The following is a 55,153-nucleotide window of genomic DNA, read 5'->3' on the forward strand; positions in this document are numbered from 1 at the left end:
ATGCAGCTGTCGCTGCGCTGGGCCGAACGCTCCAAGCGCGCATTCGAGGCGGCGCCTGACGGCTACATGCTGTTCGGCATCGTGCAGGGCGGCGATGTCCCTGATCTCAGGCACGCCAGCGCGCGCGGGCTCACCGATATCGGCTTTCACGGCTATGCGATCGGCGGGCTGGCGGTCGGCGAGCCGCAGGCGGTGATGTTGTCGATGATCGAGGAGACCGCGCCGGCACTGTCGGCCGATCGGCCGCGTTATCTGATGGGCGTCGGCACGCCGGAGGACATTCTCGAGGCGGTGGCGCGCGGCGTCGACATGTTCGACTGTGTGATGCCGACACGGAACGGGCGCCACGGCATGGCGTTCACCCGCTTCGGCCAGATCAACCTGCGCAATGCCCGGCACGTCGACGATCCGCGCCCGCTCGATGAAGAGAGCCCGTGGCCGGCGGCACGCAGCTATTCGCGCGCCTATCTGCACCATCTGGTGCGTGCGGGCGAAACGCTTGGGGCAATGCTGCTGTCCGAAATCAACGTCGCCTATTACCAGGAGCTGATGCAGGGCATCCGTGACGCGGTCACAAACGGCACATTTGAGACGTTCAGAACGAAAACGCGCGCCGGTTGGGCGCGCGGGGACATCGCTCCGAGGTGAGCTGTGTGATCAGTTGCACACGATCGGTTTGACCGTGTGCTTGGTGACGAACCCGTAACCACAGGTGTCGCAGGTCCAGAGATAGCTGATCAAATTGTCTTGGAGGTACGCGGACGCTTCTGCCGCGATCATGGAGTCCGCACACACCGGACAGGTCGGCAAATCGCTGCCGCGCGGATCGGGCCTGGACGCTGCGGTCGACAGAACTTCAGCGAGAGCTGGCATGTGACCTCCTTTGCGTTCTGAGCTGCACCTGACGAAAGTATATAGACGCACTTGTTTGACCTTGTCGCAACACAAATGCGTAGGTTTTACGTTATTTGCGCAGGTTCTCATTTTTGCGATGCAACGAATTTGTGCCTCGGCGGTTTCTCACTTGCGCGTCATGATGCGCTGCTTCTAATGAGAGAAGACCGCATATTCCAGCATATCCCGCAACAGGAGCCGCCTGATGGACGCGCCGTCGACAACGAGTGCAGTGCAACCCGGACGCGGCCGCGTCTTCGACTCCATCGTCGATGCGATCGGCTCGACCCCGATCGTACGCCTGCGCAGATTGCCGCAGGCGGGTGGCGTCCACGCGACGATCCTCGCCAAGCTGGAATACTTCAATCCGGCGGCCAGCGTGAAGGACCGCATCGGCGCGGCGATGATCGTGGCGATGGAGAAGGCGGGCATCATCAACGCCGACACCGTGCTGATCGAGCCGACCTCAGGCAATACCGGCATTGCGCTCGCCTATGTCGCCGCGTCGCGCGGCTATCGGCTGAAGCTCGTGATGCCGGAATCGATGTCGATCGAGCGGCGGCGCATGCTGGCCTTCCTCGGCGCCGAGATCGTGCTGACGCCGGCCGCGCAGGGCATGAAGGGCTCGATCGCTGCCGCGGAAGAACTGGTGCGCACGACGCCCAACGCGGTGATGCCGCAACAATTCAAGAACCTCGCCAATCCTGAAATCCATCGCCGCACCACCGCCGAGGAGATCTGGAATGATACCGGCGGCGACATCGACTATTTCGTCGCTGGCGTTGGCACCGGCGGCACCATCACCGGGGTCGGGCAGGTGCTGAAGCCCCGCAAGCCGTCCTTGCGGATCGTCGCAGTGGAGCCGGAGGAGAGCCCGGTGCTGTCGGGCGGCCAGCACACGCCGCACAAGATTCAGGGCATCGGCGCGGGTTTCATCCCTGACATCCTCGATCGCTCGGTGATCGACGAGATCGTCAAGATCAACAGCGCGACCGCGATCGAGACCTCGCGCGCGCTGGCGCGCAACGAAGGAATCCCCGGCGGCATTTCCTCGGGGGCCGCGATCGCGGCCGCCTTGCAGATCGGCAAGCGGCCGGAGGCTGCGGGCAAGACTATCCTGGCGATTGTGCCGTCGTTCTCGGAGCGCTATCTCTCGACGGCGTTGTTTGAAGGAATTTGAGACACAGGAATCCAGGATATGGCCGATCAGCCGAGGCGACCGCGAACCCTGAACGATGCCCGCAGCGAGGCCGAGGCGGCGTTCAAGCGCGCCACCACCAAGGCCGCGGACGCGGTGCCAAAGACTGTCGCCGTCCCCGGCGTCCGCGAGCAGGTCACGCTGCGGATCGATCAGGACGTGCTGCAATATTTCCAGGAGGGCGGTCCCGGCTGGCAGGACCGCATCAACGCGGCGCTGCGCAAGGCCGCCGGGAAGTAGCGCACTTCCAAAACAAGCAAGCCCGGGATGATCCCCGGACTTGTTGCTATGCGGCGGCCTGCGCGGCGGGCCGCGAGTGTCACCGTGCGCGCGCAAGCGCCGCTGCGCCCGGCTTCAGGTTCAGGAGGTTGCCGGCCAGGATCATGGCCGCGCCGAGCACCGTGTAGGCATCGAGCTGCTCGGCGTAGATCAGCCAGCCGACGATTGCCGTCAGCGGCACGCGGATGAAATCCATCGGGATCACCACGGTTGCGTCCGCGTGGAGCAGGGCGCGCGCCATGCAGTAATGCGAGAACGTGCCGCAGAACGCGATCGCAGCGAGCCAGCCCCAGGTCGAGAGCGGCGGCCAGGTCCAGACATAGAGCGCGGGCCCGATGCTCGCGAGCGATTGCACCACCAGCATCCAGAACAGGATCGTCAGCGTCTGTTCGGTCCGCGTCAGCGACTTGACCACCGCGACCGAGATCCCGAAGCCGACGGCCGCGGCGAGCGCGATCAGCTGGCCCGGATTGATCGCGCCGGTCGCCGGTCGCACGATGACGAACACGCCGACCAGGCCAAGCACGATCGCGACGATCTTCCAGGACGTCATCCGTTCGCCGAGAAAGCTTGCCGCCAGGATCGCGGTCCAGATCGGCATCGTGAACTCGATCGCGACCACCTGGCCGATCGGGATCAGTGTCAGCGCATAGAACCAGCCGAGCTGCGCGCAGAAATGAACCAGGTTGCGCGCGATGTGGACGTGCACGCGTGCGGTCTTCACGATCGCGAACCCGCCGTTCATGTGGATCAGCGGATAGAGCATCACGAAGCCGAGCACGCCGCGAACCGCCATCAGCTGGAACACGTTGACCTCGCGCGTCGCCTCGCGGCCGGCCACCGCCACGATCAGCATGAGCGCGAGCCAACCGGACATCCACAGCGCTGCGCGGGTTTTTGAGGGGGTGCGATCCATGACGGGAAACGAGGTGAGGGTACCCGGTATCGGCGAGCCGATACGAATTTGCAACGTGCAATTCTGCTGGCGTGGTGATGCGTCGACCACGTGATCTCTGCTAAGCAGCATCGACCATGCTGTCATTCCGGGGCGCACGTGAAACGGGCGAACCCGGAATCTCGAGATTCCGGGTCTGGCTCTACGAGCCATCCCGGAATGACAATCACATCAGGAGGTTCTGCTCATGCGTGTCTTGCAACCGGCCGAATGGTCGAAACCCCGCGGCTTCTCGCACGGTGTCGCGTTCGACGCTCCGGGCAAATGGATCGTGCTGGCGGGGCAGACCGGCGGCGACGAAAAGGGCGACTACGTTCCCGACATGGCAGCCCAGGTCGGCACGGCGCTCAAGCGCATCGTCAAGCTGTTGAGCGAAGCCGGCGCCGGTCCCGAGCACATCGTCCGCCTGACCTGGTACTTGACCAGCCGCAGCGAATACGAGGCCGCGGGCGCCGGCATCGGCGCGGCGTGGAAGGAGACGCTCGGGCGCAATTTCCCGCCGTCCACGCTGCTCTATATCGACGGGCTGGTCGATCAGCGCGCCAAGGTCGAGATCGAGGTCACGGCGTTCGTGCCGGCCGCATAGAGCGTTTTCGAGCGAAGTGGACGCCGGTTCGCGTGAAGAAAACGCGTCAAAAAAAGAATCTAGAGCTTCGGTTCTGATCCAATCAGAACCGAAGCTCTAGCAACGCCGAGACGCGTGCGACGTCATTGTTGCGCGGCCAGCAAAAAGCCCTCGGGGATGACCCGAGGGCTTTATCTCGTCGGCGGAGCGATCGATTACTTCGACAGCGTGATGTTGGCGCCGCGGAACTGGCTGTCGGCCCGGATGGTGACGGACTGCTTGTTGCCGGAGGTGCGCATCGAGATGTCGGCGTTGAAGCCGGGAGCGCTGGCAACGACCTGGAAGTTGCCGCCGCCGCCGCGACCTCGCAGGTCGCCGCTGACATTGCGGCTGGTCTCGCTCCACGAGCCTCTGACGGCGCTGCCTTCAGCCTGCACGTCGGCAGCCAGGTTGAACTTGTAGGCGTCGCTGGCGCAGGTCAGGCTCATGGTCATGTTCGGGCCGCCGACACGATAGGTCGCGCGGCAGCGAATCCGCTCGCTGGAGCCGTCGTCGAGCGTGACCGAGCCGCCGCCCGACCAGGTGCCAGCCATGCCGGCGAACGGGCTGGACTGCGCATGGCCTGCGGTGCTGGCCAATGCAGTCACGAAAAACGCGGCGGCTGCAAATGCTGGCCGCCGCGCGCTGGCGAAGAAACTTGATAGGCTGGTGATCTTACTGACGGGACGCTTCCCATCGGCCGCTGCACGGTACGCCAGCTGATGCCCCATTCCACTTCCCCGATCCGGAGTTGCCACTGAGTTGTCCGTTCGCATATGCACCATTGATCGAGACTCGCACAAGTCCCCCGCTGCCCACGGTGCCGGAGATCGCCGCACCCTGCGCCGAGATCTTTCCTTCGACGACATTCACCGTCGAACTGGACGACGGCTCGCAGCTACCGGTCTTCGTGACGACTGTGACGCTCCAGAGGCCGTCATAGGGCTGCTGCGCGGACACGGGAGCAGCGGTGAGGGCAGCAGCCGAAGCGACCGAAGTGACCAAAATCAGGTCGCGAATGCGGATCGAACGCATGAATCAAATCCCTGTAATTTCGTGTGATGACGCGGCTTATCCTGTCACAATGTGTTCAAAATTTGCTGCGTCGCGGAAGCCCCAGAATGTTCCTGTGAACTCAAACACATCATGGTGAATCTGGTTCCGGATCAGGAACGAGAAATATGCCTACGCGACTCACGAAATGAGGTATTTAGGTACCTTATTTCCTTAGTGCTTGGTACCGCTTAGGTTTGGCGCCTTGGTTGCAAACTGCTCATCCTGCGGCTTGGCCGGCAGCGAGCCGTTGACCTTGCCGTAGTCGATGACCTCGGCGAGCAGACGCAGACCGAGCGGCGCCAGCGCGCGCTCCCACAGTTCGCGGGCGGTCTCGCCTTTCTTGACGAACACCCAGTCCTGCGCCGCGATTGCGCCCGCGTCCATGCGGTCGGCGAGGTGATAGATGCTGCCGCCGGCGATCGGATCGCCTTCCTTGATGGTCCACTCCACCGCCGCGATGCCGCGGTGGCGGGGCAGCAGCGATGGGTGGTACCCGACACCGCCAAGCTTGGCCACGGCAAGCGCCTCCTTGCTGACGCGGGCGTGGCTGTGGGCGGTCACGATCAGATCGGTGCCCGGGGCGATCTCGGCGGCTGTGACCAGCTTGGGGTCGGCCTGAACGACGACCTCGATGCCGGCCGCCCTGGCCGCTGCCGCCAGCCGGTCCTCGCCGTCATGGACGACCACCCTGACGAGCGTGACGTGATGCTCGCGCAGCATGTTCAGGGTCGTCACGCCGAAATGGCGGGAACCGACAAGGGTAATGCGCATGGGATGAATTCCGTGGGGGTTATTCTGGGTCTATTCGGGCTGCCGCTATGCCGATAGCACACCGCGGCGGCCTGTTTTGCTGTCCTGCCCGTTATCAACAAGCCGGCCGGGTGGCAATCTCAGGCCGCCGGCTGCTTGCTCACCAGAACCTTGTCGATGCGCCGGCCGTCGAGGTCGACGATCTCGAATTCCCAGCCCTGCGCCGTGGTTTTGGCGCCGACATCGGGGATGGCGCCGAATTCATGCAGCAGGAAGCCGGCCGCGGTCTGGTAGGGGCGCGGAGAGGGCAGCGCGATGCCGAGCAGTTCGCTGAATTCGAGCGCGGGCATCCAGCCCGAGATCAGATAGGAGCCGTCGTCGCGCCTGACATAAGCGGGCTCGGCCGGACCTTCCTCGGTATGGAAGGCGCCGACGATGGCCTCAAGGATATCGGCGCTGGTGACGACGCCCTGGAAGGTGCCGTATTCGTCATGCACGAGGCCGATATGCACCGCGGAGTCGCGCAGGATCGCGACCACGTCGCGGGCGTCCACCGTTTCCGGGATGATCGGCGCATCGCGCGTCAGCGCGCGGATGTCGGGCGCCTGGCCGGCGAGGTAGACGTCGAGCACGTCCTTGGCCTGCACGATGCCGAGCGCATGATCGCGGTTGCCGTCGAACACCACGCAGCGCGAGTGGCTGCTCTTCTGCAGCGTTGCGAGGATCTCGGGCGCGGGAGCGGCGAGGTCGATCAGGCTGACCTCGTGGCGCGGCGTCATCACGGCGCCGACCGGCAGATCGCCGAGCCGCATCACGCCGGCGATCATCTCCTTTTCGCCGGGCTCGAGCACGCCGGCGTTCTCGGCTTCCACCACCAGCGTCTTGATTTCGTCCTCGCTGACGCGGTCCTGCGCATCCTCGCGATGGCCGAGCAGCCAGAGCAACGCCTTGCCGGAGCGGTCGAGCAGCCACACCACCGGCAGCGACAGTTTTGCCATCACCGTCATCGCCGGCGCAGCCTTGACCGCGATCGACTCCGGATCGCGCAGCGCGATCTGTTTCGGCACCAGTTCGCCGACGATCAGCGAGGCATAGGTGATCACGCCGACGACGATGCCGACACCGGCGGCGTCGGCGACGTTTGCCGGCAGTCCGAGCTCGAACAGCCATTGCGAGAGGCGCTGGCCGAGGGTTGCGCCCGAGAAGGCGCCCGACAGCACGCCGATCAGCGTGATGCCGATCTGCACGGTGGAGAGGAATTTTCCGGGATTGGAGGCCAGCGCAAGCGCACGGCGCGAACCGCTGACGCCGCGTTCGACCAGCGCCGCCAGGCGCGCCGGACGGGAGGAGACGATGGCGAGTTCCGACATCGACAACAGACCGTTGACGACGATCAAGACCGCCACGATCGCGAGTTCCAGATATAACACGGGAGTCCCTGAGCTTGGGCGGCGTCGGCCGCTGCACGACGCCCTATATAGGCATACCGGCGCGGCTTTGCTGTGCCCTGTCGGACGTCCCTGCACAAGCAGAGCGTGCGTATGGCGCGCATGCAGCAGGAGATCGCGGCAATTTGGCGCGCGGGCTGTCGTGGCGATCGGAGGCGCGGTTCGTGGATGCCCGCATCACGGTATCAAGCTCTACGCGAGTATCCGCAGCTCCGGTTTGGCGAACTTTCTGGCAGGCGATGCAGGCTGTCTCGGCGCCCGTTCGACAGCCTGCAGCTGCGTGCGCAAATCGACACTGCACTGCTTCATCTGGTTGCGCAATTCGCGGCGGGAGAAGGCGGTGAGCGAGGGGTCCGCAAGCTGCTGCCAGGCCTTGCGCAGCCATTCCTGCAGCTCGCGAATATTCCGATCCAGAATCTTCTGATCCAAAATCTTCTGATCCAAGACGTCGGGCTGGGTCATGCCGCCAAATCCCACGAAGTGATCAGTTGCAAAGTAACGCTGATTCGCGCCGTTTCGCCTAACGGTATGTTGCGCGGGTGAGCTTGGGGCGGCGAGATCTGCACGAGCAGGCGTGCCGATATCCGCGTCAGCTGGTGTTGCCGGATCCTGCGCGCAGGAAATCCACCACGATCGGCAGCGCGAGGACGAGCGCTGCCAGCACCGAGAGATGACGCGTCTGCGCGGTGGAGAGGCCGAGATCGTATTGAGCAAGATAGGCAAGCATGATCGCTGCGTAGGCAGCAACGCAGACGGCCACAACGATACTCACGAAATCGGTCTTGCTCTGCATGGCGACACCGCGTTGTTGCCGACGCGGTGTAGCGCGGCTCAGCCTTGGCCAACTATGAGCCGGTTCACGGGCGCGGCGCCCGCCGTGCCAACGAGCTCCGCGGATCGCTGCGGTCAACCGCCGGCAACGTTGCTCACGCGTACCGCAACAGGGAGTCCGCGCCGTCGCGCGGGCGATCGAGAATTCTGGCGCGCTGTGGCGACCTGGCCTGCTGCCAGCAGGCTTAGCGAGGAGCGTTGCCTTGAGCGTTGCCTTGGCTTCCGCGCGGAAGCTTGACCGGGATGTGGGGCGACGTGCTCACCACACGCGGGCTTCCGTCGGAATGGGTCTGGCCGTTAAGCAACGTCTCGAGCAACAGAATGAATTTCTCGGCAAGCATGGGCGTAGCCCTCGTCGTCCAATTCCTGTAAGTCGCGGCTTCCTCTCGAAAATTCGATCAACAAAATGCGAGCCGCAGCCGACTTGGCAATGCTGCGCCGCGAGCCCGTCCATGTGCAATCCGGGAGACTACCGGCGTCCGCCGGCTCAGGTCGCGCGCTGTTGAGGCGAGAAGGCGGGTCTAGATCCCTCGCAGCCAGCAGCCGCGGGGCCATGAGCCAAACCCTCGAAGCGCCAAAGCGTCGTCAGCGATACCGTGCCACAGCGCTCGCAGCGAAGCGGTGTGTCGCCATGCAAATATCGTCCGCGCCGGAACAGTTGAGGCGACGCGATTTCCTTGCAACTCGGGCAAGCCAGCGCCAGCTTGCTCGTCTTCCAGCGTCGAAATAATCGAAACACCGTACCCTCAGCGTTTCCGAGACGTCCGATGGGGGCAATTTAGCAATCGACACCCCTGCGTGGAAAGGTGCTGAACGTCACAGCTGCGGGTTTTGTAGCATCCGGCCCACGGGGCCTTTGCCGAGAATCGGGACGGAATGGTTGCCAAATTCCTACCGGCGGGCCACCCAGCGCGTGATCTCATCACACCGTTCCTTCAAGGATGTACGCTAGCGATAGCGACCATGGATCGGCAGCAAGATATTGATGAGGGTATCGTACCGGCGCTGCGCCGCAGCTACGGGCGGGTGGCCTGGTGGATCGTGCGACTCAATCGCGTATTCGAGCCGTCGCGCGCCGCCGAGCCGTCACGGACCGAGGTGCCGTCGCGCACGGCCGTCCCGCCACGGCGACCGGTCCCGCCGCGCCCGGAATAGTCATCACCAGAATACCGGTACCCCCTGTATCGGCCGCTCGACCGGACTGCTATGCATGCGCCACCCGCGGACTTTCGGTCCGCCGTTTTTGACGATGCAGCCGCGCGGCGGCGCAAGCGATGGGAAGGACTGACACAATGATCGAGACGGTTGGCATCATCGGCGCCGGAACCATGGGCAACGGCATCGCGCAGATCTGCGCGGCGGCGGGGCTTGCTGTCACCATGGTGGATATCTCCGACGCGGCGGTGCAGCGCGGCCTGAAGACGGTCGGGACCAGCCTCGATCGCCTGGTCGCCAAGGAGAAGATGACGGCGGCCGATCGCGACGCGACGCTCGGGCGCATCAACGCGACCACCGACAAGTCGAAGCTTCCCGCCTGCGACCTCGTGATCGAAGCGGCGACCGAGAACGAGGAGCTGAAGATCAAGATCCTGAAGGATCTCTGCGCCGGGCTGAAGCCGAGCGCGCTGGTTGCGACCAACACCTCGTCGATCTCGATCACCCGCCTGGCGGCCTCCACCGATCGTCCTGATCGCTTCATCGGGATGCACTTCTTCAATCCGGTCCCGGTGATGGCGCTGCTCGAATTGATCCGAGGCTTGCAGACCTCCGACGACACCGTCGCCAAGGCCGAAGCCTTCGCCAAGCGCGTCGGCAAGGTCGCGATCACGGCGAAGAACAGCCCGGGCTTTGCGGTCAACCGCATCCTGTGCCCGATGATCAACGAGGCGATCTTCGCGCTGCAGGAAGGCATTGCGACGGCCGAGGAGATCGATGCCGGGATGAAGCTCGGCTGCAACCATCCGATCGGCCCGCTCGCGCTTGCCGACCTGATCGGGCTCGACACCATGCTGTCGGTGATGGAGGTGTTCTACACCGGCTTCAACGACCCCAAGTACCGGCCGGCGCCGCTGCTGAAGGAGATGGTCGATGCAGGCCATCTCGGCCGCAAGACCGGGCAGGGGTTCTATAGCTACAGCAAGTAAGGTCGCGCCGCGCGGCCAACACCGTAGTCATCCGGGATGGATCGCGCCTGTGACCTGACGTACACGCAGACCTCTGATCCGCCACGTGAGGCGGGGGACATCAGACACGAGGCCCGGGCTCCTAGGCACACCGGGCCTCGTGTTTTTTGTGGGGTCCTGAACTCAGTTCGCGGAGGCGACCGGCGTGATGCGGGTTTCTTCGGGATCGGCGCCGAGCAGGTCGACGAGATACTTCTAGTCGTCCGGCATCTTTTCCTCGAGCGTGGCGGGCGTGTAGGGCTCGTGCCCGGAATCCTTGCTGGCAAGGAAGACGCTCGCGGTCACCGCGAAGAACTCCAGCTGGTTCTTCAACGCGTAGGCCTCCTTGGCGAACAACTCCTCTGACTTGGCCTGGCCGAGGAAGCTCTTAGGCTTGTTCTCATGGCCATCCGGCATCAGCCGGCCTGTTCATGCTGAAAAGGGCCTTGAACCTTCCTTACAACTCTCGCTCACAGCTTCTTGAGGCGGCGACCGGAAACCTCGCACATCTCGCCGGCGTACCTACATCAGTAGCTGGGTGCCGATTGAGGAAGGAAGCAGGATCATGCGCAGGACGAATTGGGCAATTCTGGCGTTTGCGGCGCTCGGAACGAGCTGGATTGTCGGCTCCGCATCGCCGGCGGTCGCCGATTCCTATGATTATCCCTGGTGCATCCAGGGCAAGCAGGAGGGGTATCCCGGCTATTGCGGGTACCAGACCTACCAGCAGTGCCAGGCGTCCGCGTCAGGCCGCGATGCCTATTGCGGCATCAATCCCCGCGTTGCGTTCAGCCAGCAGCGGATAACGCCGCGGGCGATCCGCTGAGCGGCCGTCGGCCATGCGACCATCAGGCACGATGATTGCATTGCCAATAGTCAGACAGTTACCCCCTTGGAGGGCAGACCCTCTTGGAGAGCAAATGGGCGAGATCATCAGGTTTATCTCGAAGTCTGAACGGGAGCGCGCGCGTCTGATCCGCGAGGCCCGGGCGAACTACGAGCGCATCTTTCCATCGGCCGGTTCGACCGATGTGGAAGGCGCGGCGGTCGAGGGCGACGCAGGCGGGGCCTCGTCGAAATCGTAGCGTGCCGGTCTTGCACCCGAGTCTTGCACCCGAGAGACGGCTGACGCCGCAATGTGGAAACGAATCTGGCAAACTTGGACGATTGACAGGCCGGCCGCGTTTGGCGATTGGCTCTGGCAGGTTCTGGTCGTGGAACTTGCTGCCTTGCTCGACCGGCTGACGCTGCGCAAGCTGATTGCGCTGATCCCGGTCGTCATCTTGATCGGCGCCTATTGGCATCGGATTCCGCTTCCTCCCGAGTTGATGCTGGTTGGCGATGTGCTGGCCTATATCGACATTTTCTCGATGATCTTCCTGATCGGCTTCTTCACGCGCGCGGCGACCGTGCTGGCCGTGGTCCGCCAGGCGATCGATTCTATCAACTGGATGCTGCGGCGTGTGCCGACGGCGCTGCGCAGGCTCGATATCCGTCACCGTCGCGCAAGCGACACCGGCCGTCGCAAGCGGTCCACGCGCGCGAACACCGACGAGGAGGACGCCGCTGTCATACCCGGTCTTGCCTGGGCCTAATCCGGGGCGATGTGCGGTGAAGGCCGCAAGTGCTCCGCTAGCGCGGCTGCCCGGCCTGCTCATCGCCGTCGTCGGCCGGCAGCCGGGCCGGGCTGCGCGCGGAGGCGCCGTTCTGGCTACGCCGGTGCGAACTGGAGAGATCGGTCGCGCCCTGCCGGGATCGATGAAATGCGAGACCCATCTGGAAGCTCCAGACACCGAACAGCACGGCACCTGCCACACAGGCGGCCACGAAGGCCCAATCGCGCTTCTTCATCTGCTTCAACAACGCCAAATCAATGCCGCGCCGGCCGCGGCTCGCTCCAGCGAAATCTCTCGCAACGATGCCTGCAAAGCAAGACTCCGGCAGTCTGAAACGATCGAACGCGCTTGCCGATCCGCGCAGCTCACTCCCGCGCCGGTCACGGAGCGGTGATTATCAAATCATGCATCCAGAAACACTCGGACCAGCTAGTCCGGCCCCCGCAACAATCTTGCCAAACTTTCACTAGGTCGCGGGCGCAGTGAGTTCGACAATGCGGAACCTAATCGGACGAATCGCAATGACCGAACTTGAGGAGCTTCGATACTTCGAGCATCAGTGCCTGGAGATGGCGAAGCAATCCACGCTGCCGGACGCGCGTCGCGCGCTCCAGATCCTGGCGCGCAACTACGCCACCGCGGCCGAGGTCCTCGAACGGCGCGCACAATCTGCCAACACCGCGCTCGCGCAATTGTTTCGATGCCTGAGGCTGTGACGAGGGGAGGCACCGGCATGGCCCGAGGGCCGTGCGGATGATCCTGGTGTCGGGGCGACAGTCGTTGCGGTCCTACTTCCGCGCGGTCGCATAGAGATCAGTTCCAAACAGCCGGCCTTCGGTCTGAATTCGCCAGTCGCGCGGAATGAGGCCGACAATCGGATGATCCGGCACATTGGTGCGACGGATCGTGTGCTCCTTGAATGCGCTCAACATGCGCGAGAATGCGGTCTTTGAGGCAAGCTACCGCGACCGCGGCTTCGTGATCCGCGGTCATGACTGGGGCGACTAGCAAGTCCTGAGCACATCTTACGGTAACACAAAGAGGGCCCCGCTTCGGCGGGGCCCTCTTTGTGGGCCGCAAGGCACGTGCCCGCTCATACAGCTAGGAACTTTGGCTTCTCGGCCAGATTGTCCGGTCGGAATTGAGCGGAGGAGGCTTGCATGAACCAGTTGATTTATCTGGTCGGACTGATCGTGGTCATTCTTGCGGTATTGTCGTTCTTTGGATTGCGGTAGACGCATCATGGACACTGATCGAAGCGTTGCTGACGTCGTCGACAATAAGGGCGGCTTGCGGCTGCAATGGAGTCCGGTTTTCGCGGGCGCGCTCGCCGCTTCGGCCTTGTCGCTGATCCTGATCAGCTTCGGCGCAGCAGTCGGACTGGGCGTGAGTTCGAGCTCGCCGTCGTGGCGCGATGCATCGGCCGCGCTCGCGCTGCTATCCGGGCTGTTCCTGATTCTTCAGGCCCTGGTGAGCTTTGGCTTAGCCGGCTACATCGCCGGTCGCACGCAACGTGTGATCGGTTTGACGCCGGCCGACGTGATCGAAAGCAACGACGGACTTCATGGGCTGACCACCTGGGCGCTCGCCGTTGTCCTGGGCGGGACAATCATTGCGCTGGTTGGCTTGTCGACCGCTCGCCCGGTGCTCCAGAGCCGGCCTGCTGCGACGGCTGGGGAGCAGTTGCTGAGCGCCGAGCTCGATCGCCTGTATCGGTCGGTGCGGCGTCCGGCCAATCTCGACATCGGTTATGAGCGGGCCGAGGCGGGCCGCATCCTGCTGACTAACTCCGGCCACAGCGGCGTTAGCAGCGAAGATCGCAGCTATCTTGTCCAGCAGGTCGCGGCCGCGACAGGTTTGCCTGCTGCCGAGGCCGAGAAGCGCGTCGACAGTGTCATCGGTGATGCCAAAACCGCCATTCAGCGATCGCGGCGTGGCTCGGTGATCCTCGCATTTTCGGCGGCGGCGGCGCTGTTGTTCGGCGCGGTCGCAGCCTGGGCCGCAGCCTGTGCAGGCGGCCGGCATCGCGACGGCGCGACGCTGCCAGAGTGGATGGGCGGCAGGCCAACGACCCCTGTGCCGGTGGTCTGATGCAAGGGCGAATGTGCTACGATGGGAGACGATGATGGCAACGATCTTGGTCATGGACCACACCGGTGACACAAGGCAATCTTTCGATCCCGAGGACGGCGAACAACTGGCCTGGGCGAATGCACGCTTCGCCGAGCTGACATCGGACGGCTACACCGCCGCAGTGCGAAGATCTTCCGGCGAAGCGGCGCTCGTCCGCGCGCTCGATCCAACCGCCGAGGAAACATTGTTCTATCCCAGGCTGGTGGGCGGCTGACGCCATGATGGCCCGTCTGCGCGCCGTGTCTCTGCCGTCCGCGCTTCAGCACGCCGCCGGCACGCTGCGTGCGACGCTGGTCGCGATCCGGGAGCGCTGGCAGGCTTATGAACGAAAGGAGGCGCGCGGGCTGGCGCTGATGTCCGCATGGCTCTCGCCGGAGCAGCGATCGCAATTTGAAAAGCACAACCGCTTCGACGTCATCGGCTCGGAGTCCGGCAAGCGTTATCGGATTTGCTACGGCACGTCGACCAATGTCTATGAGATGGACGGCCGCGACCGCGTTGTCCTCGGCTGGTGCTTCCGGCCTGTCGGTTCGCTGGTGGCGGGCGACGTGATGCTTGCCCAGAAGATCGCATTGGAAACCGATGAGCGCGCGACGCTCATGGTGGCGCGGCCATTCCCGAGTTCCTCTCCGCCACGCGCGACGCTCCCTCAAGCCCGGTAAGCCCTAGGTCCGCTCGCCGGCCACACGCTACCGCGAATGCAACTTTCCCTGGCGTCCCGATCCTGCTGCGCAACGGCTCGGTATGGAGTAGCGCCATCATCAATCACAGCACCTATCCCAACGTCGGTGAAGTGAAGGTGTCCTTCCCGGTCCGTGCGGGCAGACCGATCGAGTGCATCGGCGAGCAGATTCTGAAGCATTTGCGCGAGGACCAGCGGATCGAGGCGCGACCCGCGCTCGAAGTGCACGTCTCGAAAGTGGCCGACATCTCCGATGCCGTGCATCCGATCGTCGAACTGACGGTCAGTGCAAAGGCAGAGCCGGCCGATGCGGACCCCGTGAAGCATCGGCTCTTGGACCTCGTCACCACAATGCTCACCGACGCAGGCGCCACGCGGCCGGAGCCGTCACGCGCAGCGGGGTAAGGAACGTCGATCACCCTGCCGGGTTGTCTGATGCCGACTTGCAGTGGACATCGCCATGCGCGCCAACGCCCGACCGTCACTCAGCCAGTCGCCCGATCTTACCTCGCGGACTTGCGACAATGGATCGGGCATCTCGTGACCGGCTACGCGCTGGCATGCGGCTTCATGCGCTTCAATCGTCCGCGCGACGCCATTCAGGACTAGCGATGGCCCCCCGCTCGAATTGGCCGAACGACCTGATGCTCGCTGGCGCAGCCGCGCTGGCGACCTTGGCGATCTATCGCCACGTGTCACGATCGGAGACGCCGTGCGTCCCAGGGCGGCGTGCGGAGCCCGTGCTCGCCGAAGCGCAAGAGCGTGGACGGCTGGCTCACACGCCGCTTCAGATTCCGGCCGCCGGCTGGAAGGACATTCTGCTGCGTACCTATCAGCAGATCGACGAGGACCGGCTGCTGGCGACCGCCGCCGGCGTCGTGTTCTACGGGCTGCTCGCGATCTTTCCGGCCATCACGGCGCTGGTCTCGAGTTACGGCCTGTTCGCCGATCCGTCCACGATCTCATCCAATCTGCAAAGCCTGGCGCTGATGCTGCCGGAAGGTTCATTTGCCATCGTCCAAGACCAAGTCGCCCGCGTGCTCGCGAAGGGGTCTTCGACGCTCGGCCTTACCTTTGCCTTCGGTCTGCTGATCGCGATCTGGAGCGCCAACGCTGGAATGAAGGCGGTCTTCGATGCGCTCAACGTTGTCTATGAGGAGAAGGAAAAGCGCGGCTTCGTCAAACTCAACCTGATGTCCCTCTCTTTCACAATCGCAGCCCTCATTTCGGTCATGTTGATGGTAGGGGCCGTGGTGGTCGTGCCGCTTCTGCTCCAGCAGGTCGGACTGGGCACACGGGCCGAACTCATCATCCGGCTCGGGCGGTGGCCCGTCCTGGTCCTCCTGCTCCTCGTCGCGCTGGCGGTGCTCTATCGCTACGGCCCCAGCCGGAGCACGCCGCGCTGGCAATGGCTGAGCGTTGGTGCCGTTGCCGCGGCCGTGCTGTGGCTGATCGGTTCGGCGCTGCTGTCTTGGTACCTTGCGAATTTCGGCGATTACAACGCGACCTACGGCTCGCTTGGCGCGGCCATTGGCCTGATGACCTGGATGTGGATGTCCGCCATCATCGTGCTATGTGGGGCAGAATTGAATTCAGAAATCGAGCATCAGACTACCATCGATTCGACCGTGGGCCGCGGGAAGCCGCTCGGGGTGCGCGGCGCAAGGATGGCGGATACGGTCGGCAAGGCTTCGTAGCGAGACCGACGTCGCCGCTGCACCGGCAAGCTTTCATTAACCCGACTCACACAAGGTTCGTTCTAGGCCGTCTGGATGGGCCGCTTGCGGAAGGCCGCCACGCGTAGCAGCGTGGCGGCTTTTTGCGTCTAACCGCGTTACAGGAGACGACCGATGGACTACGGCGCCTTCACCGACGCCAGCTTGAAGATGATGTATGAAGCCGTCCGCGGCGCGCTCGCGGCCGACGATGAGTTCGAGGCCTACGGCGAAGAGCCAAAATTCCGGGTCCGCTCGACGCCCGAGTGGAAACGGCATGCCGGCAGTCTTGAGGCCGAGATGCTAAGGCGAGGGCTCCAGGTCGACATCATCGACTGGACGGGCGGTCAGGGCGAGCTTCCGCTGGCCGACGCCTGAAGTCAGGCCGCAGAAGGTGTGTCGCGCCCGCAACGCCACAAGAGTTCCGTTGGGCCGTGGAGCTTTTCGGACTTCACTGTGTGGCAATTTCCCGATCTAATAATGGCGGACCTGAGGCGAATATTTTTACTTCCAAGGCGTTCATTTTAGGTCAGGTTCAGGAGGCCGCTGTCCAGCGCCAGCGGCCTCTTCGTATTGCTTCATTTCGTATTGCTTCATTGATTGCAAAGAGATTGTCCGATGCCCCTGCAGGTGTGGACCCTTGTCGCATCGATCGGCTGGACTGCCATTGTGGGCGTGATGCTGCTCTATATGATTTTCGGACCGAGCTAACGGGATCGAGACGTTCGGGTCTTGAGACGTTCAAGTCTTGAGAGGTTCAAGTCTTCGCGGCAGCGGATATGGCTATCCGCTTCAATTTGCAGAACAGCTGACGGGGCAGAGGCGGCCTCAATTCAGCTTCTTCCGATCAAGCAGCTCACACTCAAGACAGACGGGAACAGGGAAGATGATGGCGTAACGCCGGCCGCCATCGATTGCCAGCCTGATCCGGCCGACGCTTGGGCGCGAGACGGCATCAACCGCCCCGACGAGCCGCGCGCAGCAGCACGAGCGAATTCTGTGATGCAGGTTCCTTAGGTTCCAGGTTCCCGAGACACGCAATCTGCGCCACTGACATATTGCCGCACTGGGCGAGTTCCGCACCATCGTCTCGTACTTAATGTCAAGCCTTTGGCCGGGGACTACCTCTAAATCTCCCGCCTAAATTGTCTTTTTCATTGTTCAATCAATCACTGCATATTGAGTGGGGAGATTTTTCATTGCCGGTCCAATCCGCCTGAACGGCCTCGATTGGATTTCCGTCACCCGATCAGCTCGACCCCCTACCTGAGCCCAGCAGCTTTTCGCTGCTGTACGGTGTTCGCATTCCTGGGCTCTCGAGCGGTTCATTCTGGTTCGGTGATTAGCACGCAGGTTCTTCTGCCGATTTCTGAGTTCTGCCGACTATGCGCATTGCACAGCCACCATTGATGACGGGAAGAGAATTTCACCATGGCAACATTCACAGGCACGTCAGGTCCAGACACCCTGATCGGAACACCCAACGGTTCGAACACAGACGACACGCTGTCGGGGCTCGACGGCAATGACACGCTGATCGGCGGCGATGGCGCCGACTCCCTTGACGGCGGCAACGGATTTGACTTCGCATCCTACAGCGACTCCGGCACCGGGGTTGTGGCAAGCCTGCTGAATCCGGGCAATAACACGGGCTTTGCGGCGGGGGACACCTACACATCGATCGAAGGGCTGATCGGCAGCAACTTCAACGACACTCTTGAAGGCAACGGAACCGGCTCTTTCCTGCAGGGCGGACTGGGAGCTGACTCGATCCGCGGTGATTTAGGCCGCGACTACGCCGACTACGCGAATTCGGCCGCCGGGCTTACGGTCGATCTCGCAGACCCAACACAGAACACCGGGGAAGCGGCCGGCGACACATATTTCGACATCAGCAACATCAGTGGGTCGGCGTTCGACGACACGCTGATCGGCGATGCCAACAGCAATTTCCTGCGCGGCGGCCTTGGCGCCGACTCCCTCGATGGCGGAGCAGGCTTCGACTATGCCGATTACGCCAATTCGGTAGCCGGCCTCGTCGTCGATCTCGCTGACCCGACACAGAACACCGGTGAAGCTGCCGGAGATACGTTCACATCGATTGAAGCCATCCAGGGAAGTGCCTTTGACGATACCCTGATCGGCGACGCAAACAGCAATAACTTGCGCGGCGGTGCCGGTGCCGACTCGCTCGATGGCGGCGGAGGCACTGACTACGCAGACTACGGCAACGCTGCGACGGCAGTCGTTGCAAGTCTCGCAAATCCGGCCAGCAACACCGGCGATGCTGCTGGTGATAGCTATACCTCGATCGAGGGCATCATCGGCTCGGACTTCGACGACACGCTGACGGGCGATGCAGGAAATAACAATCTGCGCGGCGGTCTCGGCGCGGACGCGTTGGACGGTGGAGCCGGCAATGACATTGCCGAATATATCACCGCCAGCGCTGGCCTGCTTGTGAGCCTCGCAAATCCTGCCTTGAACACGGGCGAGGCGGCCGGAGACACGTACATCTCGATTGAGGGGCTGAGAGGGTCAGACTTCAACGATACCTTGATCGGTGATGCCGGGGACAACCTGCTGGACGGCGCAGGCGGGGCGGACTCGCTCGTCGGCGGTGCGGGCAATGACATCTATATTCTCAATGACCCCGGCGATGTCATTACCGAGAACCTGGGAGAGGGTACCGACACTGCGGTTGTCACAGGCAACTTCAACTACACGCTCGCTGCCAACGTCGAGAACCTCACGATCGAGACCTCTGCGAATGTTTCTGGCACCGGCAACGCGCTCGCAAATGTCATCACTGGCGGGGCGGGCAACAATGTGCTGGACGGCGGAATCGGCGCCGACACCATGGCCGGCGGGCTCGGCAACGACACCTATTTCGTCGACAATGCCGGCGATGTGGTGACCGAAAACCCCGGCGAGGGCACCGACACCGTTCACTCGACCATCGACTACACCCTGACCGCCAATGTCGAGAACCTGATCCTCGACGGCACCGGCAATCTCGCCGGCACCGGCAACGCGCTCGCAAATACCATTACCGGCAATTCCGGCAACAACACGCTGGATGGCGGGGCTGGCGCCGACACGATGGCCGGCGGGCTCGGCAACGACACCTACTACGTCGACAATGTCGGCGATGTGGTGACCGAGAACCCCGGCGAGGGCACCGACACCGTTCACTCGACCATCGACTACACCCTGACCGCCAATGTCGAGAACCTGATCCTCGACGGCACCGGCAATCTCGCCGGCACCGGCAACGCGCTCGCAAATACCATTACCGGCAATTCCGGCAGCAACACGCTGAACGGCGGGGGTGGCGACGACACGCTGGATGGCGGGGCTGGTGCCGACACGATGATCGGCGGGCTCGGTAACGACACCTACTACGTCGACAATGCCGGCGATGTGGTGACCGAGAATCCCGGCGAGGGCACCGACACCGTTCACTCGACCATCAACTATGCGCTGACCGCCAACGTCGAGAACCTGATCCTGGACGGCACCGGTAATCTCGCCGGCACCGGCAACGCGCTGAACAACGTCCTGACCGGCAATTCCGGCAACAACACGCTGGACGGCGGAATTGGCGCCGACACCATGGTGGGCGGGCTCGGCAACGACACCTATTTCGTCGACAATGCCGGCGATGTGGTGACCGAGAACAGCGGCGAGGGCACCGACACCGTTCACAGCACCATCAACTACACCCTGACCGCCAACGTCGAGAACCTGATCCTCGACGGCACCGGCAATCTCGCCGGCACCGGCAACGCGCTCGCAAATGTTATCACCGGCAATTCCGGCAACAACACGCTGGACGGCGGAATTGGCGCCGACACGATGGCCGGCGGGCTCGGCAACGACACCTACTTCGTCGACAATGCCGGCGATGTGGTGACCGAGAACAGCGGCGAGGGCACCGACACCGTTCACACCACCGTCACCTACAGCCTGGCCGCAAACGTCGAGAATCTGATCCTCGATGGATCCGGCAACCTCACCGGCAGCGGCAACGCATTGAACAATGTTTTGACAGGCAATGCCGGCAACAATTCCCTCTACGGCAACGACGGTAATGATACCGCCTACGGAGGTGCTGGAGCTGACATCCTCGTTCTCGGCAACGGCGACGACTATGGCGATGCCGGCGACGGCAACGACTACATCTATGCGGGAGCCGGCAATGACGTTCTGATCGGCGGCGCCGGTCTCGACGTTCTGCTGGGTGAGGACGGCAATGATGTGGAGTATGGCGGTTCCGGCTTCAACTATCTGTTCGGCGGTGCCGGCACCGACACCTTGATCGGTTCGGGAGGGACTGCCGCGAGCGATGTCAACGTGATGTACGGCGAAGCAGGTGCCGACTACCTCTATGGTGGGCAAGGCACCAACTACTTCTACGGCGGCACCGGCGTCGACACGATGTTCGGTGGCTCAGGCCTGAACATCTTCATCTCGTCGGGCGAGACCGACGGCAATGTCATCTACGGCGGTTCTGGCCAGAACTATGTCTACGGCTCCAACGGCGGCGATACGGTGACCGGCGGCAGCGGCGTCGACGTGTTCCTGATGGGCACCGGGGCCGACAACATCACTGGCGGCGGCGGCGTCGACTATGCCTGGGGGGGCGCTGGCGCGGATACCTTCAACATCAGCGACGCCAGCCAGGAGATCATGGTCATCCAGGACTTCAATACAGGCGGAGTGAATGACTTCGTGCGCTTCGCGGGCACGTCGCTGCATTCATTCGCCGATGTCCAGGCCCACGAGACCTACGTTGCCGGGATCAACACCACGATCATCACCGACGCCGCGGGCAGCGCGGTTTGGCTGATCGGCGTCGCGCCGGGACAGCTGGACGCGAGCATGTTCAAGTTCAGCTGAGGACCGACGCCGTGATCGCTTGAACTTGTCAGACCTACGAAAGAAGGCCGCCCGTCGAGGCGGCCTTCCTGTTTTCAAACGTCCAGCGCTGGGCCGTGAATTCCCGGTGCCGATAGCGCGGCAAGGACCACGCCCATCAACTGTTGCTTCGTTCAGACAAATCAAGAAGAGCCGGTGAGGCTTTTCTAGCGCGAACTGCAACGCAGCGCGGCCGCCAATGTCGGGAAGGCGGTAACGCAGAAACGAACTGACACACTACCTTTGCGGCCAAACGATCTCGCCCAGATGCAAGATTGCGTATTCGCCAGGTGGTGAGTTCTTCACGTTGGAGAGCGCTTCATTCAGCGAGCCAAACGGGCTAAGCAGGTCTCGATAAATTCCGTCGATCCGCTCCAATACAAAAAATGGAAACTCCTTGTCGATCGGTGTATCCAACGGCTTTTCTGATGGCATGGGCGGACGGCCCCACCGCATGAAAGCTATCTTGCCATCGGGGGCGAGCTTCAAGGTGGCCATCAGCAGCTCGTCGCGAGCGATATACGAAATTGAAGCCCCGTCGCTTTCGGGCACCAAGTCGTGCACCTCGATCGAAGCGCCACAGTCTTTGAACCGTTCAGGCCAAAACGCCCTCAACGGCTCTTTCCCGACTACCGTCTCGGAAACACAACAAGTGCATTCGAGGATCGCTTCGTCCCCAAACAATGCCATAAGAGTATCGAGGTCGCGCGAGCGGTAAGCATCCAGCCAATCAATAGCGGCGGCCATCGGGTCACAGGACATATTCCCCACCTAAATGCCGTTCTCTCCAGGTGATATTTAGAGCATTTCCAGGCCGGGGCCTATACGGAATAACCATATTCTTTGGGAGGCAGCTCGTCGGCGGTCCTTGAGGAAAAGAGCGCAACCGGTTTTACTTGCTTCGAACGCAGGAGCAATCGCCCCATGTGCGCGCGATGCGCAGAGTTGGATAAGAAAATCGGGCACCTCACGGAGCTTGCCGGGCGCATCTCCGATCCGCTTACGTTGGACAACATCAGGGACTTGCTAGCCGAACTCCAGAGCGCGAAACGCGACATACATTCGGAGCCACCAAGAGAGTGAGGCTATTGTTCTCCAACCCGCCAGGTGGGTGGTGGATTTGCGGCCGAGATCTTGGTCGTTCGCAACGCCACCAGATGATTACACCTGAAGGGTGGCTGTAGGCCCGGGCAATACGGGTGATGCTACAAAGCGCTTGCAGGAGTGCTGCGCAAAAAGCAAAAGGAAGGAATTTTAGAGATCGGCTTTTTTCAATGTCATTACAAAAGCAAAAGATCACCAAAGACCAGCTTCACGAATTGATCCTGGAACAGTTTGGATTGACCGCCTTCTTTCAAATCAGCGAGGACAAGCGGCTCGGGTTTCGGACAACTGTGGTCGCCGCGCCGCAGGATCTCTATGAATTACATTATCGGCTCGAGCGCATCTGCAGAGAGCTGCGCTCGAAATTTGAGTTGGTTGCCGAGTTGGAGCGCGATCGAACGTAGTCGTCTGAACAGCTGTTTGAGCTGCTGCCGGTTTGATGGACACCGAGATTAGGTGTTTCATGAAGCCGGAGGTGGCGATGAAAAGACGGAAGTTCAGCCGCGAGTTCAAGGTCGAGGCGGTCAAGCTGGTGCGGGAACGTGGGGTGTCGGTGGCGCAAGCTGGCCGTGACCTGGATGTTCATGAGAATGTTCTCCGCAAATGGGTGAAGGAGTTGGGCTCCGACCCGGCGCAAGCCTTTCCCGGCCACGGGCAGATGAAGCCGGAGCAGCAGGAGATCGAGCGGCTGCGCCGTGAGGTCGCCAAGCTGAAGGCCGAGCGGGATGTCCTAAAAAAGGCCGCAGCCTACTTCGCGAAGGAAGCGACATGAAGTTCGCCTTCGTCGCGAAGCACCGGACGATCTGGCCGGTGGCATGGCTATGCGATGCGCTGGGAGTGTCGCGGTCGGGCTTCCATGCCTGGCTGAACCGCTCTCCCAGCGCCAGATCCCGCAGCGACGAGGAGCTCGGCGGCAAGGTCAAGGCCAGCTTCGCCGCCAGCGACCGCACCTATGGCGCACGCCGGGTGTGGCGTGACCTGCTCGCCGACGGGGCGGATTGCGGCCTGCACCGGATTGAGCGGCTGATGCGCCTGCAAGGCTTGCGGGCGCGGCCGCGACGTCGGCGCTTACCGAAGGACAGCGGCGATCGACAGCTCGAGACCGTACCGGCGAACCTCCTTGACCGGCAGTTCGCCGCCGAGCGGCCGAACCAGAAGTGGATCGCCGACTTCACCTATCTCTGGACGGCCGAAGGCTGGCTCTATGTCGCAGCGGTGATCGACCTGTTCTCACGCCGCGTGGTGGGCTGGTCGATGAGTGCCGCCATGACGGCACAGCTCGTGACGGACGCATTGTTGATGGCCGTCTGGCGGCGCGGCAAGCCGGATGCGCTGTTGCATCACTCCGACCAGGGCAGCCAGTACACCAGCGAGCAGTTCCAGCGCCTGATGGCCGACCACGGCATCGTTTGCAGCATGAGCCGCTCCGGCAACGTCTGGGACAACGCGGCGATGGAGAGCTTCTTCTCCTCGCTCAAGACCGAGCGTACGGCCAACAAGATTTATCAAACCAGAGATGAGGCACGCGCCGATGTGTTCGACTACATCGAACGATTTTACAACACGACCCGCAGGCACTCGACCATCGGCTATCTCAGCCCGGTTGAGTTCGAGCGCAAGGTGGGATTAGCTTAAGCGGGTGTCCATCAAACCGGCAGCAGCTCAGTTGTTGCAATGTGCATCTCACAATCGCTCTTTTATGAGACGTCGCTTGATCGCGTCGAGACTGACCATGGTGATGGCCTCATCCAGGAGCTCGAGGCGCGCTTTGAAGATTGCAATGAGGCTGAGGTTGTCCTCTCGGCTGGAAACAAGCGGTCTGCGTGTAGCCGCGGTGTAGATGGACCGGAGGCCTTGAAGCGCCGCTAGGTTACCTTGGGTAATGTAGCCATCCACCAAGATGACGAAGGCAGGACTGTACTCGGTCGCCGCTTCGCCATTTCTGTCGTCGATCATTCCTCAAGGTCCCAATGATGCGCGCGCCCGCCCCGGTGCAGTATTCTCTCGACGTGCTTTCCTTAGATCAAGCGTTTTGGTCGTTTCATCGTGGTTCACCCGCACTGTGCGACGTAGATGAGGGGCGGCGGAAAATACGAGCGCTTGCCTACTATGCACTTTGTGCCAAGAGGTGTGTCCCAAATTGACCATCATCAGCGTTACGTCGGGCCGCCGATTAGCGCTAGCGACCTACAATTGAGGACAGGGCCTTGTCAGTAAGCACCTTGGCCGCTTTAATGGAACGATTGTATTACGTTAATCATTTTAGTTTGGGTTTTCCGATGAACGCCATAGAGCAAATCATCGCTGGCTACGTGTCGTTGAAGGATCGCCGAGCGCTGGAAGAGATCAGAGACCATCGCAAGCGGCTGTTTGACGACCTTCAGACCAAGAGCGTTCCCGGTTTCCAGCCATCGGTCTTGAGCGACATTCTTCGCGAGGAGATCGACCTCATCGAAGCGTCATTGGCTCGCTTCGATGATGATCGGGCAGTTTCCGCGAGCGACAGCCTGGAGCAGATCGAAACCAAGGCTACGGTTGGCGACGATGAACGCAGCCAGCCTAACGATCCAAGACCGGAGGATGATCAGACCTTCATCTCATCAGAGCATCAATGATATCGGCGGAAGCTACGCCGATCCCATCGTCTCCTTGCTCCTCGCGGATATTCAGCGGATGGCATGCCGCGTGACGCTGGGCCTTCGATGCAACTTGTAAAAAGTACGCCGCCGGGCCCGAAATGGTTTGTCCCGGCGGCGCCCTGTTATTTCCAGCGCTGGGCCCTGAATTCCCAGTATCAATAGGCCTAGCAGGACTTGCGCCAAACGACTGTTGCTTGGCTCACACAAACGTTTGGAAGAAGAGCCGGCGCCAGGGCCGCGCGCCAGCTCCTCCCGAAACGTGACCGTACTCTGCTATCCCCGTCGGTCCCGTCCCTCCGGGAAGCCTGCGCCGACCTGCTTGCTGATTTGCTAATGGCCTCGCTTGGCCAGCCAATTCAGACGGAGAATAGATATCGTTTTTCGGCGAGCCGGGCGGGAGTAATCCTACCCATCACGATACCCAGCCAATTGCGGACCTGGTGTGGACACGAGCACAAGTTGTGTGAGCGACCATGTGTTGTGCAGCAAGTAGGTGACTTAGAGCGTTTTCCGATCACGTTGCGTCGTAACCAGCCGCGACGAGATAATTTTGACATTCCTCGGGTGAGAAGCGTTTGAGAGCGTTGGCGATTGCTTGCCAGAGATCGGGCATGGTGCGCGCTGCGGCGGCCCGCAACAGCGCTTTCAGTTTGGAGAAGGCCATTTCAATCGGGTTGAAGTCTGGACTGTAGGGCGGAAGATAGAGCAGGCTAGAGCGTTTTCCGATCACGTTGCGTCGTAACCAGCCGCGACGAGATAATTTTGACATTCCTCGGGTGAGAAGCGTTTGAGAGCGTTGGCGATTGCTTGCCAGAGATCGGGCATGGTGCGCGCTGCGGCGGCCCGCAACAGCGCTTTCAGTTTGGAGAAGGCCATTTCAATCGGGTTGAAGTCTGGACTGTAGGGCGGAAGATAGAGCAGGCTAGCTCCGACCGCCTGGATGGCCTCTCGAACGCCATGGACCTTGTGAGCGGGCAAGTTGTCCATGATAACGGTATCGCCCGGCCGCAGCGATGGGGCGAGCAATTGCTCGACGTAGGCCAGGAAAGCGTCGCCATCCATTGGACCGTCCAGAACAAGCGGCGCGATCAGACCGTCGGAGCGCAATCCAGCGGTGAACGTCGTCGTCTTCCAATGTCCGTGTGGGATAGCTGCACGACATCGCTCGCCGCGTGGCGAGCGCCCGTAACGCCGCGCCATTTTGGTGTTGGCGCTGGTTTCGTCGATGAAGACGAGACGCTCAGGGTCAAGGTCGATTTGCCCTTCGAACCACTCCTCACGTGCGGCATTTATATCGCCGCGCCGTTGCTCGGCGGCGTGCGCTGTCTTTTTTTAAGTGTGATCTTTCTGCGCTGGAAAAAACGCCAGAGCGACGCGATGCCAGTCGATATTCCACGACGTTTCAACAGTTCTCGCAACTCGGCAAGCGTGATATCCGGCCTCGCTGTCACCGCCTCCAGAATCAATTGCGAATGCGCTTCGATGCGCTGCGATTTGCGGTCACCGCCCTGGCGTTTAGGAACGATGTCGCCAACTTTCTTGAGGCGACCGCGCCAGCGGATCGCACTGGCCGCGCTGACACCAAAGCGCTCAGCAGCCTGTCGACAGGACATGCCACCGTCAATCGCGGCTACCACCCTTTGGCGAAGATCAACCGAAAGCGCCCTGGCCATACATGCTGGCCTCCCTCGCCAGCATGCAGCTTGAATCTGACTCGCGCCGTTTTGGGAATCCCCACCCGATTCTTTCCGGTCGGAAAATGCTCTAGCTCCGACCGCCTGGATGGCCTCTCGAACGCCATGGACCTTGTGAGCGGGCAAGTTGTCCATGATAACGGTATCGCCCGGCCGCAGCGATGGGGCGAGCAATTGCTCGACGTAGGCCAGGAAAGCGTCGCCATCCATTGGACCGTCCAGAACAAGCGGCGCGATCAGACCGTCGGAGCGCAATCCAGCGGTGAACGTCGTCGTCTTCCAATGTCCGTGTGGGATAGCTGCACGACATCGCTCGCCGCGTGGCGAGCGCCCGTAACGCCGCGCCATTTTGGTGTTGGCGCTGGTTTCGTCGATGAAGACGAGACGCTCAGGGTCAAGGTCGATTTGCCCTTCGAACCACTCCTCACGTGCGGCATTTATATCGCCGCGCCGTTGCTCGGCGGCGTGCGCTGTCTTTTTTTAAGTGTGATCTTTCTGCGCTGGAAAAAACGCCAGAGCGACGCGATGCCAGTCGATATTCCACGACGTTTCAACAGTTCTCGCAACTCGGCAAGCGTGATATCCGGCCTCGCTGTCACCGCCTCCAGAATCAATTGCGAATGCGCTTCGATGCGCTGCGATTTGCGGTCACCGCCCTGGCGTTTAGGAACGATGTCGCCAACTTTCTTGAGGCGACCGCGCCAGCGGATCGCACTGGCCGCGCTGACACCAAAGCGCTCAGCAGCCTGTCGACAGGACATGCCACCGTCAATCGCGGCTACCACCCTTTGGCGAAGATCAACCGAAAGCGCCCTGGCCATACATGCTGGCCTCCCTCGCCAGCATGCAGCTTGAATCTGACTCGCGCCGTTTTGGGAATCCCCACCCGATTCTTTCCGGTCGGAAAATGCTCTAGCTCATGAATTGGTGAACGCGGAGGGACTCGAACCCTCGACCCCATGACTAAAAGTCAAATCAGGCCGTTTCGGCTATGCGCGCGAGAATCTATTCGCGCTCAGCCAGGCGCTGCCGTGATTGCCTGGCTCAGCCGCCGCAGCTTCATGTGACGCCCGAGGGGCTACAGGTCCTCATTCGGTGGCACCCGGTGAGGGGACCCCGGCGGCAGCAGCTCCGCAAAGCGGATTTCCGACCGTCGGCACCACGATTTCCAGTGTACCATCCTCACCGCATTAACTTGAATAGCTCTTCACTTCGCTCAGCCGCGGCTTGGTGCCGGCCGTCATGTGCTCGAGTAGCATGTGCCTGGTGCCGACCGCGATACGGTCGCGTCGGATGTCGTCTTGCTCGGCGCGATAGGCGCGCATGTCCGCAGCGAACTGGCGGGCGATCTCTGGCGGGATTTCGAGCGGTTTGCGCGTGATCGGCATTGGTCGAAATATCTATACTTGGGCTCCGGGTGTGTGCGTAAGTTCACAGAAGCATCGCAGGCCGGGTGCTATGTATTTTCGTGAGGATTATTGCAGTCGTTCATATTGCCGATTGGTGAGGCCGAACCGCGCCCCTTTAACTATTCAACCAGTGAGGAGGCGGTCATGTCCGCCGACACAAAAGCTGATGATTGGTTTATTGCCGCACACCATTTGAAGGTAAATTCGTCGACGGGCACCGCGTCGATATCGTTCAAGATTGGCAGCAGAAAAGCTAACATCGCGGCGCTTCTAGGTTGCGCCGGGCCAGTTTCTGGAGGCGGCGTTTCAGACACGGACTTCGCACTTGATACGCAATTTATGCGGAGCATTGGCGGCCCCTGGTCATTGAAAAACATTAAAGGGCATCGCGGTGATGTCTCGCAAAACGTGTCGTTTCTGCCCGATGAATTGTCTGGCGTGGCATTCAATCCGAGCGGGAGTGTCATGTTCAACTTCGGAATACCAAACACGATTCCAATGACCTTTACGATCAGGGGCCAGTGGATGGTCAAGATGATCCTCAATCTTGGTACGACCTTCGTACTCTAACGGGACCGGTCCTCAGCTGGTTCTAGCCAGACACGCCCTTCGCGAAGTCGATCACTTCGCTCCAGTCCAGGCGTGTATCGACCCATCCGATCGCACGCGGTGCACCTGAGGTGCGCCGAGATGTCGTACCATCCCAGTCCGGAAGGTCGGCAAGCTTTAGCCGGCCGTTGTACTGCGCGTCGTGGGTGTGGAGAACTCCGGGTGACGTTCCACAATCTCAAAGACTCGAGCGGATCAATCCTTTTTAGGCACCGGTTGATCGCATCTCGCTTCGTTGCAGAGGATGGATCGATAATCCGAGTTCACTTTGTCTTGAGTAGGCTCACCGGACGGCGTCAGAATCACCCCATCGGCGCCCCCGGAGTTATGTGTCCGTACTTGGCCATAAATTCTGACCTCGTGGGATTCGCGGACGACTGTGACCATACCCCAGTTCGAACGTTGGCCGTCTTGGCTTTCAACTATCACCTCGGATCGGCCGGGCGAAAGACCCGTAAACTCCACGATATGATCGGATTGTGGAACCGCTCTTACCGCAAGATCGTCGTCGAGCTTGATCGATTTGATTGGCCGCTTGAAGTAGACGCGAACGGATTCGTCGAACCTGACGATGATATCGCGCCCGCTCTCCGGTGCCGGTACTGCAGGCTGCGTGAGTACGTCCTTGCTTGTAATCTGATCCCGATCCTGGGCGCTGGCAGTGAAGGGGGCCGCCCAAATCAAAGCGCCGCCGAGCCCGGCGAAAAACAGGTGTTTCTCAATAAGATCCCCCGCGCAAATAGCCCGAAATTATCTTCACCCGATAAATAGACCGACCTCAAAATGGTCGCGGGCGTGGAGAGCTTGCCGCAACCTTCGGGTGAATGCAAGGGAAGGTTGATACGATAGGCCCTATCTACTTATTCACCTTTGGTCAGATCTTCGACCAATCGGCGGACAGCCTCGGTGGAGTGCAAGCCGTGGTTTTACGGGCCCCAAGTGTGAACTGGTTCACAAATGTTCAGTGCGACGGCTGCTAGAGCCTAATCGGCTGGGGGATTTCAGGGGCCCAGTCACAGGCGCCGTCGGGACAGCTCATTTCGAGCCCGGCGGCGTAGCTTTTTCAGGGGCGCGAGCGGAATGCAATCCGGCTCAGTCATCGCATCCGCTCGAATAACTCTTTGACTTCGTTCAGCCGCAACTTGGTGCCGGTCGGCATATGCTCGAGGAGCATGTGCCGGGTGCCGACTGCGATCCGATCGCGCAGGTTGCCGTCCCGGTCGGCGTGATAGGCGCGCATGTCCGCTGCGAACTGGCGGGCGATCTCGGGCGGGATTTCGAGCGGCTTGCGGGTGACAGGCATCTTTCGAAATCGCTGTATTCAAAACGCCGGGACTCGCCATTTGAGCCCCGACGTCTTTTTCGTCCCCATTTTCTCGGTACTAACCCACGATCGCGAAGTTCGATGCGGTGAGCGTGCTAGCCGTAGCCCCGTTAAGCCAAACTGCTGTGTCATCGTCGATCTGTACGACGAAGTAGGCGCCATTTTGGTAAGAGTGCGACAGCACATCCGCAAAAGAGTGCAATCCTGTCTTAAACAGCTCTACGGCATCAGTAGCTGAATTCCAGTCTTGAACAACCGCAACACCGGGCACGTCCTCCGTCTCGAAAACATCCTGGCCACCGCCACCAAAGAAGTAGTTCACGCCTTGGCCGCCGTCGAAAAAGTCGTTGCCTGCGCCTCCAAGGAGGACGTCGACACCGAGGCCACCGAACAGCGTGTCGTTGCCGTTGCCGCCATATTCATAGGAGGTGCCTGCTGGGCCGAGGTTGAGAATTACGTCGTTGCCATCGTCACCGTTTGCGACGGTGTAATTCGCGCGGTTGTAGAATTCAATTATATCATCGCCGGCGCCCCCGTAGACATTGGCTCCTCCAACCGAAGTAGAGATGTCGCTGGCCACCACAATCCAGTCGTTGCCGTCGCCACCCTCCAATAGATCGACACCGCTATCGCCGAATATGGTGTCGTTGCCCGCGTCTCCGTAGATCGAGTCATTGCCGTCGCCGCCATAGAGCCAATCGTTGCCGGCACCTCCAAACAACAGATCGTTGCCTGTTCCTCCGTACAGGGTGTCGTTTCCGCCACCGCCAAAAAGACCCGGGCTAACGCTTCCACCTCCAGCGACCGTGATGTTCGATCCTGAGTCGTCTCCGTTACCACCGTAGATTAAGTCGGCGCCCCAGCCACCGAACAGGGCATCTCTGCCATCGTCTCCACTGATTTCTCCCGCGGTCCAAGTCAACGGGTTGAAAGTAGGAGCGACTATATAATCATCGCCCATGCCTCCATATTGAAAGTCCTCAGCGGAGATGTTTGTGTTACCCTGCAAAACGTCGTTGCCGTCACCGCCGTACATCGTCGATGGAGGCGAAGTGCCACCGTAATATTCCGCAAGCCTGTCGTCGCCTTGTCCTCCGTCAAGATACGTGGCACCAACGTAGTCCGCGTTGAGAGTGTCATTGCCGCCGCCGCCATAGAATGCTGCGCTTGTGGAATCGATATAGTTGTCGTTACCGTCGCCGCCGTAATAAGTCGTCGCCATAAAACAATTCTCCAAAATCCATTAAACAATCATCCCCCGACTCGTTCGCGCGTTCGAGGTCGCCCGCAGCCTAGCGCAACCTCGGCGCGCGAGGAAGCGAGGCACGCGCGTGGCCCGGGATTCTACGGTGGCGAAAACGAAAAACAGAAGCCCACTTCGGGCCGTCAACCGACACCCTTTGCAAAATTGATGACTTCTCCCCAGTCCAGGCGAGTGTCGACCCATCCGACCTTGCCACACGCCGTGCACTTGAGGTGCGCCGAGATGTCGTACCAATCCCAAACCGGAAGATCGGCGAGCCTCAGCGGCGCATTGTGGTGACGGCAGCCGACGCACAACACCAGCGCGGTTGCCGGTGAACGGCGCCAGGGACCGAAAGCACGCCGAGGCGTATCGCGAGATGGAGGTCCATCTCTGTGACTGTTTGCGGATGGCTCAGATCACGGCAGGCCTGATGTCCGATACCGATGACGGGACCGATCCCAAGCTGGTCTTTGCCGTCTTTCATCTAGGTGGTGTGGACTCTAAGGATTCCCTTTTAGGAGCAAATCAGATTCAAGGCTGCTTTTGGGGAGGCCGCCTTGGGTGTGATGGACCGTTTGGTATTGAGCGACGCGGCGTGGGAGCGGATAGCGCCGCTGATCATAGGGCGCCCCGATCAGAAGGGCTCCACCGGGCGCGACAACCGGATGTTCGTGGAAGGTGTGCTGTGGATCGTGCGTACGGGGTCTCCCTGGCGCGATCTTCCGGAGGTGTTTGGGGACTGGAACAGCGTGTTCCGGCGCTTCAGTCGATGGAGCATCAAGGGTGTTTGGTGGCGGATCTTCGAGGCGATGTCCGATGATCCGGACTTCGAATATCTGATCGTCGATTCCACCATTGTTCGGGCGCATCAGCACGCCGCCGGCGCCAAAAAGGGGGGTCTGAAGATCAAGCGGAAGATCAAGCGATCGGCCGCTCGCGCGGCGGCCTGAGCACCAAGATACACATGGCCGTCCGCGGCTTGGGATGTCCGGTGCGGTTCACGCTTACCGCAGGTCAGAAGGGCGATGCACCGCAAGCCGCCGCATTGATCGAAGGCTTATCCGCCGAGGTCGTCATGGCCGACACGGCCTATGACGCCGACCACTTGCGCCAAGCCGTCGCCGCCAAAGGCGCGCTCGCCGTGATCCCCAACAACCCGTCACGGGCGCTCAAATATCCACTCGACAAGCATTTCTATGCCCAGCGCCATCTCGTCGAGTGCTGCTTCTCAAAGCTCAAGCAGTTCCGCCGCGTTGCAACCCGCTTCGAAAAGACCGCCCGAAATTACCTGGCCGTCGTCACTCTCGCAGCCATCGTCTTATGGATGCGATAAGTGTCCACACCACCTAGTGGAGATGATCGAGGGCCTTCAGGAGCGATATATGACGGACTTCGATGCGAACGCTTCGAAGGTGGAAGAGCCTTCGACGGGGCGCACATGAAGCGCCGTCGACGATCGCAACCGGAAGGGCAACCGGCGAGGGCTCTAATCACGATCCGCCGGCTTCACCACCGGCGGGTTTCGTCCCGCAATTCCGGCCAACACATGGTTCCGGGAACCGCGGCCGTAACGTGCGATTAACCGCGTCACGCGGGGACAGCCGACGGACATAATTGGCCCGCAATGATTGAGGAAATGGCCAATCATGTTTGTTGTGTATTTTCATCAGCGGCGAGCTGCATTCGCCGCGGGGACGTTGTTGTTGGGCCTGTCGCTTTGCGGCTGTGCGACCTCCACCGGTTCATCGCTGATGGATGCCCGGGCCGAAATGCCCGCGCGCCCCAAACCAGGCACATATCTCCCGGTCGAAGATTTGCCGCCGCCGCGCAAAAATCCCGCCATGACGGCTGACGAACGATCGAAGCTTCAGGGTGAACTGATGGCCGCGCGCGACCGCCAGGCGGCGACTGCCAAAGCCCAAGGCGGACCGATCACCGATCCCGTGAAGCCGTAGCCAACGGCGATCCACGACCATCGGAGCGCTTGACGTCCGTTCGTTTGAGGGCGCCTGATGCGGTACGATGAAGAAGGCTCGCCAAGCTACCGCGTGCTCAGTCACACTTGCTCTCGTGGGGCTCTGTGTGACTAGTTGCGCCAGATCAGAGCGCGCCACTGCGCCTCTCACTGGCGAGCCATGGGCGCGAAACCTCGGTGAGTTGCCTCCGCAGCGAACCTCCGCCGACGATGAAGTCTCGCGCGCGAAGGCGGACCTGACTGCGGCGCGAGAGAGAGCGCAGCGTTAGGCCCCCGCAGGAAACGAGTGAGCTACGTCCCCGCGCATTCCTTTGAGGCGGACTTACTGTCGGCCTCTGCGCTCGGCGCGAGCATCGAAATAGATGATCACCGCTAGTGTGGCTCCTACAGCCAAGACGCCAACGCACCCGGTAATCAAGAATATCGCCACCATCGCGAGTTCAGTATTTCTACGGGCATCGGTGCGAGCAATTCACGAATAATTAGCGCCCGGAATACTGCCGCAATGCGTCGGATTGCTTGGACGATGTGGCGACGACGGCACAGTTTTACCCGAACAATGGTGTTAATCCGCCAACCTATGAACTACGGCAGGAGCGCATCATGTCGGGATCCGATACTTGGAACGGAGTCGAGAGAGCGTCACCTCGTGTGCGCGATGAGCAGCGGGTTGACGGCTATCACCAGTTCGACGGGGGCTTCTCGCGGCCGACGCAGAGTTCAAAAACAGTGATTTTGGATCGAGACAATCCGCCCGTTCGTCATAGCCGTTCTGATCGCTGAAAATCGGATCGGTCCACACCTATACACAATCGGGAGCCGTTGCCGCGTCGTCGACGATGGTGCAAGCACCAAGGGTGGATCCTGGCGAAAGCCAGAACTCACCCCCGTCCGGAGCGCCATCTCGGTGGGGCATGGAGGGCCGGCGACGCAACCGCCGGCCTTCTGCTTTTCACCGAGCGAATCCATCGTAGGCGATGGGCGCCCGCTTGATTTCCGCGCCACGCGCGCTCGATTGCGGCCGGTTTCAAACCAGGCAGGCGCGGGGCGGCCGTTCAAGACCACGCTCATCGCATCAACTCGAATAGTTCTTTCACCTCGCTCAGCCGCAGCTTGGTGCCGGCCGGCATGTGCTCGAGCAGCATGTGCCGTGTGCCGACCGTGATCCGGTCGCGTCGAATGTCGTCCTGCTCGGCGTGATAGGCCTGCATATCCGCAGCGAACTGGCGGCGACCTTTGGTGGGATCTCGATCGGCTTTCGGGTGATGGGCATACCGGGAAGATAGGTATCGGGGGGGCCCGTTTGCCGAACCCAACGAAGCGGCCCCAACCTGGGGGCCGCCAACCCGAGCGATATGGGTTTTCCTCCAGCAGTCGGGGGGGCGCCCTTGGCTGGAAGCTTCATATAGACGTTCGGTCGGTCCGATCGTTCCTTATCTACCCGGTTCATCGGGGAGAAAGCGGCAATTCTTGATGGCTGCAGGGAACGCTCCGGTTTCGCTGGGGCCTTTTTCTATGGGCTAAAACAGCGCAACGCCGCCAAGCTTAAAATGCACGCTGGCGGCGTTGATCTAGCCCCGGGAAGGATGCGCAAAATCCCCGACATGTGAGGAGTCTGCACAATGCGTGCCATGGTTCATGTCTCAGACGGATTACCCCCGCGGGGGTATGTCTGTGCGTCTTTATGCGAACAGGCCCGCGACTAAATTGAATTGCAGCAGGGTTTTTCTATTGAAAGAGGCCAGCCAACTGAGGCGGCCGGAGGGGCTTCAAATGCAGACGAAGATCAAAGAGCATATCTGCCCGGCCTGCAATGGAACGGGCTTCCCGCCGGTTGAGCAGCCTGCTCGGGCGGGCCACAAAATCTATCCGGTTAAATGCAAGGCCTGCGACGGCAAGGGCAAAATCACAGAAGACGACTGAGACGGCCTTAGCCGTCCCAGGTTCGATTACCGGGGAGGGCGGCTTGTGGGCACTTCATCCGAGAAGGAGCCAAGCCACGCTTGCGATCAGAGCCACAAAAGACACCGCCGCTGTGCAGACAAAGGCGGCCTCGATGCCGTCAATAGGGTGGTGGTTCGTGTGCATCGGCGCGCTCCTAGATTGGAGCCCGTGGACCGGGGGACATGAGCCACTGGGTCAAATGAGCAGTGGTCTCGTTGTGCCGCGCCCTTCTCAGCAATACTTCCCGCTCCCGGCATGGGGGAAGCTTTCTAGCTCGCTGGCGTAGCTCTTTGGCTTCTTGGCCAAGACGGTCTTCAAGGGGGATAATTTGCGTAGCCCGCCGGCGTCGTCTTCGCTTCATGGCTCCTCTCTCCAAAGCTGACGTTGCCTGCCCAAAACGGAATCAATAAGCGCGAAAAAGCGAAAAGTTCCGCAGGGCGCCGGCCCAGCATCATCCAGATACCCCCTTGGCGAAGTCGATCACCTCGCCCCAGTCTAGGCGAGTGTCGACCCAGCCGACCTTGCCGCAGGCAGTGCACTTGAGGTGCGCCGAGATGTCGTGCCAATCCCAGCCGACGCGGAAGATCAGCACCGTTTTGAAGTCGCCGTTGCGATCGACCGGACCAGTCCAGTAGCGGAGGAATTGAGCGGGCTTGCGGCGCCAGGGCATGAACCGATGATCGCGCCGATCGCGTTCGGAGAGAAGCCGCTAGGAATCGGTCGCCTATGGGTGGCGATCACCAATGGTGGGTCAATCGTCTAGCGCGGTTGGTCCGGATTTTCTTGCCACGTCGTCGAGTGCTCAGAAATCCACTTGGCCGCGTCGTGCTCCGTAACAAAACCCTTGATGACTTCTGTTTCGCCATCGGGCCATAGGATATCGATCCTCCAGCCGGTGCCGGGATTCTTGCAAGCCATGAAAGCTGGTCGCTGCTCGATCATCGGGCGACTATGCGCCGACGGTGGCCGGCTACAAGCCAGTGATCCTGCCACACTTCGCTTTCTGGCCCCGCAATCCTATTGGCGCTGAAATCCCGATCGACGCCGATCCTTTCAGTGATCGGGAGCTCCGGTAGTCATCCCTCGATAATGAGGCGACCCAGGAACGCATTGCAGGCCCGCTCGGCTTCAGCGAACGTGCTGAAGGGCGATCCGGACACTTGAGCCGCGGGCATATTCAGAAAGTCTGGGCGATATGACGCAACAAAACCGGGCTCTCCATGTAGGCCAGGTCCACTTCGGCTCTCGCTGCTGATAACGAATGAATAGTCGTCGCTGCTTGCGATCCAAATTTCCAGATCCTCAGCAGTATCCACGCGGCGAAAGTGCAGGGCCATTTCACCCTCCACCAGGCAGAGGTCCAGGCTTGGTCCTCCGCGGTCATCCAGATGACGCTTAACCTGCTTTTGTGCGGTTGGCCGCTTCAGCCTCCCGCGCCAGCCGCTCCGCCTTTAGGCGCTCTCGATTGTCGTGGAGTGCTTTTTGCGCTTTTGGTGCCCGTCGGCTTCGGTCGTTAGTCATTGTTGACCTCCCATTTGGGCTTAACCGGTCAACGCATAGATATGGCTTTCGATCCTGTCGGCTAGCGGGTGCGCGAACTTCTCGTCCGCTGCCGGCTGTTTTGCGGCATCGACGGGTGCTCCCTGGGGCTTGGCAGGGGACGCGGTTGAGGGCGGGCTGCGGGGGCAGGGAGAGCGGCCATGCCAGATTTCAGGATCATCGAGGGCAGCGGGCCCGACAAGGAAGAGCGCGAGAAGCAAGAGCGGGACGCTGAGGCGCAGCGCGCGCTAGAACGCGTGAAAAACGACGTTGAGCGGACTATCCGCGATGTCGCAGCAAACATGCTTCGCATCATCCGCGGCGCCGGCAAGCCGTATGAGATTTTGATGCAGATGAAGTCGGTGATCGACGCCGCCCGGTTGCTGATTTGCTAACGGGCAGATCAAGTGCGCGTGAGATGTAAGGCCGTTCACATTTGAAAATCGCGAGTCGATCTAACGAACGGGCCAAACCCCGGTGTCGGAGAATCGCGATGCCATTATTCAGCAGCGAAAACTGGTCGAGAACGGCCGCAGCTTCGGTGGCTGGAGTTCTCATCGTAGCAGTGCTTGCCTTTGCGGTCGTTGGCTATGTGGAGTGGTCGTCGGACGCCAATCTGGACCAGTTCATGGGCAGGACGACCGAGGCGGCTGCTGTTACGTTGCCGCTCAAGGGACGAACAGGTTGCGAGCAAAAGTCGCCTTCGGCGCTTTCTCTTCCGCTCGACGACGAGTGAACGCCGTCAGTTGTTTGTCGGCATTCACCCAATCGGGTGATGAGCATACGCTGGCAAGCTCCTAATGATGCGCAGTGCAAAGGTCGGAGGCTTCCAGGCATGAGGAGCGAGAAGATCGCGACAAAGGCCGTATTGGCTGCATCGGCTATCGCCGTTGCCGTTTGGGCAACCATGGGACCGCCGCAGCCAAGCTCAAATTCGCCCGTGCACGTCGCCAGTAGGCAATGACGGGATCGCGGTGGTGGCGGCCGCGATTTGGGACACAATCCTCGATGGATGGCGGCGGGCCGCATGTGCCCTGTGGGGTACCCCGTGAGACCTCGGCAGGAACGCTGCGACGTCGAGTACAATTCGGGCCGCCGGGATGTACCGGCGTTCTGCCGAAGCGAGGCGGCCTGCTCACTGGCGCCCGCGCCCCCAGCAGAGACGGAATGACGGCCCCGGCGATCCCCATGCTGGGGCCGTTTCGTGCCTGCACTTCGGAATGAACGAGCTGACCGCGTGCCCGGATCATCCAGATTAGCGGGACTGCTAGCGTTCAATTGCAGGGCGTCATGACCCACGCTCCGTCGTATCTCCGGAATCCGCATTTGGAGGTCTGAGGGGGCAACGCGGCGGCCGGCTGCGCTCGTTCTTCCAGTACTTGCCGGCGAGCTTCAGCAAGACGATCTCGGATCGTTTGCTTGAGGTTTAATTTGAAGCCAACGATGACCTGGTTTGCTTGCGCAGAGGTCACGCCTGCTGCCCCCGCTGTGCCCCTGAACAAAATCTCGGTAGCTAATATTTCGAGTTAAGTATTTGATTTTATTGGTGAGCGCGGAGGGACTCGAACCCTCGACCCCATGATTAAAAGTCACGTGCTCTACCGCCTGAGCTACGCGCTCACTCACCTGAACATCGGATCCGGACGTCAGCAGGTTAACCCGCAGGTTAGCCCGCATTTGGGATCGTGCTCCAGCCCGCGCTGTGTAGGGGGCAGGGCCCATCGGGTCAATAGCCGAGGGGCGGTCAATTGTGCATCGATCCGCCGGATTTGCTGTTCCCCCACCTGTGGTTAGGGCCGTTTCTTGAAGTCGGCTCAGCCGTCGTGGCGGATTTCCGATCCGACCGGCTGCGACGGGGCGGCGACCGAGGGCAGGCTGACCGGGCGCAACCCGATCAGTTCCGCCGTCCGGATCGCGCTGTTGCGCCAGAACGAGAACTCGTTGATCCGCGAATTCTCCAGGATCGCGATGGAAACCGCGGCGAGGAATGGCAGGCTTTGCAGCACCAGCACGCCGGCGAAGATGTAGATCTCGCGCACCTGCTTGTAGCCGTTGGTGACGACAAGCACGATGGCGCCGACCAAGAGCAGCACGCCGATCACGGCCTCCCAGAACGCCTGGAACTCGATCGACATCCGCGACAGGCCGCCCTTGGAGGTGCGCGCAAAGGCGAGATGCTCGGTGATCAGGCCCTGCGCCACCGCGCGCGACACCGTCCACTGCACGCTCATCGCCGCGATCATGGCGCCCAGCATCTGGGCGGCCTTGATGTTCACGCGCAGCCGGTAGAGCGCCACGAAGTGCACCAGCGAGACGATGAAGGAGGCGATGATCGGCAAGGTCAGAATCTTGTCGGGGATCGCGATGTCGGCGAAGGCGACGATCGGGACCCAGATCAGATTGAGGATCGCGACCACGACGCCGAGGCTTTCGGCGCCGAGCCAGTTGAGCCAGCCGAGCGAGAATTCGCGGCGCTGATCGGGCGTCAGCCGGCTGGCGCCGGGCAGGAAGCGCCGCCAGTGCTTCTTGACGATCTGGAAGCCGCCATAGGCCCAGCGGTGGCGCTGCTTCTTGAAGGCCTCATAGGTGTCGGGCAGCAGGCCTTCGCCGTAGCGCACATTGGTGTAGTGGGTGAGCCAGCCCTGCTGCTGGATCGAGAGACCGAGATCGGTGTCCTCGCAGATCGTGTCGCTGGACCAGCCGCCGGCCTTGTCCATCGCGGCGCGGCGGATCAGGCACATCGTGCCGTGCACGATGATGGCGTTGAACTCGTTGCGCTGGACCATGCCGATGTCGAAGAAGCCGGCATATTCGCCGTTCATGATGTAGTGCATCAGCGAGCGGTCGCCGTCGCGATGCTCCTGCGGCGCCTGCACCAGGCCGACGCGCGGATCGGCGAAGGCCGGCACGAGATCCTTCAGCCAGTCCGGATGCACGACATAGTCGGCGTCGATGATGCCGATGATCTCGGCATCAACGGCAGTCCGCTCCATCGCGATGCGCAGCGCGCCGGCCTTGAAGCCCTGCACCTTCTCGGCATTGATGAACTTGAAGCGCTCGCCGAGCAGCCGGCAGTGATCCTGGATCGGCCGCCAGAAGTCGGGATCCGGCGTGTTGTTGATGATGCAGACGCACTCGAAATTCGGATAGTCGAGCCGCGACACCGCATCGAGCGTCTGCTTCAGCATCTCGACCGGTTCGAAATAGGCCGGGATGTGGATCGAGACTTTCGGAAACGTCACGCTTTCGCCGACCGTGGCGGGCGCAAGCGGCTCGCTTTTGCCGATCAACCGGCGCGGGCCGCGGCCGAATGCCACCGCAGCGATCTCCTCGATTCGCGCCATCGCGATCAGGACCAGCGGAACCAGCAGCACGAGGCCGAGGCTGAGCGCAAAAGCCGAGCCCCAGACGAAGTAATGCGTGGTCCAGTAGGAGAACACGGTCGCAACCCACGCGCCGACACCGTTGGCTGCGGCCGACAGCAGCAGCGCCTGCATCACGGTCGGCTGGTCCAGCCGCAGGATCGGCAGCGACATGAACAGCCCGACAAGGACGGCGACCAGCGCGATCTTCCAGTAGTTCAGATCGGTGACCGGGCCGGTCCAGGAAAACTTCGCCTCGCGGTCGGCATTGAGGATGCCCCAGTAGGGACCAACGCCGCCTTCGAAGAACTTCCAGGGCTGATCGATGGCTTCGACGATGTTGTAGTCCATGCCGATGGCTTCGGCGCGGGTGACGAAGTTGCGCAGCACGGTAGCCTGCTGGAACGGGCCGGGCTCGGCGTTGCGCAGATTGTAACCCTGGCTGGGCCAGCCGAATTCGGCGATCAGGATGCGCTTGCCGGGGAATGAATCACGCAACAGATTGTAGCGGTCGACTGCCTGGTCCACCGCCTGCTTGTCGGTGAAGTTTTCCCAGTAGGGCAGCACGTGGGCGGCGATGAAGTCGGACGAATTGGCGAGCTGCGGGTGATCGCGCCAGATGTTCCAGATTTCACCGGTCGTGACGGGGACGTTGACCGATTTCTTGACCGTTTGGATCACTCTGATCAGCCGGTGTACATTGTTCTCGGCAATCGCCCACTTTGTCGCCTCGGCCCGCTTGTCCTCGGGCTGCACTTCGGCATCGTGAAGGCGTGCGTCCTCCTCGCGCTGAATGCGCGGGGCCTCGTCGCGAAGGAAGCGAGCAAAATCCTCGCGATAGCGCTCGGCCTCGTCTGGGCTGGGGTCGTCCGCCTTGGGCAACGGTCCGAGGTTCTCGATCGGGACCTGCTCGCCGCGGAACACAGTTTCGTTGCCGACGACGATGCCGATGACATTGCTGTTGCGCTTGGCGAGATTGATCGCATTGAACAGCTCGCGGCTGTTGCGGTTGGCGTCCTTGTCGATCCACGCGCCGACCGTGACCTTCATGCCGAATTCGGCGGCGACCGGCGGCACCAGCTCATTGCCTTCAGTCGACGAATAGAGACGGACCGCCTTTGTGAGCGTGGAGAGCTTTCGCAGGTCGGTGCGCACCTTCTCGGTGTCGGCGGCGACATCCGCGACAGTGTGGCCTGGCTCGAACGGGGCGTAGGACAGGCTCGGCAGCGTGCCACGGAAATCGGGCGCCGACTGCTTCTCCTGGAAGAGACCCCACAGGGCGGCGTGGGCAGCGGTGACAAGCAACAGGACGGCGACGACGGCGCGCATCGCGGTTAAACCATACGGGGCCTGAGAGTGAGGACGAAGCGAACCCGTCCCCTGGGTTCGACCAACACGGCGGCGGAGGCAAAGATATCTCCGCCATCCGATTTAACAACTGGTGTGCCGCGATGGCGTTTTAAGGGCGCAAGCCGTTCCAGCTGCGAAAAAAAATCGCGGCCGGACCCGATCGCGGAATGCGGCTATTTCGATGCCGGCGCCGGTGATGCCGACGGGGTCGGCGCGGGCGAGGGCGACGCGGCCGGCGCAGGCGCAGCGGTGCCGGCGGTCGCTGGTGCCGGGGTGGGCGCGGCGGCCGCAGCCGCGGCCTGCGGCTGGGCGCCCGGATTGATCCAGCAGGCGTGGATCCGGCCGTCGAGGCTGCCGCGCACCTTGTCGTCGATCTGGGCGCCGAACCGGGTCAGGCAGCGGAACGCAGCCTGGACGTGGCCGCCGGGGCAGCCGAACCGGTCATAGAGGTCGAGATGGCGGAAGGCGGTGTCGAGGTCGTCGTTCCACATCAGACGGACCACGCGGCGGCCGAGCCAGACGCATTCCGGGTTGCCGGCCGGACCGTTGATGGCCTGCTGGGCCTCGACGAATTCCTCGACCTTGCGCTGGTTGGCTTCCCGCGCGGCATTTGCGTTGGCGTCCGCCTGCCCAGGCTGCTGTTTGGCCTGGTCCGGCGGGTTCGGCGTGCCTGACTGGGCGAAAGCGCCGCCGGCTCCGGTCAGGAGCGCAAGGCCTGCCACAAGGCCCGTCACCGCAAGGTGGCGCAAAGCAGTGTTCTTCAACTCAAGCAGCCGTCGACGCATGCATTCCCCGATATGTTCCTGCCCCCGCGGGATCATCCTAACGGCTTGCGTGATGCCGTCCAAATAGGGCTCCAGCGCGGTGGAGACTCTGGCGGAATCCCATGACTGGAATTTGGTATTTTGTCCAGCAAACTCACAACTTTATCGCACCAGCGCAAAACTGTCGCAGGACAACCATGGTATTGACCTAATCCTACTCTTGGCAGATGGGCTGTGACCGGCTAATTCGACGGTCCCCCGGAGGATGGAACCGATTTCGCTTCGTACGCCGCTGGCGCTTCTCCTGATCTCGCTCGCCGTGATTGCAGCCGTGTGGTGGTGGCTCGCCACGCCGATCACGCTCGCGCGCGCGCCGATCGATCCTGCCGCGAAGCTGCAATGCGTATCCTACACGCCGTTCCGCGGCGCCCAGACGCCGCTGGATCCCACCACGCAAATCCCGGTCGAGCAGATCGAGCAGGACCTCGCCGATCTCGCCAAGGTCACCGATTGCGTGCGCACCTATTCGATCGAGAACGGCCTCGATCAGGTCCCCGGCGTCGCGGCCAAGGTCGGCTTGAAGGTGATGCAGGGCGTCTGGCTCGGCAGCAATCGCTTCAAGAACCTGCAGCAGATCGCGATCGCGGTACGGCTTTCCAAGGAGTATCCCGGAGTCATCACCGCGCTGATCGTCGGCAATGAGGTGCTGCTGCGCGGCGAGATGACGGCCGCCGATCTCGCCGGCAACATCCGCGCGGTGAAGGCCGCGGCGGGCAATGTCCCTGTCACCTATGCCGACGTCTGGGAATACTGGCTGAAGAATCGCGAGATCTATGAGGCGGTCGATTTCGTCACGATTCACATCCTGCCGTATTGGGAGGACATCCCGATCAAGGCCAAGTACGCCGCCGCCCATGTCGACGACATCCGCAAGCGGATGGCGGTGACGTTCCCGGGCAAGGAGATCCTGATCGGCGAGACCGGCTGGCCGAGCACGGGGCGGATGCGGGAGGGCGCCTTGCCGTCGCGCACCAACCAGGCGCGGGTGGTGTCCGAGATCCTCGATCTCGCCAAGCGCGAGGGGTTTCGGGTCAATTTGATCGAGGCCTATGACCAGCCCTGGAAGCGCAGGCTCGAGGGCACCGTCGGCGGCTATTGGGGCCTGTTCGATTCGATCAAGCGGCAGGTGAAGTATCCGCCGGGCGTAGCGATCAGCAACTATCCCGCCTGGAAGCTGCAGATGGCGGGCGGCATGGCGCTGTCCGTCGCGACCTTCTTTGTGGCCTGGCTGACGCTGCGCCGTAGGCCCTGGACGCCGCGGCCGTCGGCCTGGTTCGCGGTCGCCATTTCGGCGACGACGGCGGGGACGCTGCTCGGAATCGCCGGCGACAAGATGTATTATGAGAGCTACGGCGCCGGCGGCTGGCTGCATTGGGCCGTGCTGCTCGCGGCCGCGATCGCCTCGCCGTTGCTGACGGCGCATGCGCTGATCGCCGGGCGCTCGCTGCCGACCTTCTTGGAACTGGTCGGGCCGCGCGACTATCGCGGCAAGGGCGTGATCGGCGCATTGCTGGCGATCGTGCTGGCGGTCACCACCGTGATCGCGGCCGAAACCGCGCTCGGTTTCACCTTCGATCCGCGCTATCGCGATTTTCCGTATGCTTCGCTGACCATGGCCGTGGTGCCGTTCGCGCTGCTGACCATGCTCAATCGCCCGAAGGAGGGCGTCCGGCCGATCGCCGAATCCGTGTTCGCCGGCCTGTTGGCGATCGCGGCCGGCTACATGTTCATCAACGAGGGCACCATCAACTGGCAGTCGGACTGGACCTGCGTGATGTACCTGCTGCTGGCGGCTACGCTGTGGCGGGCGCGGGCCGCGCAAAACCCAGGATAAACAGCCCGATCGCGAGCCCTGACAGCACGACATTGTAGAGCACGATGCCGAGCCCGGCGGCGATCAGCCCGGCGGTCAGCAGCACGATCGACGGCCGCGTCAGGTTCAGCACCGCGATCACCAGCGCGGTGATGCCGAACACCGAATTCTTGAACAGCACGGTCGAGAGCGCGCGCGCCTTGCAGAGCATGTTCTGCGTGCCGGCGTCGCAGGCCAGCGCAACAGGCGAGAACTCGATCGCCAGATACCGCACATACAGCGCGTAACCGACGGTGAGGAAGCCGATGACCAGCAGGAACTGGACCTGATAGGGCGAGAGGCGGAACGGAGGTTTTGTCATCGCGGCACTATGGTCGGGAACGGGGTCGGGGACAAGGCTCGGTCAAAGCAGCGAAATCGGTTGAGAATTTGGCCGCAATCCCTTGCCGGACATGATTATTGGCTGTTCCGCCGGAACATCGAGGAAATCGTCGTCGGCTCCGGCTTCTTGTCCTCGGCCACAGGCTGCGGGGGTGGTGCAGCAGTGCGCTTCGGCGCCATCCGCCGATGCGCCGGGACAGGCTTGCTGCCGGCCGGCGGCTCGTTCAGGGCGAGCCGTTGGCCGTCATAGATCGCCGTCTCGCAGGTCCGCTGGATCAGGCTGAGGCCCGCGCAAATCTTGGCGGCGGTGCCGGCGTCGTTCAACGGTCCGGCCACCAGGCGCAGCTGCATGCCGAGCCCATTGCTGCCTTCCTTGATCACGATGATCGGCCGCAGCGCGGCCAGCGGCGCGTTGGCCTTGGACTTCAACAGACCACGCCACAGCGCGCGTAGCCCGTTGACCGAATTCGCGGTGCCGAGATCGATGCCGAATTCGGTGCGCTGGATCTGCGCCTTCGGCGCGCCGGCATCGTCGTCGACGTCGGAGTCCGGATCGGGAGTGATGACCAGCGGCGGCATCGGTGCTGCGGTCACGTCGTTGGCGGTCGGCGGCTTGACGGCCTCGGTGGCCTTTTTCGCTGCAGGCTCAAGCGATGCCACGAGCGGCTTGTCCGCGACCGGCGTGGCCGGGGGCACCGGCGCAGCCGTTTTTGCATCCTCGGCGCTGGCCGCCGCGGCCGCCGTCATCGGGCTCGCAATCGATGCTGCGGAGCCGGAGCCCGGTTGCGATGAGGCCGGTTGCGAATTCTCCGCGGCCGGCGGCTTCTCGGACACGACCTGCGGCTTGGTCGCGGGAGCAGGTTTCTTGTCGGCCACCGCCGGCTTCTCAGCCGCAGCAACCGGCTTCTCGACCGATCCTGCCGGCTTGCTGTCGGTTGAAGCAGCCGCCTTGTCCGATATCGCCGACTTGTCCGGCACGACCGGCGGCGTGGTTGCGACCGGGGCGACGGCCGGCACGGCGGGCGCTGAATTGGCGGGAGCGGGTTGCGTGGGGGCCGCCGCTGCAGAGCTCGACGGCGCCGGTGCCGTGGCCTGCTTGGCGATCGTGCCGGTCACGGAGTCGAGGCCCTGTTCCAGGCTGGTGATGCGTGAATAAAGCCGGTCGCGATCGCCGCTCAGCGTATCGATCGCGGACGCCAGCCGGCGCGTCTCGTTGTGGCTCTCTTTCGCCAGCGTCTGCAATTGCTGGGCCTGGCGTGCAATGTCCGACGCTGCGACCTGGTCGCGCTTCAGCGTCAGCGCCGACTGGTTGGCCATTACGGAGACGATCACGGCGCCGACCGCGGCGACGCCCCACGAGCCGAGTCGCCATAGCATGCGGCGATCGAAAGCTTCCTCCTCGGCCAAAAAGCCGGTGGTGCTCTCGGTGTCGAAATCCGCCGCCAGATTGTCGCGATCTTTGGCCAAAGCCCGCTTGGCCCTCCTCAAGGCCCGCCGAATCACGAGGTAAAGATTAACAGGAAATGGACCGGGAACTTGATTCTGAGCGGCGGCGGGGGCGAAACGGTTTCTTCTGCCGGGGAAAACAATTAAAGACGGCCTCAAAGTAAGCTTTGCGCAGCGAACTGCGCGGGAGATCGAGGATTGCGAATGACTGCGCGAACCAGCCTGACTGTGGTGCTTGCGGCCGGTGAGGGCACGCGGATGCGCTCGTCGCTGCCGAAGGTGCTGCACCCGGTGGCCGGGCAGGCGCTGCTGTCGCATGTGCTCAATGCCGCCGCCGCCGGCGAAGGATCGCAGCTTGCGGTCGTGATCGGCCCCGACCACGAGGCGGTCGCCGCCGAGGTGCGCCGGGTGCGTCCCGACGCGCAGACCTTCGTGCAGCGCGAACGGCTCGGCACGGCGCATGCGGTGCTGGCCGCGCGCGAGGCGATCGCCCGCGGCGCCGACGACCTGCTGGTCGCGTTCGGCGACACGCCGCTGATCTCGGCCGAGACCTTTGCGCGGATGCGCGCGCCGCTGCGCGACGGCGCTGATCTCGCGGTGCTCGGCTTCCGCGCCGCCGACCCGACCGGCTACGGCCGGCTGGTGGTCGAGAACGGCAGACTGGTCGCGATCCGCGAGCAGGCCGACGCCAGCCCCGAGGAGCGCAAGATCACGCTGTGCAATGCCGGCGTGATGGCGTTCGGTGGCAAGACCGCGCTCGCGATCATCGAGAAGATCGGCAACGCCAACGCCAAGGGCGAATATTATCTGACCGATGCTGTCGGCATTGTCAGGGAACTGGGACTGGAGGCCGTCGTGATCGAAACCAGCGAAGACGAAGTGCGCGGCATCAACACCAAGGCGCAGCTTGCGGAAGCCGAGGCCGTGATGCAGGCGCGGCTGCGCAAGCAGGCGCTCGAGGCCGGCGTGACCCTGATCGCGCCGGAGACGGTCTATCTCGCGGCCGACACCAAATTCGGCAAGGACGTCACGATCGAGCCGTTCGTGGTGATCGGCCCCGGCGTTTCGATCGACGACGGCGCCGTGATCCATTCCTTCTCGCACATCGTCGAGGCCAGCATTGGCAAGAAGGTATCAGTCGGTCCCTATGCGCGGCTGCGGCCCGGCACCTCGCTCGGCGACGGCGCGCGGATCGGCAATTTCGTCGAGACCAAGGCCGCGACGCTGGAGGCCGGCGTCAAGGTCAACCATCTCTCCTATGTCGGCGACGCCCATGTCGGCGCCAATTCCAACCTCGGCGCCGGCACCATCACCTGCAATTATGACGGCTTCCTCAAGCACAAGACGCTGATCGGCGAGGGCGCCTTCGTCGGCACCAACACGTCGCTGGTCGCGCCTGTGACGATCGGCAAGGGCGCCTATATCGGCTCGGGCTCGGTCATCACCAAAGACGTCCCCGACGACGCGATGTCGATTGAGCGTAGTGAACAATCCATCCGCGAAGGCGGCGCCGCGCGCTATCGCCAGGCCAAGATGAAGGCGAAGGCTGCGAAGGGGAAGTGAGGCAGTCGCGTCATCACGAGCCCGTCTGTGCGAAGAGATGCCGTCCCTGCGTATCCCAACCCGGGATGTCATCACCCGCGCATGCGGGTGATCCAGTATTCCAGAGACGTCCATGCTTGAGCCGAAAGGCCGCGGCGTACTGGATCGCCCGGTCGAGCCGGGCGATGACAGTTTGGGTTGGGACGCATCTTCGCATTCTCGCGACATGATTTGCCCGAGCTTTGCTCTTCATTCCGCCCTCTCTTGAACAGAGGGCGCAGGGAAAGCCGGGTGCCGATCGCACCCATGGGCCCCGAGCAAAGGTAGAAAGCTCGGGGGTAGGACCACAGGTGTAACCGGAGCAATCCGGCTTTCCCTGCGCGATGGTTTTACGGCTTACTTCGTGCTCTCCCCGGCGAGACTGGGCTTGTTTGTCACCGCCTTCGCAAGGCGCAATTGCGTCTTACAAGGGGACACCGGCCACTAGGTGGTGTGGACTCTAAGGATTCCCTTTTAGGAGCAAATCAGATTCAAGGCTGCTTTTGGGGAGGCCGCCTTGGGTGTGATGGACCGTTTGGTATTGAGCGACGCGGCGTGGGAGCGGATAGCGCCGCTGATCATAGGGCGCCCCGATCAGAAGGGCTCCACCGGGCGCGACAACCGGATGTTCGTGGAAGGTGTGCTGTGGATCGTGCGTACGGGGTCTCCCTGGCGCGATCTTCCGGAGGTGTTTGGGGACTGGAACAGCGTGTTCCGGCGCTTCAGTCGATGGAGCATCAAGGGTGTTTGGTGGCGGATCTTCGAGGCGATGTCCGATGATCCGGACTTCGAATATCTGATCGTCGATTCCACCATTGTTCGGGCGCATCAGCACGCCGCCGGCGCCAAAAAGGGGGGTCTGAAGATCAAGCGGAAGATCAAGCGATCGGCCGCTCGCGCGGCGGCCTGAGCACCAAGATACATATGGCCGTTCGAGGCTTGGGATGTCCGGTGCGGTTCACGCTTACCGCAGGTCAGAAGGGCGATGCACCGCAAGCCGCCGCATTGATCGAAGGCTTATCCGCCGAGGTCGTCATGGCCGATACGGCCTATGACGCCGATCACTTGCGCCAAGCCATCGCCGCCAAAGGCGCGCTCGCCGTGATCCCCAACAACCCGTCACGGGCGCTCAAATATCCACTCGACAAGCATTTCTATGCCCAGCGTCATCTCGTCGAATGCTGCTTCTCAAAGCTCAAGCAGTTCCGCCGCGTTGCAACCCGCTTCGAAAAGACCGCCCGAAATTACCTGGCCGTCGTCACTCTCGCAGCCATCGTCTTATGGATGCGATAAGTGTCCACACCACCTAGGGCGTCAGGACCACACGACTTCACCGTCCGCTTCGCGTGCTCTCGTCAGTCACACGCTCGGCGTCCATCGCATCCCACACCGCGTTCGTGACGACCGCGAAGCGCCCCTCGATCGGGTGAGACGGGCAGATCTATAACACTGAGTTGCACTTCTGATAAAGCGAAATATTTTTTGCTGCGGGGGCTTGCGCCGTCGGGCAACTCAGCGCTAGGGGGCGCCAGCAAGAACGCGATCGTATCGTCGGCCGGCCGACGCGGTTCAGGCGGCACTCTTCGCCTGGCGCGGCGCGTCGGTGTTCGGCTGGACCGGTCCGAACAGGATGCGCCGCTGCATCTCGTCAAAAGCGAGATTTGCGTTCTTCTCCCGCGTGACCAGCGAGAGCAGGATCGCAACCGCAAACGATAGCGGCATGCTGATAATCGCAGGATTGCGCAGCGACACGAACCACCATTCATGCTGGATCGCGGCCAGCGGCTTGCCGAGAATGTCGACCTGGATGGTGGGCGACAGATAGATCAGCACCAGGGAGCTCAGCGTGCCGACGAGGATGCTGGCCACGGCTGCAGGCGTCGTGAAGCGGCGCCAGGTGATGGCGAGCACGAGCGAGGGGAAATTCGCGGCGCAGGCGATCGAGAACGCAAGCCCCGCCATGAAGGCGACGTTCTGGCCCTCGAACGCGACCCCAAGAATGATGGCGAGGATGGAAATCATCACGGTCGCGACGCGCGCGACCTTGAGCTGCTCGGCCTCCGAAGCGGTGCCGTCCCGGATCACATTGGTCCAGACGTCGTGGCAGAGCGTTGCGACGCCCGACAGCGTCAACCCCGCGACGACGGCGAGCATCGTCGCAAAGGCGACCGCGCAGATGAAGCCGAAGAACGCATTGCCGCCGACGGTGAGCGCGAGCAGGGGCGCTGCCATGTTGCCGCCGCCTCCGGCCTTTGCCACCGCCTCGGGGCCGACCAGCACCATGGCGCCGAAGCCGATGATGAAGACCATGAGATGAAAGACGCCGATCAGGCCGGTTGCATAGAGGATCGACAGCCGCGCGGCCTTGGAATCCTTCACCGTATAGGCCCGCATCAGCACATGCGGCATCGCGGCGGTCCCGAACATCAGGCCGAGCCCGAGCGAGATGGCATCCCATTGGCCGGAGATCACCTTCGATCCCGGCTGCAGAACCTTGGTGCCGTATTTCTCGGACGCCGCGGCGAACAGCTTCAGCGGGTTCATGTCGAAATGGGTCAAGACGAGGAAGGCGAGCAGGATGCCGCCGCCCATCAGCAACGCAGCCTTGACCACCTGCACCCAGGTGGTCGCCAACATCCCGCCAAACAGCACATAGACCAGCATCACGCTGCCGACGATGACGACCGACCAGGTGTAGGGCAGGCCGAACAGCAGCTTGATCAGCGATCCTGTCGCGACCATCTGGGCGATCAGGTAGAACAGGATGACGGCAAGTGTACCGACGGCGCCGGCAAGGCGCACCGGGCGTTGGCGCAGGCGATACGCCACAACGTCGGCGAAGGTGAAGCGGCCGACATTGCGCAACGGTTCGACGATCAGGAACAGAATGATCGGCCAGCCGACGAGCCACCCGATCGAATAGATCATGCCGTCGAAGCCGTTTGAGGTGACGATGCCGGCAATTCCGAGCAAGGCGGCAGCGCTCAGGAAGTCTCCCGCGAGTGCCCAGCCATTCTGCCACGGCGTGACCTGACCACCGGCGGCAAAGAAGTGCTCGGTGGTGCGCGTGCGCCGTGCGGCCCAATAGGTGATCGCCAGCGTCAATGCCATGAAGGCGAAGAAGAACCCGATAGAAAGCGCGCTGCTGCCCATTTTCTCTGCCCCTTTAGCGAAGGTTGCGGATGCCGGCGTCGAACACCCGGTTCGCCCACAGCACGTAGACCAGGCAGAGCGCGAAGGACGAGATGATGACGAGCGGGCCCAGCACAATGCAGAGCGACAGGCCGGGCATCAGGATGGTGCCGAGAAGCGGCTTGTCGAACGCGAAAAGCCCCATGAAGCCGAAATAGATCACCATCATCGCGACGCTGAGAACGAGCGCGACCGTTAGCCGCTTCTTGGCCAAGGCGCCGACGCTCGACGCCGGATCGACATTGCCTGACGTAACCACCTTCATATTTGGCCCCTCAAAACTTCAGCGCGCCCTGCCTGGCGCCAATCGGAGGAGCTTCAGCCGGGCTCCGACGGAAGGGAATTATGGATTTTTGCAATCTGCCGTGCGCGGCTACGGCACGGCATCGGCCAGGGTGACCTGCATGTCGGGGTCCTGCTTCAGGGTATTTTTCAGAAACGCGCGGACGGCGCGGATGCGCGGGGCAAATTGCAGGTCACTATGGACATTGAGCCACACCTCCCGAACGGTGCCGGCGAGGGCGGGCAGCACGGGTATGAGGTCGGGCCGGTCGTTTGTGGCAAAGCTCGGCAGCATCACGATGCCGAGGCCGCCCGCCGCAGCGTTCATCTGCGCGATCATGCTGTTGGAGTGGAAGGCGATTTTCGGCTCTTCGATGACGTCGGCGAGCCAGCGCACCGAATCGACCTGGACCAGGTCCTCGATATAGGAGACGAACCAATGATCCCCGAGGTCGCGAAGGCTTGCCGGCGTGCCGTGATGGTCGAGATAGCTCTGGCTCGCGAATAGCCCAAGCCGAAACTTGCCGATGCGCTCGGAGATCAGGCCCGGACCGGGCGGCCGGAAGAAGGACACGAACAGATCGGCTTCGCGCTTGTGGACGTAGACCGTCTGGGCTGATGTGACGAGTTCGACGGTGAGTTGCGGCGTGGTGCGACGCAGCTTGGCAAAGCGTTGCGCAAGGTAGAGCGAGGCGATCCCCTCCATGGTGGCGAGCCGCACGTTCCCGACGAGTTCCTGGGTGTCGCCGGCGCTGGCCTCCTCGCGAATGGCGATCACCGCGCTCTCGACCCGCTCGGCATGACGCAGCAACCGCTCGCCGATTTCGTTGAGCTTGAGCCCGGTGCGGTGGCGTTCGAACACCGCAACCCCGAGGGAAGCCTCCATCTGGGCGATGCGCCGGCTGACGGTGGAATGGTCCAGCCGCAGCCGCTTTGCTGTCTGGCTCAAATTTCCGGCGCGGGCGGCGCAGAGAAAGACCCGCAAATCGTCCCAGTTGATCGTATCGAACATGACTTGCCTCCCGATTCCGGACCTTGTCAGCAAAGCAATTCCCGTTCCAACGCCCAGCGGCTCCGATCCTTCGCAACCGACCTTGCGACAATTCCGATGCACGCCGGGAAGGCAGGGATGATAGCGCTTCGTCCACCCATCCTAGCCGGGATTTTTCGACATGCTCCCTCGTTTCAAGGCTGCTGCCGTCCACGCTGCGCCCGTCTTCCTCGACAGCCGGGCGACCACCGAAAAGGCGATCGCCATCATTCGCGAGGCGGCCAGGGCCGGCGCCGAGCTGATCGCGTTTCCAGAAACCTATATTCCCGCCTTTCCGGTCTGGGCCGCGCTGTGGCCTCCGATCGACAATCACGACTTGTTCGTGCGCATGGCGGAGCAATCCGTGCTGGCGGACGGACCGGAAGTGGCGCAGCTTTGCGCCGAGGCGCGCGCCCTCGGCGTCACCGTCTCGATCGGCATCAGCGAGCGCTCGGCCGTCAGCGTCGGGGGGCTGTGGAACTCGAATCTGTTGATCGGAGAGACCGGTGAAATTCTGGTCCACCACCGCAAGCTGGTTCCGACCTTCTATGAGAAGCTGGTGTGGTCGTCGGGGGATGGTGCGGGCCTCAAGGTCGCGGAGACGCGGCAGGGCCGGATCGGCGGGTTGATCTGTGGCGAGAACACCAATCCATTGGCCCGCTTCGCGCTGATGGCGCAGGGCGAACAGGTGCACATCTCGAGCTGGCCGCCGATGTGGCCCACAAGGCGCCCGGCAGGCGGCGGCAATTTCGACAACGTCGCCGCCAACCGCATCCGGGCCAGCGCCCACTGCTTCGAAGCCAAGGTCTTCGGGATCGTGACCGCGGGCTATATGGACGAGGCGATGCGTGCCTTCCTCATCGAACGCGATCGAAACATCGCCGACGTGATCGACCGGACGCCACGTGCGGCGAGCTTCTTCGTCGATCCGACGGGCAACGTCTTTGGCGATGCATTGCAGGACCAGGAGGGGATCGCCTACGCGGAGATCGATCTCAATCGTTGCGTCGAGCCGAAACAGTTTCACGACGTGGTCGGTTACTACAACCGCTTCGACATCTTTGACGTGACGGTCGACCGCAGCCGGCTAACCCCGGCACGATTTCGCGACGAAGAACAGCCGATAGCGGAAGCGCAAGACGAGGCAATTCTATCCGTCGATGCTGGTTCGAACGGGCAGCGGCGCGATGTGAGCAACTTCAATCGCAGTCGCACCTTTGGTTCCTGACGGCGGTTCGAACGAAATGGGCGATCGTAGGCGGCTTGGGTAGCTGCATGCCGGTGCTGTTGCCAATAGGGGAATGGTTGATTACGCTTTACCCCAGGTTGGCACCCCAGCGCTCTTTCGATCGGCCGGACGCTCATGCCCAAATTCCTTCGCATCGGAGTCCATCAGTCGAACGTTTCCGGATACACGTCAAAGGCATGGTGCATTCGACGGGTTGGTTCGACGGTCTTCCTGAAATGGGGCGCCGTGGAGGTTCAGGGCGCCGGAGTCGGGCGCAGGGTCTACTGGACGTTTCCACCGCACGAAAAAACCATTCGCTGCCGCACGGTGCAGCGTGCCCAGGACTACACAAAGGCCGCAATCGCGCGGCGGCGCAGCCATCGCTATGAGCCACTGACCGGAAATATTGCGAACCGGCGGCGAACCGCCGATCGAAGCCCGGAGCTCAAACAGGCGCTCGCCACGATCCTCTTTGTCGATATCGTCCGATCGACGGAAAAGGCCGCGCGGCTCGGCGATTCACGTTGGGCGCAGGTGATGAATCACTATTACGCCGCCGTTCGTCGGGAGCTGAAGGCCTTGCGCGGCAAGGAAGTCGTGACGACAGGAGACGGCGTGCTGGCGACGTTTGGCGCGCCGGCCGCCGGGATCCGTTGCGCGACCGCGATCCGTGACGCCGTGCGCACGCTGGGACTGGAGATCAGGGTCGGACTGCACGCGGGCGAATACAAGGTGAGCGGGGCGGAGGTGATCGGTCTCGCGTTTCACATCGGCGCGCGCGTCGCCGCCAAAGCCCATGCCGGCGAAGTGCTGGTCTCGAGCGCGGTCAAGGATCTGATGCCGGAGTCCGGGATTCGTTTCAAGGATCGCGGCGCGCACCAGCTCAAGGGCGTGCCGGAGCGATGGCGGCTCTATCAGGTCGAACAATAAGGGGCCGGCAAGCGTGGACGCCGGATTACCGTGCGCCGAGAATGCGCTGCCACAGCGTGCCGCCGACCACCTTCCAGCCGAGATAGAAATACAGCACGATCAGCGCGAACAGCAGTAGCGCGGGAGCGCCGGTCAGGCGCTCACTTCGTGCGGCCCCTGGCCGTGATCGCGTCCATCTCAGCAACGTAAGTGTCAAGCATGCCCAAATTGTCAAGAATGCGAAATGGATTTCGTGATGCGGCATCTTGGCGAAGCTGATCGCTGATCTGACACCACGAGCACTCCAGGGCTTCCCGAGCTATGGGTTCCATACATGTCCCACAGTATTGGTTGCAAGCACTCAGCTGTCCCTGATCGAACGAGAACGGTTGTTCAGAGCCATCCACAAAGAAAGGAGTCGCGGAGTTTTTTCCGATACGAAGTTCGAAGTAGCGGCAGCCTAGTTCTTTCGCTTTCTCTTTCAAGGACTGCTTAGTCGCGTCCGATGCTCGTGCGCCGCAGATGATACTTGTGATGCATTTTTTGGGTACATCGAACAAAATAATGGGGCCAACCGTCCGAGTGTCCTTTTCGTCTTGCGCGACAAGCCGCCGCTCTTGCTCGTAAGCCCAGCAGGAAGTCTTGGTGAAGTAGGCAGAGAAAAGAACGCTCCTTCGCAAAAGATAGGTATGGCGCATCTTACTGGTGCCGTAAGCCATCCCAAGCGACGAGGACAGATCGTGGATCGGTGCGTCAGAATAGCTTACGTCATTGCAGCTTATGTCAGGTAAAAGCTCGGACAGTTTAGTCTCCGAAACTTCGATGACAAATCCCTCATGGTTTTGGGCATAGTGCGCCCACATCGGAATGACGGCTGGAGACCGCGAGAAGCAGGTTGTGGGATACTGCGGCAGTTCGCCGATCACGTCGGCATAGAAGGCGAGAAGGTCCGGTTTTTGATTGAAATCGATTGTGAGAAATAGCTCGTAGGGGTCGTTGAAGTCTTTTGGTAAGGAACATTTGAATGTC

At 62.0% G+C, this 55,153-nt stretch carries 56 protein-coding genes, 1 tRNA gene and 4 pseudogenes (2 of these 61 only partly in view); 31 read left to right on the plus strand and 30 right to left on the minus strand.

The features are described 5' to 3' along the window. Window positions 1–648: the 3' portion of a tRNA guanosine(34) transglycosylase Tgt gene (tgt, locus tag WDM24_RS19760; RefSeq protein WP_166295723.1), read on the plus strand. Its footprint begins 486 nt before the window's first position; only the last 648 of its 1,134 coding nucleotides appear in the window; its start codon lies beyond the left edge, outside the window; its stop codon occupies window positions 646–648. A gap of 9 nt (window positions 649–657) precedes the next feature. Here the strand turns inward: tgt and WDM24_RS19765 are convergent, their stop codons facing one another. Continuing rightward, on the minus strand, window positions 658–873 hold the full coding sequence (locus WDM24_RS19765; protein ID WP_029082628.1) for a hypothetical protein: 216 nt from the start codon (window positions 871–873) through the stop codon (window positions 658–660). 226 nt (window positions 874–1,099) lie between these two features. Here WDM24_RS19765 and cysK point away from each other — a divergent pair, with 226 nt between their 5' ends. Then, window positions 1,100–2,074: a cysteine synthase A gene (cysK, locus tag WDM24_RS19770; protein ID WP_166295720.1), complete on the plus strand. Its 975-nt coding sequence runs from the start codon at window positions 1,100–1,102 to the stop codon at window positions 2,072–2,074. Between the two features lie 18 nt (window positions 2,075–2,092). After that, on the plus strand, window positions 2,093–2,332 hold the full coding sequence (locus WDM24_RS19775) for a BrnA antitoxin family protein (RefSeq protein ID WP_338832163.1): 240 nt from the start codon (window positions 2,093–2,095) through the stop codon (window positions 2,330–2,332). Between the two features lie 79 nt (window positions 2,333–2,411). On the opposite strand, the gene WDM24_RS19780 is transcribed toward WDM24_RS19775, so the two are convergent. After that, window positions 2,412–3,287: a DMT family transporter gene (locus tag WDM24_RS19780; RefSeq protein WP_166295718.1), complete on the minus strand. Its 876-nt coding sequence runs from the start codon at window positions 3,285–3,287 to the stop codon at window positions 2,412–2,414. A 226-nt stretch (window positions 3,288–3,513) separates the two neighbouring features. Here WDM24_RS19780 and WDM24_RS19785 point away from each other — a divergent pair, with 226 nt between their 5' ends. Further along, window positions 3,514–3,912: a RidA family protein gene (locus tag WDM24_RS19785; RefSeq protein ID WP_338832164.1), complete on the plus strand. Its 399-nt coding sequence runs from the start codon at window positions 3,514–3,516 to the stop codon at window positions 3,910–3,912. 194 nt (window positions 3,913–4,106) lie between these two features. On the opposite strand, the gene WDM24_RS19790 is transcribed toward WDM24_RS19785, so the two are convergent. The 6 genes from WDM24_RS19790 to WDM24_RS19815 all read right to left on the minus strand — a co-directional run bounded on the left by WDM24_RS19790 (window position 4,107) and on the right by WDM24_RS19815 (window position 7,977). Further along, window positions 4,107–4,484 carry a hypothetical protein gene (locus WDM24_RS19790; protein ID WP_414645764.1) on the minus strand — a complete coding sequence of 126 codons (378 nt, stop codon included), beginning with the start codon at window positions 4,482–4,484 and terminating at the stop codon, window positions 4,107–4,109. 121 nt (window positions 4,485–4,605) lie between these two features. Next, the gene (locus WDM24_RS19795; protein ID WP_084518554.1) at window positions 4,606–4,965 is read right to left on the minus strand and encodes a hypothetical protein; all 360 of its coding nucleotides are present in this window, start codon (window positions 4,963–4,965) and stop codon (window positions 4,606–4,608) included. A gap of 192 nt (window positions 4,966–5,157) precedes the next feature. Continuing rightward, window positions 5,158–5,757: a formyltransferase family protein gene (locus tag WDM24_RS19800; protein WP_029082622.1), complete on the minus strand. Its 600-nt coding sequence runs from the start codon at window positions 5,755–5,757 to the stop codon at window positions 5,158–5,160. Between the two features lie 119 nt (window positions 5,758–5,876). Beyond that, window positions 5,877–7,166: a hemolysin family protein gene (locus WDM24_RS19805; protein ID WP_166295706.1), complete on the minus strand. Its 1,290-nt coding sequence runs from the start codon at window positions 7,164–7,166 to the stop codon at window positions 5,877–5,879. Between the two features lie 210 nt (window positions 7,167–7,376). Further along, window positions 7,377–7,646: a hypothetical protein gene (locus tag WDM24_RS19810; protein WP_338832165.1), complete on the minus strand. Its 270-nt coding sequence runs from the start codon at window positions 7,644–7,646 to the stop codon at window positions 7,377–7,379. A 127-nt stretch (window positions 7,647–7,773) separates the two neighbouring features. Beyond that, window positions 7,774–7,977 carry a hypothetical protein gene (locus WDM24_RS19815; protein WP_338832166.1) on the minus strand — a complete coding sequence of 68 codons (204 nt, stop codon included), beginning with the start codon at window positions 7,975–7,977 and terminating at the stop codon, window positions 7,774–7,776. A 1,330-nt stretch (window positions 7,978–9,307) separates the two neighbouring features. Between WDM24_RS19815 and WDM24_RS19820 the strand changes: the two genes are divergently transcribed. Next, window positions 9,308–10,159: a 3-hydroxybutyryl-CoA dehydrogenase gene (locus WDM24_RS19820; RefSeq protein WP_338832167.1), complete on the plus strand. Its 852-nt coding sequence runs from the start codon at window positions 9,308–9,310 to the stop codon at window positions 10,157–10,159. A 234-nt stretch (window positions 10,160–10,393) separates the two neighbouring features. Here WDM24_RS19820 and WDM24_RS19825 read toward each other — a convergent pair whose 3' ends face one another. Then, window positions 10,394–10,594: a hypothetical protein gene (locus tag WDM24_RS19825; protein WP_166295698.1), complete on the minus strand. Its 201-nt coding sequence runs from the start codon at window positions 10,592–10,594 to the stop codon at window positions 10,394–10,396. Window positions 10,595–10,742: 148 nt separating this feature from the next. On the opposite strand from WDM24_RS19825, the gene WDM24_RS19830 reads away from it, so the two are divergent. The 3 genes from WDM24_RS19830 (at window position 10,743) to WDM24_RS19840 (ending at window position 11,772) form a co-directional block, all read left to right on the plus strand. Next, on the plus strand, window positions 10,743–11,003 hold the full coding sequence (locus tag WDM24_RS19830) for a DUF3551 domain-containing protein (protein ID WP_338832168.1): 261 nt from the start codon (window positions 10,743–10,745) through the stop codon (window positions 11,001–11,003). Between the two features lie 94 nt (window positions 11,004–11,097). Continuing rightward, window positions 11,098–11,262: a hypothetical protein gene (locus WDM24_RS19835; protein ID WP_338700967.1), complete on the plus strand. Its 165-nt coding sequence runs from the start codon at window positions 11,098–11,100 to the stop codon at window positions 11,260–11,262. Between the two features lie 129 nt (window positions 11,263–11,391). Then, window positions 11,392–11,772, plus strand: a complete 381-nt coding sequence (locus WDM24_RS19840; RefSeq protein ID WP_338832169.1) for a hypothetical protein — start codon at window positions 11,392–11,394, stop codon at window positions 11,770–11,772. Window positions 11,773–11,809: 37 nt separating this feature from the next. Here WDM24_RS19840 and WDM24_RS19845 read toward each other — a convergent pair whose 3' ends face one another. Next, window positions 11,810–12,037, minus strand: coding sequence for a hypothetical protein (locus tag WDM24_RS19845; protein WP_166295692.1), 228 nt, complete (start codon window positions 12,035–12,037; stop codon window positions 11,810–11,812). Window positions 12,038–12,314: 277 nt separating this feature from the next. Between WDM24_RS19845 and WDM24_RS19850 the strand changes: the two genes are divergently transcribed. After that, entirely contained in the window at window positions 12,315–12,509 is a 195-nt protein-coding gene (locus WDM24_RS19850) for a hypothetical protein (protein WP_029082614.1), read from the plus strand. Window positions 12,510–12,581: 72 nt separating this feature from the next. Here WDM24_RS19850 and WDM24_RS19855 read toward each other — a convergent pair whose 3' ends face one another. Beyond that, window positions 12,582–12,725 (minus strand): hypothetical protein, encoded by a 144-nt coding sequence (locus WDM24_RS19855; protein ID WP_338832170.1) that lies wholly within the window; start codon window positions 12,723–12,725, stop codon window positions 12,582–12,584. Between the two features lie 310 nt (window positions 12,726–13,035). Between WDM24_RS19855 and WDM24_RS19860 the strand changes: the two genes are divergently transcribed. The 7 genes from WDM24_RS19860 to WDM24_RS19890 all read left to right on the plus strand — a co-directional run bounded on the left by WDM24_RS19860 (window position 13,036) and on the right by WDM24_RS19890 (window position 21,225). Next, on the plus strand, window positions 13,036–13,884 hold the full coding sequence (locus tag WDM24_RS19860; RefSeq protein WP_338832171.1) for a hypothetical protein: 849 nt from the start codon (window positions 13,036–13,038) through the stop codon (window positions 13,882–13,884). Between the two features lie 34 nt (window positions 13,885–13,918). Continuing rightward, the gene (locus tag WDM24_RS19865) at window positions 13,919–14,140 is read left to right on the plus strand and encodes a hypothetical protein (RefSeq protein ID WP_338701340.1); all 222 of its coding nucleotides are present in this window, start codon (window positions 13,919–13,921) and stop codon (window positions 14,138–14,140) included. Between the two features lie 7 nt (window positions 14,141–14,147). Next, window positions 14,148–14,588 carry a hypothetical protein gene (locus WDM24_RS19870; RefSeq protein WP_414645765.1) on the plus strand — a complete coding sequence of 147 codons (441 nt, stop codon included), beginning with the start codon at window positions 14,148–14,150 and terminating at the stop codon, window positions 14,586–14,588. Window positions 14,589–14,725: 137 nt separating this feature from the next. Continuing rightward, window positions 14,726–15,013 (plus strand): hypothetical protein, encoded by a 288-nt coding sequence (locus WDM24_RS19875; protein ID WP_338832173.1) that lies wholly within the window; start codon window positions 14,726–14,728, stop codon window positions 15,011–15,013. A gap of 206 nt (window positions 15,014–15,219) precedes the next feature. Beyond that, window positions 15,220–16,305, plus strand: a complete 1,086-nt coding sequence (locus WDM24_RS19880; protein ID WP_166295681.1) for a YihY/virulence factor BrkB family protein — start codon at window positions 15,220–15,222, stop codon at window positions 16,303–16,305. Between the two features lie 153 nt (window positions 16,306–16,458). Then, on the plus strand, window positions 16,459–16,701 hold the full coding sequence (locus WDM24_RS19885) for a hypothetical protein (RefSeq protein WP_338700976.1): 243 nt from the start codon (window positions 16,459–16,461) through the stop codon (window positions 16,699–16,701). Window positions 16,702–17,754: 1,053 nt separating this feature from the next. After that, window positions 17,755–21,225, plus strand: coding sequence for a calcium-binding protein (locus WDM24_RS19890; protein ID WP_338832174.1), 3,471 nt, complete (start codon window positions 17,755–17,757; stop codon window positions 21,223–21,225). Window positions 21,226–21,480: 255 nt separating this feature from the next. Here the strand turns inward: WDM24_RS19890 and WDM24_RS19895 are convergent, their stop codons facing one another. Next, window positions 21,481–22,005 carry a nuclear transport factor 2 family protein gene (locus WDM24_RS19895; RefSeq protein WP_338832175.1) on the minus strand — a complete coding sequence of 175 codons (525 nt, stop codon included), beginning with the start codon at window positions 22,003–22,005 and terminating at the stop codon, window positions 21,481–21,483. A gap of 512 nt (window positions 22,006–22,517) precedes the next feature. On the opposite strand from WDM24_RS19895, the gene WDM24_RS19900 reads away from it, so the two are divergent. Both WDM24_RS19900 and WDM24_RS19905 read left to right on the plus strand, forming a co-directional pair. Beyond that, on the plus strand, window positions 22,518–22,751 hold the full coding sequence (locus WDM24_RS19900) for a hypothetical protein (protein WP_338832176.1): 234 nt from the start codon (window positions 22,518–22,520) through the stop codon (window positions 22,749–22,751). A 77-nt stretch (window positions 22,752–22,828) separates the two neighbouring features. Further along, window positions 22,829–23,982, plus strand: a protein-coding gene (locus WDM24_RS19905; RefSeq protein ID WP_338832415.1) for an IS3 family transposase whose coding sequence is annotated in 2 segments (ribosomal slippage) — window positions 22,829–23,078 and window positions 23,078–23,982 — 1,155 coding nt in all. Because the reading frame shifts where the segments join, the coding sequence is not laid out codon by codon here. A 48-nt stretch (window positions 23,983–24,030) separates the two neighbouring features. On the opposite strand, the gene WDM24_RS19910 is transcribed toward WDM24_RS19905, so the two are convergent. Continuing rightward, window positions 24,031–24,303, minus strand: a complete 273-nt coding sequence (locus tag WDM24_RS19910) for a hypothetical protein (RefSeq protein ID WP_338832177.1) — start codon at window positions 24,301–24,303, stop codon at window positions 24,031–24,033. 251 nt (window positions 24,304–24,554) lie between these two features. Between WDM24_RS19910 and WDM24_RS19915 the strand changes: the two genes are divergently transcribed. Then, window positions 24,555–24,962, plus strand: a complete 408-nt coding sequence (locus WDM24_RS19915) for a hypothetical protein (RefSeq protein ID WP_338832178.1) — start codon at window positions 24,555–24,557, stop codon at window positions 24,960–24,962. Between the two features lie 538 nt (window positions 24,963–25,500). Here WDM24_RS19915 and WDM24_RS19920 read toward each other — a convergent pair. The 4 genes and pseudogenes from WDM24_RS19920 to WDM24_RS19935 form a co-directional block, all read right to left on the minus strand. Continuing rightward, window positions 25,501–25,722, minus strand: a pseudogene (locus WDM24_RS19920) (transposase); the annotation flags it as partial. Then, window positions 25,713–26,659 (minus strand): IS630 family transposase gene (locus WDM24_RS19925; protein WP_166081867.1). Its coding sequence is split into 2 segments (ribosomal slippage): window positions 25,713–26,320 and window positions 26,320–26,659, totalling 948 coding nucleotides; the frame shifts between segments, so codons are not numbered across the junction. The gene WDM24_RS19925 and the pseudogene WDM24_RS19920, both read right to left, overlap by 10 nt. Window positions 26,660–26,749: 90 nt before the next feature. Next, a pseudogene (locus WDM24_RS19930) lies at window positions 26,750–27,501 on the minus strand (IS630 family transposase); the annotation flags it as partial. A 369-nt stretch (window positions 27,502–27,870) separates the two neighbouring features. Next, entirely contained in the window at window positions 27,871–28,068 is a 198-nt protein-coding gene (locus WDM24_RS19935; protein WP_338832180.1) for a hypothetical protein, read from the minus strand. A 165-nt stretch (window positions 28,069–28,233) separates the two neighbouring features. Between WDM24_RS19935 and WDM24_RS19940 the strand changes: the two genes are divergently transcribed. Together WDM24_RS19940 and WDM24_RS19945 are read left to right on the plus strand one after the other, a co-directional pair. Beyond that, a complete protein-coding gene (locus WDM24_RS19940; RefSeq protein WP_156928671.1) occupies window positions 28,234–28,659 on the plus strand; it encodes a hypothetical protein in 426 nt (141 codons plus the stop codon). A gap of 450 nt (window positions 28,660–29,109) precedes the next feature. Then, on the plus strand, window positions 29,110–29,469 hold the full coding sequence (locus WDM24_RS19945) for a hypothetical protein (RefSeq protein WP_338832181.1): 360 nt from the start codon (window positions 29,110–29,112) through the stop codon (window positions 29,467–29,469). Window positions 29,470–29,794: 325 nt separating this feature from the next. On the opposite strand, the gene WDM24_RS19950 is transcribed toward WDM24_RS19945, so the two are convergent. Both WDM24_RS19950 and WDM24_RS19955 read right to left on the minus strand, forming a co-directional pair. Next, on the minus strand, window positions 29,795–30,001 hold the full coding sequence (locus WDM24_RS19950) for a hypothetical protein (RefSeq protein WP_338832182.1): 207 nt from the start codon (window positions 29,999–30,001) through the stop codon (window positions 29,795–29,797). Window positions 30,002–30,080: 79 nt separating this feature from the next. Then, window positions 30,081–31,244: a calcium-binding protein gene (locus WDM24_RS19955; protein WP_338700990.1), complete on the minus strand. Its 1,164-nt coding sequence runs from the start codon at window positions 31,242–31,244 to the stop codon at window positions 30,081–30,083. 581 nt (window positions 31,245–31,825) lie between these two features. Here WDM24_RS19955 and WDM24_RS19960 point away from each other — a divergent pair. Continuing rightward, window positions 31,826–32,601: pseudogene (locus tag WDM24_RS19960) on the plus strand (IS5 family transposase). A gap of 313 nt (window positions 32,602–32,914) precedes the next feature. Next, window positions 32,915–33,223: a hypothetical protein gene (locus WDM24_RS19965; RefSeq protein ID WP_338832183.1), complete on the plus strand. Its 309-nt coding sequence runs from the start codon at window positions 32,915–32,917 to the stop codon at window positions 33,221–33,223. A gap of 1,087 nt (window positions 33,224–34,310) precedes the next feature. Here the strand turns inward: WDM24_RS19965 and WDM24_RS19970 are convergent. Continuing rightward, a complete protein-coding gene (locus WDM24_RS19970; protein WP_338832184.1) occupies window positions 34,311–34,454 on the minus strand; it encodes a hypothetical protein in 144 nt (47 codons plus the stop codon). Between the two features lie 562 nt (window positions 34,455–35,016). Between WDM24_RS19970 and WDM24_RS19975 the strand changes: the two genes are divergently transcribed. After that, on the plus strand, window positions 35,017–35,166 hold the full coding sequence (locus WDM24_RS19975) for a hypothetical protein (RefSeq protein WP_156928667.1): 150 nt from the start codon (window positions 35,017–35,019) through the stop codon (window positions 35,164–35,166). Between the two features lie 472 nt (window positions 35,167–35,638). On the opposite strand, the gene WDM24_RS19980 is transcribed toward WDM24_RS19975, so the two are convergent. Next, window positions 35,639–35,857 carry a hypothetical protein gene (locus tag WDM24_RS19980; protein WP_338832185.1) on the minus strand — a complete coding sequence of 73 codons (219 nt, stop codon included), beginning with the start codon at window positions 35,855–35,857 and terminating at the stop codon, window positions 35,639–35,641. A gap of 1,030 nt (window positions 35,858–36,887) precedes the next feature. On the opposite strand from WDM24_RS19980, the gene WDM24_RS19985 reads away from it, so the two are divergent. Together WDM24_RS19985 and WDM24_RS19990 are read left to right on the plus strand one after the other, a co-directional pair. Continuing rightward, window positions 36,888–37,121, plus strand: coding sequence for a hypothetical protein (locus WDM24_RS19985; RefSeq protein ID WP_029081904.1), 234 nt, complete (start codon window positions 36,888–36,890; stop codon window positions 37,119–37,121). Between the two features lie 98 nt (window positions 37,122–37,219). After that, window positions 37,220–37,462 (plus strand): hypothetical protein, encoded by a 243-nt coding sequence (locus tag WDM24_RS19990; protein ID WP_029081903.1) that lies wholly within the window; start codon window positions 37,220–37,222, stop codon window positions 37,460–37,462. 808 nt (window positions 37,463–38,270) lie between these two features. Here the strand turns inward: WDM24_RS19990 and WDM24_RS19995 are convergent. From WDM24_RS19995 to WDM24_RS20005, 3 genes are all read right to left on the minus strand, one after another. After that, window positions 38,271–38,346: transfer RNA gene (locus WDM24_RS19995), tRNA-Lys, on the minus strand. Between the two features lie 194 nt (window positions 38,347–38,540). After that, window positions 38,541–41,417 (minus strand): glycosyltransferase, encoded by a 2,877-nt coding sequence (locus WDM24_RS20000; RefSeq protein WP_338832186.1) that lies wholly within the window; start codon window positions 41,415–41,417, stop codon window positions 38,541–38,543. 194 nt (window positions 41,418–41,611) lie between these two features. Beyond that, window positions 41,612–42,223 carry a beta-1-3, beta-1-6-glucan biosynthesis protein gene (locus WDM24_RS20005; protein WP_338687787.1) on the minus strand — a complete coding sequence of 204 codons (612 nt, stop codon included), beginning with the start codon at window positions 42,221–42,223 and terminating at the stop codon, window positions 41,612–41,614. A 244-nt stretch (window positions 42,224–42,467) separates the two neighbouring features. Here WDM24_RS20005 and WDM24_RS20010 point away from each other — a divergent pair, with 244 nt between their 5' ends. After that, entirely contained in the window at window positions 42,468–44,096 is a 1,629-nt protein-coding gene (locus WDM24_RS20010; RefSeq protein ID WP_338832187.1) for a beta-(1-6) glucans synthase, read from the plus strand. On the opposite strand, the gene WDM24_RS20015 is transcribed toward WDM24_RS20010, so the two are convergent. Both WDM24_RS20015 and WDM24_RS20020 read right to left on the minus strand, forming a co-directional pair. Further along, the gene (locus WDM24_RS20015) at window positions 44,056–44,436 is read right to left on the minus strand and encodes a hypothetical protein (protein ID WP_338832188.1); all 381 of its coding nucleotides are present in this window, start codon (window positions 44,434–44,436) and stop codon (window positions 44,056–44,058) included. The two genes, WDM24_RS20010 and WDM24_RS20015, sit on opposite strands and share 41 nt — an antisense overlap. 95 nt (window positions 44,437–44,531) lie before the next feature. Beyond that, window positions 44,532–45,923 carry a hypothetical protein gene (locus tag WDM24_RS20020; protein ID WP_338832189.1) on the minus strand — a complete coding sequence of 464 codons (1,392 nt, stop codon included), beginning with the start codon at window positions 45,921–45,923 and terminating at the stop codon, window positions 44,532–44,534. Window positions 45,924–46,106: 183 nt separating this feature from the next. On the opposite strand from WDM24_RS20020, the gene glmU reads away from it, so the two are divergent. Both glmU and WDM24_RS20030 read left to right on the plus strand, forming a co-directional pair. Beyond that, window positions 46,107–47,465, plus strand: coding sequence for a bifunctional UDP-N-acetylglucosamine diphosphorylase/glucosamine-1-phosphate N-acetyltransferase GlmU (glmU, locus tag WDM24_RS20025; protein ID WP_338832190.1), 1,359 nt, complete (start codon window positions 46,107–46,109; stop codon window positions 47,463–47,465). A 535-nt stretch (window positions 47,466–48,000) separates the two neighbouring features. Further along, a pseudogene (locus WDM24_RS20030) lies at window positions 48,001–48,776 on the plus strand (IS5 family transposase). A gap of 276 nt (window positions 48,777–49,052) precedes the next feature. Here WDM24_RS20030 and WDM24_RS20035 read toward each other — a convergent pair. The 3 genes from WDM24_RS20035 to WDM24_RS20045 form a co-directional block, all read right to left on the minus strand. Next, window positions 49,053–50,636, minus strand: a complete 1,584-nt coding sequence (locus WDM24_RS20035) for a solute symporter family protein (protein WP_338832191.1) — start codon at window positions 50,634–50,636, stop codon at window positions 49,053–49,055. 13 nt (window positions 50,637–50,649) lie between these two features. After that, on the minus strand, window positions 50,650–50,940 hold the full coding sequence (locus WDM24_RS20040; protein WP_338832192.1) for a DUF485 domain-containing protein: 291 nt from the start codon (window positions 50,938–50,940) through the stop codon (window positions 50,650–50,652). Window positions 50,941–51,048: 108 nt separating this feature from the next. Next, entirely contained in the window at window positions 51,049–51,969 is a 921-nt protein-coding gene (locus WDM24_RS20045; RefSeq protein ID WP_338832193.1) for a LysR family transcriptional regulator, read from the minus strand. A gap of 160 nt (window positions 51,970–52,129) precedes the next feature. Between WDM24_RS20045 and WDM24_RS20050 the strand changes: the two genes are divergently transcribed. Further along, window positions 52,130–53,215: a carbon-nitrogen hydrolase family protein gene (locus WDM24_RS20050; protein WP_338832194.1), complete on the plus strand. Its 1,086-nt coding sequence runs from the start codon at window positions 52,130–52,132 to the stop codon at window positions 53,213–53,215. Window positions 53,216–53,350: 135 nt separating this feature from the next. Next, window positions 53,351–54,145, plus strand: coding sequence for an adenylate/guanylate cyclase domain-containing protein (locus WDM24_RS20055; protein ID WP_338832195.1), 795 nt, complete (start codon window positions 53,351–53,353; stop codon window positions 54,143–54,145). 140 nt (window positions 54,146–54,285) lie between these two features. On the opposite strand, the gene WDM24_RS20060 is transcribed toward WDM24_RS20055, so the two are convergent. After that, window positions 54,286–55,153: the 3' portion of a DUF2971 domain-containing protein gene (locus WDM24_RS20060; protein WP_338832196.1), read on the minus strand. The gene runs 74 nt beyond the window's last position; 868 of the gene's 942 nt are visible here — the last part of the coding sequence; the start codon falls outside the window, past its right edge; its stop codon occupies window positions 54,286–54,288.

Source organism: Bradyrhizobium sp. 27S5 (assembly GCF_037217225.1).
GTDB lineage: Bacteria > Pseudomonadota > Alphaproteobacteria > Rhizobiales > Xanthobacteraceae > Bradyrhizobium > Bradyrhizobium septentrionale.

Excerpts from the sequence above, each read along its gene's own strand:
- WDM24_RS19765 (WP_029082628.1), bottom strand. The coding sequence starts at position 873 with ATGCCAGCTCTCGCTGAAGTTCTGTCGACCGCAGCGTCCAGGCCCGAT.
- cysK (WP_166295720.1), top strand. The coding sequence starts at position 1,100 with ATGGACGCGCCGTCGACAACGAGTGCAGTGCAACCCGGACGCGGCCGC.
- WDM24_RS19775 (WP_338832163.1), top strand. The coding sequence starts at position 2,093 with ATGGCCGATCAGCCGAGGCGACCGCGAACCCTGAACGATGCCCGCAGC.
- WDM24_RS19780 (WP_166295718.1), bottom strand. The coding sequence starts at position 3,287 with ATGGATCGCACCCCCTCAAAAACCCGCGCAGCGCTGTGGATGTCCGGT.
- WDM24_RS19785 (WP_338832164.1), top strand. The coding sequence starts at position 3,514 with ATGCGTGTCTTGCAACCGGCCGAATGGTCGAAACCCCGCGGCTTCTCG.
- WDM24_RS19790 (WP_414645764.1), bottom strand. The coding sequence starts at position 4,484 with ATGGCTGGCACCTGGTCGGGCGGCGGCTCGGTCACGCTCGACGACGGC.
- WDM24_RS19795 (WP_084518554.1), bottom strand. The coding sequence starts at position 4,965 with ATGCGTTCGATCCGCATTCGCGACCTGATTTTGGTCACTTCGGTCGCT.
- WDM24_RS19800 (WP_029082622.1), bottom strand. The coding sequence starts at position 5,757 with ATGCGCATTACCCTTGTCGGTTCCCGCCATTTCGGCGTGACGACCCTG.
- WDM24_RS19810 (WP_338832165.1), bottom strand. The coding sequence starts at position 7,646 with ATGACCCAGCCCGACGTCTTGGATCAGAAGATTTTGGATCAGAAGATT.
- WDM24_RS19815 (WP_338832166.1), bottom strand. The coding sequence starts at position 7,977 with ATGCAGAGCAAGACCGATTTCGTGAGTATCGTTGTGGCCGTCTGCGTT.
- WDM24_RS19820 (WP_338832167.1), top strand. The coding sequence starts at position 9,308 with ATGATCGAGACGGTTGGCATCATCGGCGCCGGAACCATGGGCAACGGC.
- WDM24_RS19825 (WP_166295698.1), bottom strand. The coding sequence starts at position 10,594 with ATGCCGGATGGCCATGAGAACAAGCCTAAGAGCTTCCTCGGCCAGGCC.
- WDM24_RS19830 (WP_338832168.1), top strand. The coding sequence starts at position 10,743 with ATGCGCAGGACGAATTGGGCAATTCTGGCGTTTGCGGCGCTCGGAACG.
- WDM24_RS19835 (WP_338700967.1), top strand. The coding sequence starts at position 11,098 with ATGGGCGAGATCATCAGGTTTATCTCGAAGTCTGAACGGGAGCGCGCG.
- WDM24_RS19850 (WP_029082614.1), top strand. The coding sequence starts at position 12,315 with ATGACCGAACTTGAGGAGCTTCGATACTTCGAGCATCAGTGCCTGGAG.
- WDM24_RS19855 (WP_338832170.1), bottom strand. The coding sequence starts at position 12,725 with ATGTTGAGCGCATTCAAGGAGCACACGATCCGTCGCACCAATGTGCCG.
- WDM24_RS19860 (WP_338832171.1), top strand. The coding sequence starts at position 13,036 with ATGGACACTGATCGAAGCGTTGCTGACGTCGTCGACAATAAGGGCGGC.
- WDM24_RS19865 (WP_338701340.1), top strand. The coding sequence starts at position 13,919 with ATGGCAACGATCTTGGTCATGGACCACACCGGTGACACAAGGCAATCT.
- WDM24_RS19870 (WP_414645765.1), top strand. The coding sequence starts at position 14,148 with ATGGCCCGTCTGCGCGCCGTGTCTCTGCCGTCCGCGCTTCAGCACGCC.
- WDM24_RS19880 (WP_166295681.1), top strand. The coding sequence starts at position 15,220 with ATGGCCCCCCGCTCGAATTGGCCGAACGACCTGATGCTCGCTGGCGCA.
- WDM24_RS19885 (WP_338700976.1), top strand. The coding sequence starts at position 16,459 with ATGGACTACGGCGCCTTCACCGACGCCAGCTTGAAGATGATGTATGAA.
- WDM24_RS19890 (WP_338832174.1), top strand. The coding sequence starts at position 17,755 with ATGGCAACATTCACAGGCACGTCAGGTCCAGACACCCTGATCGGAACA.
- WDM24_RS19895 (WP_338832175.1), bottom strand. The coding sequence starts at position 22,005 with ATGTCCTGTGACCCGATGGCCGCCGCTATTGATTGGCTGGATGCTTAC.
- WDM24_RS19900 (WP_338832176.1), top strand. The coding sequence starts at position 22,518 with ATGTCATTACAAAAGCAAAAGATCACCAAAGACCAGCTTCACGAATTG.
- WDM24_RS19910 (WP_338832177.1), bottom strand. The coding sequence starts at position 24,303 with ATGATCGACGACAGAAATGGCGAAGCGGCGACCGAGTACAGTCCTGCC.
- WDM24_RS19935 (WP_338832180.1), bottom strand. The coding sequence starts at position 28,068 with ATGCCGATCACGCGCAAACCGCTCGAAATCCCGCCAGAGATCGCCCGC.
- WDM24_RS19940 (WP_156928671.1), top strand. The coding sequence starts at position 28,234 with ATGTCCGCCGACACAAAAGCTGATGATTGGTTTATTGCCGCACACCAT.
- WDM24_RS19950 (WP_338832182.1), bottom strand. The coding sequence starts at position 30,001 with ATGCCTGTCACCCGCAAGCCGCTCGAAATCCCGCCCGAGATCGCCCGC.
- WDM24_RS19955 (WP_338700990.1), bottom strand. The coding sequence starts at position 31,244 with ATGGCGACGACTTATTACGGCGGCGACGGTAACGACAACTATATCGAT.
- WDM24_RS19965 (WP_338832183.1), top strand. The coding sequence starts at position 32,915 with ATGTTTGTTGTGTATTTTCATCAGCGGCGAGCTGCATTCGCCGCGGGG.
- WDM24_RS19970 (WP_338832184.1), bottom strand. The coding sequence starts at position 34,454 with ATGCAGGCCTATCACGCCGAGCAGGACGACATTCGACGCGACCGGATC.
- WDM24_RS19975 (WP_156928667.1), top strand. The coding sequence starts at position 35,017 with ATGCAGACGAAGATCAAAGAGCATATCTGCCCGGCCTGCAATGGAACG.
- WDM24_RS19980 (WP_338832185.1), bottom strand. The coding sequence starts at position 35,857 with ATGCCCTGGCGCCGCAAGCCCGCTCAATTCCTCCGCTACTGGACTGGT.
- WDM24_RS19985 (WP_029081904.1), top strand. The coding sequence starts at position 36,888 with ATGCCAGATTTCAGGATCATCGAGGGCAGCGGGCCCGACAAGGAAGAG.
- WDM24_RS19990 (WP_029081903.1), top strand. The coding sequence starts at position 37,220 with ATGCCATTATTCAGCAGCGAAAACTGGTCGAGAACGGCCGCAGCTTCG.
- WDM24_RS20000 (WP_338832186.1), bottom strand. The coding sequence starts at position 41,417 with ATGCGCGCCGTCGTCGCCGTCCTGTTGCTTGTCACCGCTGCCCACGCC.
- WDM24_RS20005 (WP_338687787.1), bottom strand. The coding sequence starts at position 42,223 with ATGCGTCGACGGCTGCTTGAGTTGAAGAACACTGCTTTGCGCCACCTT.
- WDM24_RS20010 (WP_338832187.1), top strand. The coding sequence starts at position 42,468 with ATGGAACCGATTTCGCTTCGTACGCCGCTGGCGCTTCTCCTGATCTCG.
- WDM24_RS20015 (WP_338832188.1), bottom strand. The coding sequence starts at position 44,436 with ATGACAAAACCTCCGTTCCGCCTCTCGCCCTATCAGGTCCAGTTCCTG.
- glmU (WP_338832190.1), top strand. The coding sequence starts at position 46,107 with ATGACTGCGCGAACCAGCCTGACTGTGGTGCTTGCGGCCGGTGAGGGC.
- WDM24_RS20035 (WP_338832191.1), bottom strand. The coding sequence starts at position 50,636 with ATGGGCAGCAGCGCGCTTTCTATCGGGTTCTTCTTCGCCTTCATGGCA.
- WDM24_RS20040 (WP_338832192.1), bottom strand. The coding sequence starts at position 50,940 with ATGAAGGTGGTTACGTCAGGCAATGTCGATCCGGCGTCGAGCGTCGGC.
- WDM24_RS20045 (WP_338832193.1), bottom strand. The coding sequence starts at position 51,969 with ATGTTCGATACGATCAACTGGGACGATTTGCGGGTCTTTCTCTGCGCC.
- WDM24_RS20050 (WP_338832194.1), top strand. The coding sequence starts at position 52,130 with ATGCTCCCTCGTTTCAAGGCTGCTGCCGTCCACGCTGCGCCCGTCTTC.
- WDM24_RS20055 (WP_338832195.1), top strand. The coding sequence starts at position 53,351 with ATGCCCAAATTCCTTCGCATCGGAGTCCATCAGTCGAACGTTTCCGGA.